This window comes from Ligilactobacillus cholophilus (assembly GCF_030389495.1).
GTDB classification, from domain to species: Bacteria; Bacillota; Bacilli; order Lactobacillales; family Lactobacillaceae; genus Ligilactobacillus; species Ligilactobacillus cholophilus.
Genome location: NZ_CP127832.1, coordinates 288,357 through 346,027, shown reverse-complemented (window position 1 = coordinate 346,027; position 57,671 = coordinate 288,357). Strand labels below are relative to the sequence as shown.

59 protein-coding genes, 2 tRNA genes and 1 other annotated feature (2 of these 62 cut by a window edge) are annotated in these 57,671 nt (G+C 30.0%); of the genes, 10 read left to right on the top strand and 51 right to left on the bottom strand.

Going from position 1 to position 57,671, the window contains the following annotated elements; all coding sequences use genetic code 11:
- On the bottom strand, positions 1 to 867 hold the start of the coding sequence (gene uvrC, locus QPK35_RS01955; protein WP_290033784.1) for an excinuclease ABC subunit UvrC. 930 nt of this gene lie to the left of the window's left edge; 867 of the gene's 1,797 nt are visible here — the first part of the coding sequence; its start codon is at positions 865 to 867; its stop codon lies beyond the left edge, outside the window.
- Positions 868 to 953: 86 nt separating this feature from the next.
- On the opposite strand from uvrC, the gene QPK35_RS01950 reads away from it, so the two are divergent.
- Complete coding sequence (locus QPK35_RS01950) at positions 954 to 1,094, top strand: SPJ_0845 family protein (protein WP_290033783.1); 141 nt, start codon at positions 954 to 956, stop codon at positions 1,092 to 1,094.
- A gap of 56 nt (positions 1,095 to 1,150) precedes the next feature.
- On the opposite strand, the gene QPK35_RS01945 is transcribed toward QPK35_RS01950, so the two are convergent.
- The 30 genes from QPK35_RS01945 to QPK35_RS01800 form a co-directional block, all read right to left on the bottom strand.
- Positions 1,151 to 1,450 carry a nucleoside triphosphate pyrophosphohydrolase family protein gene (locus tag QPK35_RS01945; protein WP_290033782.1) on the bottom strand — a complete coding sequence of 100 codons (300 nt, stop codon included), beginning with the start codon at positions 1,448 to 1,450 and terminating at the stop codon, positions 1,151 to 1,153.
- A gap of 12 nt (positions 1,451 to 1,462) precedes the next feature.
- Positions 1,463 to 2,047: a ribosome biogenesis GTP-binding protein YihA/YsxC gene (yihA, locus tag QPK35_RS01940; protein WP_290033781.1), complete on the bottom strand. Its 585-nt coding sequence runs from the start codon at positions 2,045 to 2,047 to the stop codon at positions 1,463 to 1,465.
- A gap of 153 nt (positions 2,048 to 2,200) precedes the next feature.
- Positions 2,201 to 2,386 carry a 50S ribosomal protein L32 gene (gene rpmF, locus QPK35_RS01935; RefSeq protein WP_290033780.1) on the bottom strand — a complete coding sequence of 62 codons (186 nt, stop codon included), beginning with the start codon at positions 2,384 to 2,386 and terminating at the stop codon, positions 2,201 to 2,203.
- A gap of 62 nt (positions 2,387 to 2,448) precedes the next feature.
- Positions 2,449 to 3,015, bottom strand: a complete 567-nt coding sequence (locus tag QPK35_RS01930; RefSeq protein WP_290033779.1) for a YceD family protein — start codon at positions 3,013 to 3,015, stop codon at positions 2,449 to 2,451.
- A 15-nt stretch (positions 3,016 to 3,030) separates the two neighbouring features.
- Positions 3,031 to 4,185 carry a nucleotidyltransferase gene (locus tag QPK35_RS01925; RefSeq protein ID WP_290033778.1) on the bottom strand — a complete coding sequence of 385 codons (1,155 nt, stop codon included), beginning with the start codon at positions 4,183 to 4,185 and terminating at the stop codon, positions 3,031 to 3,033.
- Entirely contained in the window at positions 4,185 to 4,541 is a 357-nt protein-coding gene (rsfS, locus tag QPK35_RS01920; RefSeq protein ID WP_290033777.1) for a ribosome silencing factor, read from the bottom strand. The genes QPK35_RS01925 and rsfS overlap by 1 nt, the downstream gene beginning before the upstream one ends.
- A 14-nt stretch (positions 4,542 to 4,555) precedes the next feature.
- Complete coding sequence (gene yqeK, locus QPK35_RS01915; protein ID WP_290033776.1) at positions 4,556 to 5,152, bottom strand: bis(5'-nucleosyl)-tetraphosphatase (symmetrical) YqeK; 597 nt, start codon at positions 5,150 to 5,152, stop codon at positions 4,556 to 4,558.
- The gene (locus QPK35_RS01910; protein WP_290033774.1) at positions 5,145 to 5,780 is read right to left on the bottom strand and encodes a nicotinate-nucleotide adenylyltransferase; all 636 of its coding nucleotides are present in this window, start codon (positions 5,778 to 5,780) and stop codon (positions 5,145 to 5,147) included. Before QPK35_RS01910 ends, yqeK begins: the two co-directional genes overlap by 8 nt.
- Positions 5,781 to 5,792: 12 nt before the next feature.
- The gene (gene yhbY / locus QPK35_RS01905) at positions 5,793 to 6,104 is read right to left on the bottom strand and encodes a ribosome assembly RNA-binding protein YhbY (protein WP_290033773.1); all 312 of its coding nucleotides are present in this window, start codon (positions 6,102 to 6,104) and stop codon (positions 5,793 to 5,795) included.
- A gap of 17 nt (positions 6,105 to 6,121) precedes the next feature.
- Complete coding sequence (gene yqeH, locus QPK35_RS01900; RefSeq protein WP_290033772.1) at positions 6,122 to 7,234, bottom strand: ribosome biogenesis GTPase YqeH; 1,113 nt, start codon at positions 7,232 to 7,234, stop codon at positions 6,122 to 6,124.
- Positions 7,227 to 7,760 (bottom strand): YqeG family HAD IIIA-type phosphatase, encoded by a 534-nt coding sequence (locus QPK35_RS01895; protein ID WP_290033771.1) that lies wholly within the window; start codon positions 7,758 to 7,760, stop codon positions 7,227 to 7,229. The genes yqeH and QPK35_RS01895 overlap by 8 nt, the downstream gene beginning before the upstream one ends.
- 112 nt (positions 7,761 to 7,872) lie before the next feature.
- Complete coding sequence (gene rplT / locus QPK35_RS01890; protein ID WP_290033770.1) at positions 7,873 to 8,232, bottom strand: 50S ribosomal protein L20; 360 nt, start codon at positions 8,230 to 8,232, stop codon at positions 7,873 to 7,875.
- Between the two features lie 56 nt (positions 8,233 to 8,288).
- Complete coding sequence (gene rpmI / locus QPK35_RS01885) at positions 8,289 to 8,489, bottom strand: 50S ribosomal protein L35 (RefSeq protein WP_290033769.1); 201 nt, start codon at positions 8,487 to 8,489, stop codon at positions 8,289 to 8,291.
- 28 nt (positions 8,490 to 8,517) lie between these two features.
- Positions 8,518 to 9,018: a translation initiation factor IF-3 gene (gene infC / locus QPK35_RS01880; RefSeq protein ID WP_290033768.1), complete on the bottom strand. Its 501-nt coding sequence runs from the start codon at positions 9,016 to 9,018 to the stop codon at positions 8,518 to 8,520.
- 223 nt (positions 9,019 to 9,241) lie between these two features.
- The gene (gene thrS / locus QPK35_RS01875) at positions 9,242 to 11,182 is read right to left on the bottom strand and encodes a threonine--tRNA ligase (RefSeq protein ID WP_290033767.1); all 1,941 of its coding nucleotides are present in this window, start codon (positions 11,180 to 11,182) and stop codon (positions 9,242 to 9,244) included.
- Between the two features lie 306 nt (positions 11,183 to 11,488).
- Complete coding sequence (gene dnaI, locus QPK35_RS01870; protein ID WP_290033766.1) at positions 11,489 to 12,424, bottom strand: primosomal protein DnaI; 936 nt, start codon at positions 12,422 to 12,424, stop codon at positions 11,489 to 11,491.
- A 17-nt stretch (positions 12,425 to 12,441) separates the two neighbouring features.
- Positions 12,442 to 13,776 (bottom strand): DnaD domain protein, encoded by a 1,335-nt coding sequence (locus QPK35_RS01865; protein WP_290033765.1) that lies wholly within the window; start codon positions 13,774 to 13,776, stop codon positions 12,442 to 12,444.
- Positions 13,777 to 13,791: 15 nt separating this feature from the next.
- On the bottom strand, positions 13,792 to 14,262 hold the full coding sequence (gene nrdR, locus QPK35_RS01860; RefSeq protein WP_290033764.1) for a transcriptional regulator NrdR: 471 nt from the start codon (positions 14,260 to 14,262) through the stop codon (positions 13,792 to 13,794).
- 12 nt (positions 14,263 to 14,274) lie between these two features.
- Positions 14,275 to 14,874 carry a dephospho-CoA kinase gene (gene coaE, locus QPK35_RS01855; protein ID WP_290033763.1) on the bottom strand — a complete coding sequence of 200 codons (600 nt, stop codon included), beginning with the start codon at positions 14,872 to 14,874 and terminating at the stop codon, positions 14,275 to 14,277.
- Complete coding sequence (mutM, locus tag QPK35_RS01850) at positions 14,874 to 15,701, bottom strand: DNA-formamidopyrimidine glycosylase (RefSeq protein ID WP_290033762.1); 828 nt, start codon at positions 15,699 to 15,701, stop codon at positions 14,874 to 14,876. Before mutM ends, coaE begins: the two co-directional genes overlap by 1 nt.
- Before the next feature lie 11 nt (positions 15,702 to 15,712).
- A complete protein-coding gene (gene polA / locus QPK35_RS01845) occupies positions 15,713 to 18,394 on the bottom strand; it encodes a DNA polymerase I (RefSeq protein ID WP_290033761.1) in 2,682 nt (893 codons plus the stop codon).
- Between the two features lie 134 nt (positions 18,395 to 18,528).
- The gene (locus QPK35_RS01840) at positions 18,529 to 19,221 is read right to left on the bottom strand and encodes a Bax inhibitor-1/YccA family protein (RefSeq protein ID WP_290033760.1); all 693 of its coding nucleotides are present in this window, start codon (positions 19,219 to 19,221) and stop codon (positions 18,529 to 18,531) included.
- A gap of 92 nt (positions 19,222 to 19,313) precedes the next feature.
- Positions 19,314 to 20,645, bottom strand: coding sequence for a UDP-N-acetylmuramate--L-alanine ligase (gene murC / locus QPK35_RS01835; protein ID WP_290033759.1), 1,332 nt, complete (start codon positions 20,643 to 20,645; stop codon positions 19,314 to 19,316).
- 69 nt (positions 20,646 to 20,714) lie between these two features.
- Complete coding sequence (locus QPK35_RS01830; protein WP_290033758.1) at positions 20,715 to 22,943, bottom strand: DNA translocase FtsK; 2,229 nt, start codon at positions 22,941 to 22,943, stop codon at positions 20,715 to 20,717.
- Between the two features lie 89 nt (positions 22,944 to 23,032).
- Positions 23,033 to 23,677, bottom strand: a complete 645-nt coding sequence (gene ytpR / locus QPK35_RS01825) for a YtpR family tRNA-binding protein (RefSeq protein ID WP_290033757.1) — start codon at positions 23,675 to 23,677, stop codon at positions 23,033 to 23,035.
- Positions 23,678 to 23,686: 9 nt separating this feature from the next.
- A complete protein-coding gene (locus QPK35_RS01820) occupies positions 23,687 to 24,007 on the bottom strand; it encodes a thioredoxin family protein (protein WP_290033756.1) in 321 nt (106 codons plus the stop codon).
- Between the two features lie 15 nt (positions 24,008 to 24,022).
- Entirely contained in the window at positions 24,023 to 24,661 is a 639-nt protein-coding gene (gene trmB, locus QPK35_RS01815; RefSeq protein WP_290033755.1) for a tRNA (guanosine(46)-N7)-methyltransferase TrmB, read from the bottom strand.
- 45 nt (positions 24,662 to 24,706) lie between these two features.
- Positions 24,707 to 25,507, bottom strand: coding sequence for a phosphotransferase family protein (locus QPK35_RS01810; protein ID WP_290033754.1), 801 nt, complete (start codon positions 25,505 to 25,507; stop codon positions 24,707 to 24,709).
- 64 nt (positions 25,508 to 25,571) lie between these two features.
- On the bottom strand, positions 25,572 to 26,789 hold the full coding sequence (locus tag QPK35_RS01805; protein WP_290033753.1) for an ABC transporter permease: 1,218 nt from the start codon (positions 26,787 to 26,789) through the stop codon (positions 25,572 to 25,574).
- Positions 26,782 to 27,522, bottom strand: coding sequence for an ABC transporter ATP-binding protein (locus tag QPK35_RS01800; protein WP_290033752.1), 741 nt, complete (start codon positions 27,520 to 27,522; stop codon positions 26,782 to 26,784). Before QPK35_RS01800 ends, QPK35_RS01805 begins: the two co-directional genes overlap by 8 nt.
- Before the next feature lie 155 nt (positions 27,523 to 27,677).
- Between QPK35_RS01800 and QPK35_RS01795 the strand changes: the two genes are divergently transcribed.
- The 3 genes from QPK35_RS01795 to QPK35_RS01785 all read left to right on the top strand — a co-directional run bounded on the left by QPK35_RS01795 (position 27,678) and on the right by QPK35_RS01785 (position 29,437).
- A complete protein-coding gene (locus QPK35_RS01795) occupies positions 27,678 to 28,112 on the top strand; it encodes an HIT family protein (RefSeq protein ID WP_290033751.1) in 435 nt (144 codons plus the stop codon).
- Positions 28,113 to 28,115: 3 nt separating this feature from the next.
- Complete coding sequence (locus tag QPK35_RS01790; RefSeq protein WP_290033750.1) at positions 28,116 to 28,418, top strand: hypothetical protein; 303 nt, start codon at positions 28,116 to 28,118, stop codon at positions 28,416 to 28,418.
- A 122-nt stretch (positions 28,419 to 28,540) separates the two neighbouring features.
- Entirely contained in the window at positions 28,541 to 29,437 is an 897-nt protein-coding gene (locus tag QPK35_RS01785) for a peptidylprolyl isomerase PrsA (RefSeq protein WP_290034226.1), read from the top strand.
- 51 nt (positions 29,438 to 29,488) lie between these two features.
- Here the strand turns inward: QPK35_RS01785 and QPK35_RS01780 are convergent, their stop codons facing one another.
- The 6 genes from QPK35_RS01780 to QPK35_RS01755 all read right to left on the bottom strand — a co-directional run bounded on the left by QPK35_RS01780 (position 29,489) and on the right by QPK35_RS01755 (position 35,775).
- Complete coding sequence (locus QPK35_RS01780) at positions 29,489 to 30,430, bottom strand: 3'-5' exoribonuclease YhaM family protein (RefSeq protein ID WP_290033749.1); 942 nt, start codon at positions 30,428 to 30,430, stop codon at positions 29,489 to 29,491.
- Positions 30,431 to 30,473: 43 nt separating this feature from the next.
- Positions 30,474 to 32,573: a transglycosylase domain-containing protein gene (locus QPK35_RS01775; protein WP_290033748.1), complete on the bottom strand. Its 2,100-nt coding sequence runs from the start codon at positions 32,571 to 32,573 to the stop codon at positions 30,474 to 30,476.
- 13 nt (positions 32,574 to 32,586) lie between these two features.
- Positions 32,587 to 33,279, bottom strand: a complete 693-nt coding sequence (locus QPK35_RS01770; protein ID WP_290033747.1) for a Crp/Fnr family transcriptional regulator — start codon at positions 33,277 to 33,279, stop codon at positions 32,587 to 32,589.
- Positions 33,280 to 33,447: 168 nt separating this feature from the next.
- On the bottom strand, positions 33,448 to 35,142 hold the full coding sequence (gene argS / locus QPK35_RS01765; protein ID WP_290033746.1) for an arginine--tRNA ligase: 1,695 nt from the start codon (positions 35,140 to 35,142) through the stop codon (positions 33,448 to 33,450).
- Between the two features lie 44 nt (positions 35,143 to 35,186).
- Positions 35,187 to 35,359 (bottom strand) — a binding site (T-box leader).
- Between the two features lie 3 nt (positions 35,360 to 35,362).
- Positions 35,363 to 35,433 (bottom strand) — tRNA-Gly (locus tag QPK35_RS01760).
- A 60-nt stretch (positions 35,434 to 35,493) separates the two neighbouring features.
- Positions 35,494 to 35,775 carry a DUF2187 domain-containing protein gene (locus tag QPK35_RS01755; protein ID WP_290033745.1) on the bottom strand — a complete coding sequence of 94 codons (282 nt, stop codon included), beginning with the start codon at positions 35,773 to 35,775 and terminating at the stop codon, positions 35,494 to 35,496.
- 133 nt (positions 35,776 to 35,908) lie between these two features.
- Between QPK35_RS01755 and QPK35_RS01750 the strand changes: the two genes are divergently transcribed.
- Positions 35,909 to 36,655, top strand: a complete 747-nt coding sequence (locus QPK35_RS01750) for a deoxynucleoside kinase (protein ID WP_290033744.1) — start codon at positions 35,909 to 35,911, stop codon at positions 36,653 to 36,655.
- 22 nt (positions 36,656 to 36,677) lie between these two features.
- Here QPK35_RS01750 and QPK35_RS01745 read toward each other — a convergent pair whose 3' ends face one another.
- Complete coding sequence (locus QPK35_RS01745) at positions 36,678 to 37,025, bottom strand: hypothetical protein (RefSeq protein WP_290033743.1); 348 nt, start codon at positions 37,023 to 37,025, stop codon at positions 36,678 to 36,680.
- Positions 37,026 to 37,166: 141 nt separating this feature from the next.
- Between QPK35_RS01745 and pepV the strand changes: the two genes are divergently transcribed.
- Both pepV and QPK35_RS01735 read left to right on the top strand, forming a co-directional pair.
- A complete protein-coding gene (gene pepV, locus QPK35_RS01740) occupies positions 37,167 to 38,573 on the top strand; it encodes a dipeptidase PepV (RefSeq protein WP_290033742.1) in 1,407 nt (468 codons plus the stop codon).
- A 103-nt stretch (positions 38,574 to 38,676) separates the two neighbouring features.
- A complete protein-coding gene (locus QPK35_RS01735; RefSeq protein WP_290033741.1) occupies positions 38,677 to 39,399 on the top strand; it encodes a pseudouridine synthase in 723 nt (240 codons plus the stop codon).
- 22 nt (positions 39,400 to 39,421) lie between these two features.
- On the opposite strand, the gene QPK35_RS01730 is transcribed toward QPK35_RS01735, so the two are convergent.
- On the bottom strand, positions 39,422 to 40,264 hold the full coding sequence (locus QPK35_RS01730; RefSeq protein ID WP_290033740.1) for an NAD(P)H-hydrate dehydratase: 843 nt from the start codon (positions 40,262 to 40,264) through the stop codon (positions 39,422 to 39,424).
- A 114-nt stretch (positions 40,265 to 40,378) separates the two neighbouring features.
- Between QPK35_RS01730 and QPK35_RS01725 the strand changes: the two genes are divergently transcribed.
- The 3 genes from QPK35_RS01725 to QPK35_RS01715 all read left to right on the top strand — a co-directional run bounded on the left by QPK35_RS01725 (position 40,379) and on the right by QPK35_RS01715 (position 41,730).
- Positions 40,379 to 41,137, top strand: a complete 759-nt coding sequence (locus QPK35_RS01725; RefSeq protein ID WP_290033739.1) for an alpha/beta hydrolase — start codon at positions 40,379 to 40,381, stop codon at positions 41,135 to 41,137.
- Positions 41,138 to 41,319: 182 nt separating this feature from the next.
- A complete protein-coding gene (locus QPK35_RS01720; RefSeq protein WP_290033738.1) occupies positions 41,320 to 41,601 on the top strand; it encodes a hypothetical protein in 282 nt (93 codons plus the stop codon).
- A 44-nt stretch (positions 41,602 to 41,645) separates the two neighbouring features.
- Positions 41,646 to 41,730: transfer RNA gene (locus QPK35_RS01715), tRNA-Leu, on the top strand.
- A gap of 2,877 nt (positions 41,731 to 44,607) precedes the next feature.
- Here QPK35_RS01715 and QPK35_RS01710 read toward each other — a convergent pair.
- From QPK35_RS01710 to QPK35_RS01655, 12 genes are all read right to left on the bottom strand, one after another.
- A complete protein-coding gene (locus QPK35_RS01710) occupies positions 44,608 to 45,795 on the bottom strand; it encodes a GH25 family lysozyme (RefSeq protein WP_290033737.1) in 1,188 nt (395 codons plus the stop codon).
- Positions 45,782 to 46,216: a phage holin gene (locus QPK35_RS01705; RefSeq protein ID WP_290033736.1), complete on the bottom strand. Its 435-nt coding sequence runs from the start codon at positions 46,214 to 46,216 to the stop codon at positions 45,782 to 45,784. Before QPK35_RS01705 ends, QPK35_RS01710 begins: the two co-directional genes overlap by 14 nt.
- Complete coding sequence (locus QPK35_RS01700) at positions 46,209 to 46,418, bottom strand: hypothetical protein (protein WP_290033735.1); 210 nt, start codon at positions 46,416 to 46,418, stop codon at positions 46,209 to 46,211. The genes QPK35_RS01705 and QPK35_RS01700 overlap by 8 nt, the downstream gene beginning before the upstream one ends.
- A complete protein-coding gene (locus QPK35_RS01695) occupies positions 46,415 to 46,783 on the bottom strand; it encodes a hypothetical protein (RefSeq protein WP_290033734.1) in 369 nt (122 codons plus the stop codon). The genes QPK35_RS01700 and QPK35_RS01695 overlap by 4 nt, the downstream gene beginning before the upstream one ends.
- Positions 46,784 to 47,267: 484 nt before the next feature.
- Positions 47,268 to 49,604 carry a glycoside hydrolase family 113 gene (locus tag QPK35_RS01690; RefSeq protein ID WP_290033733.1) on the bottom strand — a complete coding sequence of 779 codons (2,337 nt, stop codon included), beginning with the start codon at positions 49,602 to 49,604 and terminating at the stop codon, positions 47,268 to 47,270.
- A 45-nt stretch (positions 49,605 to 49,649) separates the two neighbouring features.
- Complete coding sequence (locus QPK35_RS01685; protein WP_290033732.1) at positions 49,650 to 49,820, bottom strand: XkdX family protein; 171 nt, start codon at positions 49,818 to 49,820, stop codon at positions 49,650 to 49,652.
- Between the two features lies 1 nt (position 49,821).
- Complete coding sequence (locus tag QPK35_RS01680) at positions 49,822 to 50,142, bottom strand: hypothetical protein (protein ID WP_290033731.1); 321 nt, start codon at positions 50,140 to 50,142, stop codon at positions 49,822 to 49,824.
- Positions 50,143 to 50,158: 16 nt separating this feature from the next.
- Entirely contained in the window at positions 50,159 to 51,337 is a 1,179-nt protein-coding gene (locus QPK35_RS01675; RefSeq protein ID WP_290033730.1) for a hypothetical protein, read from the bottom strand.
- Positions 51,338 to 51,751, bottom strand: a complete 414-nt coding sequence (locus tag QPK35_RS01670) for a hypothetical protein (protein WP_290033729.1) — start codon at positions 51,749 to 51,751, stop codon at positions 51,338 to 51,340.
- A gap of 11 nt (positions 51,752 to 51,762) precedes the next feature.
- Positions 51,763 to 53,172 carry a phage tail protein gene (locus tag QPK35_RS01665; protein WP_290033728.1) on the bottom strand — a complete coding sequence of 470 codons (1,410 nt, stop codon included), beginning with the start codon at positions 53,170 to 53,172 and terminating at the stop codon, positions 51,763 to 51,765.
- Positions 53,172 to 54,071, bottom strand: coding sequence for a phage tail domain-containing protein (locus QPK35_RS01660; protein WP_290033727.1), 900 nt, complete (start codon positions 54,069 to 54,071; stop codon positions 53,172 to 53,174). Before QPK35_RS01660 ends, QPK35_RS01665 begins: the two co-directional genes overlap by 1 nt.
- A protein-coding gene (locus tag QPK35_RS01655) for a tape measure protein (protein ID WP_290033726.1) crosses the window boundary here: on the bottom strand, positions 54,072 to 57,671 show its 3' portion. The gene runs 552 nt beyond the window's last position; 3,600 of the gene's 4,152 nt are visible here — the last part of the coding sequence; the start codon falls outside the window, past its right edge; the stop codon is at positions 54,072 to 54,074.

The following is a 57,671-nucleotide window of genomic DNA, read 5'->3' as shown; positions in this document are numbered from 1 at the left end:
AAATTCTGATTCAGGACTATCATCTACACATGGAAAAAGTCTTTTTTCTCGTTTCATTAATCTTGCTTGTCTAATAAAAAACACTTGAATTGAAATCCAGCCTTTATCCATATAAAAGTTAAATAAATCACGTGGTGTATTATCATTAGATATAATTTTTTGTTTTTCAACAGTCATGGCAATATATTTGATCTGATCGCGATATTCAGCTGCCCTTTCAAATTCCATTTGAGCTGCTGCTTGTTCCATTTTTTTACGCAATTCATTTTTTATTTGATTTACATTACCATTTAAAAAAGACTTTATTTTTTTTATTTGTTTTTCATATTTTTCTGGTGGTACTTTTTTAAAACAAGCTCCTAAACACTGTCCCATGTGATAATACAAACACGGCCTCTTTTGATACCCATTACATCTTCTTAATGGATATACTTTTCTTAATAACTCCAATGTTTCAGTAGCAGCATAAACATTAGGATATGGCCCAAAATAATATCCACCATCTTTTTTTACTTGGTTTACTAAAAGTAGTTGTGGATCACATTCATTTGTAATTTTTATATATGGATACCCAGTTCCTTGTTTTAATTTAATATTATAATATGGTTTATATTTCTGAATTAATGTGATTTCTAATAAAAACGCTTCTTTATCAGTCGAAGTAATAATTGTTTCAAAATCTCTAATTTCAGAAACCAGTTGCGCTGTTTTTCCTTCATGAGAGCTCTTAAAATATGAACGAACACGATTTTTTAAATTTTTTGCCTTACCAACATATATAATTTTGCTATTAATATCTTTCATCATATAGCATCCAGGTAAATCAGGAAGTAATTTCAGTTTTTTTTCAATATGTTCTGTTGCCATAAGTATCCTCCTTTCGTTAAAATTGAAAAATTATTCAAAAACTGGTATTCTTATTGCAATCTATAGTGTTTAGAAGGAGATAAAAAATGGGACTAAAAATTAATCGTGAAAATAATCTTGAAAGTTTATTTGATAAATTTGCTATTGATCCAACTAAATCAACTAATAATCAAGAAAAAGATACTGCTAAAAAATCTCAAAAAGATAAATCAAAAAATAATGAATAATATTACATTTTAAGCTATATAAAACGAGACTGAAACTTCAGTCTCGTTTTTTTACCTTAATTTTCACTTTGATAGCCATTAGGATACCGTTTATTTAATGTTTCAATGTTTTCTTTAGCAATCTCATCAAATGGAATGTCTGCCCATTCAGCAATTTGTGATAAATACCAAAGTACATCTCCCATTTCATGGATCAATTGATCCTTCTCAAGTTTTTGCCCTTTAAATGTATATGCTTTAATTAAATCAACTACCTGTCCACTCTCACTGGCTAATCCTAAAGCGCAATTTGTCAATACCTGTTCATTTCCATATAGTGTGCGGTTAGCTGCTGTTTGATACTCATTAAATTCCATTGCAATACTTCCTTATCTTGTATGTTGCTCTATCCAGTTCCAAATTTCTTCTTTTCCAAATTTTGTTTGAGCTGAAAATAGTTGTATTTGATCATCACTATTTAAGTGTAAGTTTTTTCGAATCAAACTTTCACTTTTATTCCATTTACTCCGTGGAACCTTATCAATTTTAGTACCTACTATTAAAAGTGGCAATTGATAATAATGAATAAAATCAATCATTTGAATATCCAAATTTGTTGGTGCATGACGTGAATCAACTAATGAAATAACACCACATGTTTCCTGACGCGTTGCAAAGTACGTTTCAATCATCTTTGCCCATTTTTCACGATTTTTTTGAGAAGTTTTAGCATAACCATATCCTGGAACATCCACAAAATATAGTTGATCTTCAATATTATAAAAATTTAAAGTTTGTGTTTTTCCAGGTTGACTTGATGTTCTAGCAAGATTTTTCCGATTAATTAATGTATTAATTAAAGAAGATTTTCCAACATTTGATCTTCCAGTTAACGTAATTTCAGGTAATTGATTATTAGGATATTGATCTGGGTGAACTGCACTTATAGTCAAATCAACATTATGCACATCCATACTAAAACCTCTTTTCAAAATAATATCTGGTTAATATTTTATCATAGCTACTATATAAAATGTAAAAAAATAGCACCTCAGTTGCTCTGAAATGCTGTAAAAATAATATGGGCCATGGTCCCAATAATATTTTTGTTTCAATATTCTTAAAAATTAGTTGTTACTTTTAACCTTAACAACTTCACGATCACCATAGTAACCACAACTTGGGCATACACGGTGTGAGCGACGCAATTCGCCACAGTTTGGGCAAGCACTCATACCTGGTACTTGTAATTTATAATTTGTACGACGTAATCTTTTACGTGTTTTTGATGTCTTACGTGCTGGTACAGCCATGTGAACACCTCCTTTAAATCATTAACAAGAATCATTATACTTGTAATTTGTAAATTTTACAACTACTCATTCGAATTTGAATCATCATTTTCTTTGAAGAAATTCTTTAATTTGGCCATTCTTGGATCAATTTCATGATTGTGACGGGAATCTTCTTCAATTTGTTTTTCAGTAAGAACATCCCAATTTTCACCTTGTGGCATTTCATCTACTGTTGCTTCTTGTTCTTTTTTACTCAAAATCTGCATTGGAATTTGCAATAAAATATTATCTTCGATTACTTTTTCCAATGATAAAATATCGTTATCTAATTTTATTACTACATCTAAGCTATCAAATTGTGATAAATCATCCTGATGTTCACTTACATAATATTCTGAAAAATCAAAATCCAATGGTATCTTTACTGGTTCAAATGTACGTGTAGATGGAACTGTGATTGTAGTCTTAACATTAAATCCACCTAAAATTCCACGTGAATCAAGTGTAAAAATCCCCTTTACCTTTACTGGTGTAAGTGAAATAATATCACTACGCCTTTGCTTTAAAGCAGATTCTAAATCTAGTGTTTCTTCAAACTGAATTGGTTTCTCTTTTGCTTGCCGTAATTCATTTAATGACCATTTCATATTAACCCTCCTGACTTACTCTTTATTAAACATAATTGGCATATTTTTTAAATCTTGTTCAGTTCCATTTATAGATTGATACATTTTCCCAGCTTTATAATCAACATTCATTATTTTCCTTTTATCATCAGCAGAAACATTAGTAATAATAGGAAATTCTGTTTTTTTCTTAGCATTATGCAAGACTTCTCTTCCCTTTGAAGTGAAACCTAATACTCGTAAATATGGCATTTGTTGAAATTTTTCAAAATCACTTTTAGTTACATGTAATAAAGTCATCACAGCTAATCTACTTAATCTAGTATAAGTAAATCGTTTATTTTTTACTGCTTTAATCCAACTCTCAAAGTTTTGAGAAGTTTCACTACGATTTGCCATTTCAATCATACGATATTGAATTCCTTCACTCATTCCATATATTTCAGCCAACTCTTCAGGATTATGAGTTAGAAGTTCCATTTTTAAATGCATCCAAAAATCATCCCATGAAACCAATCTTTGTGATAATAAATCAGAAAGCGTTTCTGCAGGCACAAATTTTTCAATTTCATCATCATTATTAAACAAAGCTCTTCGAATTGCTGAAGCACTTGCAATCGTGCCTGTTTCTTGTAGATGCATATCATGATAATTAGCATTTTTTCTTTGAATTGGATGTAAGTTAATATTAGCATTTAATTTTAAATTGGCCTTAGCATATGCAAGTCCTAGTAAATCATTAGGTTGCTCTACACTATGTCCAATCTTTTCAGTTATTATTCTTTGATATGACCGTGCAAATGACTCATTTCGTTTAGTAAAGTCACCCTTTATATCTTTTACAATTTTTGCAAAATTCATAAAGTCATAATCAGAATGTTCTGCACCAAAAAATAAATCAGTTACTCCCATTTGAAAGTGAGTCCATACTCCATAATATGCAAATCTATCAGCAGCTTGAACAGCAGCTAAAACAGGCATTTCCATTACTAAATCAGCACCATTTGCTAAACATTCTTTTGCGCGATGCCATTTATCAATAATTGCCGGTTCCCCTCTTTGCAAAAAATTACCACTCATTGCAATTACCAATGGCGCATTTGGAAATGCTTTTTTCACTTGTTTAATTTGATATAGATGTCCGTTATGAAAAGGATTATACTCTGTAATGATTCCTACAATTGATTTCATTAGTTAAGCCAATCTGTAATTTCAACGTCATCTGCATCTGCCCATAATTTCTCTAAATTATAGAATTTACGTGTCTCTGCTTTAAATACATGGGCAACTACATCACCTAAATCAATCAATACCCAATTTGCACCATTTTTCCCTTCCACATCACGTACATCATAACCAGCTTTTTCAGCCATTTCTTGAATATTTTCAGCAATTGCTTTTACTTGTCTTTCAGAATCAGCTTGCATTATTACAAAATAATCTGCTAGTAAACTAATCTTTTGTACATCTAAAGCAATTATCTCTTCAGCTCTTTTATTATCCGCTGCTTTTACAACTGTTTCTAATAACTTTTTACTATCTTCCATAATTCGTTTCTCCTTTAATTTTCAGCAACCCATTTATTATATGTCAGAATAGCTTCTGGATAAATTTTATGGTTTGCTTGCATTAAATATTGTAAAGTGTGTTTTGTTTCAAATTTAACTGCATCATCTAAATTTTGAAAAGCAATATTTCTCGCAAAATCGACATCTGGGAAAACTCTTCCTGGTTCGATATAATCGGCAACATAGACAATCTTGTCCAATGTATTCATATGAACATTTCCAACTGTATGATTACGAACTGCATCTAAAACTAATTTATTTTTGATATTTAATTCATCACGTATAATTTCAGCACCGACTTCTCCATGCCAAATGAAATTTCCCCATTTTAACAATGATTTATCTAAATTTTTTTGAAAAATTTCTTTTTTAAATTCAGAATCACTTCTTTCTTTGGCATAATCATGAACTAAGCCTGCAATTGAAGCTAATTCTAAATTATAATCATTTAATTTTGCTAATTTAATTGCACATTGCTCCACTCTCAAACAATGTTCAAATCTTTCTTGGCTTAATGATGCTTTTAATTTACTAATAAGTTCTTCACGTGTACCAGGATAATAATCCTCTGTATATTTAAGTTCAATCAATGTACAAATTCTCCTTTTGAATGTATTCTTCAACTTCCTTAGGTACTAAATAATTAATTGAACATCCTTGTTTTATTTTCTGCCGAATTAATGTTGAACTAATTGCTAATTCTGGTACATCAACCCATATCACTGGATATTTTGTTTTTGTGCTGAAACCAGGACGTCTAACTCCAATGAATTGAACTAAATTAACTAATTCATCTATTTCACGCCATTTAGGCAAATACTCTACCATATCCCCACCTATAATAAAGTAATATTTATTTTCAGGATGCAATTTGGTTAACTCCCTGAATGTATCAATACTAAAACTTATGCCACCTTTTTTTATTTCATAATCTTCAACACCGAACTTAGGATTATCCTGAGTTGCTAATTCTAGCATTTTTAACCGTTTTTCAGCTGAAATTGCTTTTTTATGATCAATGTGTGGTGGAATATTATCTGGCATAAAAAGTACTTTATCTAAGTCTAATTGATCCAAAACTTGATCAGCAATAATTAAATGTCCTAAATGAATAGGATTAAAAGTACCACCTAAAATTCCAATTCGCTTTTTAGTATCATCCAATTCAACTTCATGCATAATTTTTACTTCAGGACTTATTATTTTTTGAACATTCATAATCATCCCTGCTTAAATTTTCGCAACTTCAATTGAATATGAGCGATTATTCTTTTTACTTGATTGCTTAAATAAAACTAATGTATGTCCAATTGTTTGCACTACTTGGATATTTGAATTAGCTTCGATATATTCTTTTACTTCATCAACTTCTAATAAACAGTTATTTAAAATATTAACTTTAATAAGTTCTCGCTTCTCTAATGCATCATTTACTTGCTTTATCCATTTTTGGTCAATGCCATCTTTTCCAATTTGAAATAGTGGACGCATAGTATGTGCTTGACTTCTTAAGTATCGTTTTTGTTTTCCTCTTAAATTCAATTCGTTCACCTCTATCTTTAAATCATAGCTTTTCTTAATGAAACGCCTACACCTTCTGGAGCCCATCCGGCTACAACGCTATCCTTAGGTACTGTAATCCATCCTAAACCAGAAAAAACTAAATCGCTTTTTTCTTTAGTTTTAAATTCATATCGAACCAATTTAGGAAATGATGTTTCAAGCTCATCTTTGGTTGGTGGTTGTAATAGTTCTCCCGCATGTTTCTGATAAAATTTTTCTGCATTAATTAGTTTTGTACGATGTATTTTTAAATTATTATCTAAATAAACTACTATGCCATTTCTATCTTTAGTACCTGAAATAAAATCAAATCTTGCTAATGCACTTAAAAATAAAGTTTGTTGGTCCTGTAATTGAAATACTTTAGGCTTAATTTCTTTTTGAGGTGTAACTAAGCGTAATTCTTTTGGCGCAAGATAATGTGCCATTTGATTTCGATGAATGATTCCGGGAGTATCAATCAAGAAGTGACCATCATCCAGTGGGATTTCGATTCGATCTAATGTTGTTCCTGGAAATTTAGATGTTGTAATTAACTGTTTAACCCCTGTTAATTGTTGAATAATCTTATTAATTAATGTTGATTTACCAACATTAGTTACTCCAACAACGTATACATCTCGACCATTCCGATATTCCTCTATTTTTTCTAATAATTGATCAATTTCAAATCCCTTTTTAGCACTTGTTAAAATCACATCAATAGGACGTAATCCTTCTTTATTTGCAGATTGTCTAACCCAATCTTTAATTCTTGAACGTTTAAGAGATTTAGGCAATAAATCCTCCTTATTTCCGACCATTAAGATTGGATTATTTCCAACAAAACGCTGTAATCCTGGAATTATTGAACCTGTAAAATCAAATATATCAATTACATTGATAATTAATGCATCCTTTTGACTTAATTGATTTAGAAAGCTTAAAAAATCATCATCTGTATATTCCACATCTGCAATCTCATTATAATGTCTTAATCGGAAACATCTTTGACAATAAATATCATCTTTTTGTTTTTCTAATGCAGACTTTGGTATGTAACCAGCTTTATCTGAATCTTCTGTTTGGATAATAGCACCACAACCAATACATCTTAATTCATCAGTCATTTAGTTTTATCTCCCATTTAAATTCAATATTATATTTTTTTATCATTTTATTTTTAATTATATTTTCAAGGAATCTATTAAATTTTGTATTCCACGCATCCGACTCTACAATTGGTTTTACTAGGATACTCTTGATTCCGGAACGATTTGCTGCCAAAACATCTGTCATTAGTTGATCTCCAACAAGTACAATATTTTGTGGTTCAATGTCATACTGTTTTCTAGCAATATTTATGCCACGTTTTAATGGTTTCATTGCACGTGAAATATATGGCAAGTCAAATTTTTCTACCGCCTTTTTTACTCTTTCTTCATTATTATTAGATACAACAACAACTGGAATCCCTGCATCTTTCATTTCTTTTAACCAGGCTTTTAATTCAGGTGTTCCATCTGGATTATTCCAAGCAATCAATGTGTTATCTAAATCAGTTAATATCAATTTAATATTATTATTTCGAATTTGATCAGGCGTTAAATTATAAATTGACTTTAACATCCATGTAGGCTTAAATTCTTCTAGCATCAATAATCTCCTATTATCATATAATTAATTATCCACATATCATTATAAATGAAAAATATAAATAAAAAAACTGAGATCATCAAAAGATGTCCCAGTCATTATTAACGATTAATTATTTTTCTAAAGCTTTCTTTGCTTCATCAACAAGAGCTTTGAATGCATCTGCATCGTTAACTGCTAAATCTGCAAGCATCTTACGGTTTACTTCAATTTCAGCTAACTTCAATCCATGCATCAACTTGCTGTAACTAATATCATTCATACGTGCTGCAGCATTGATACGAGCAATCCATAACTTACGGAAGTTTGACTTAGTCTTACGACGGTCACGGAATGCATATTGATATGATTTCATAACTTGTTGCTTAGCAACTTTAAATTGAATATGCTTTGAACCGCGATATCCTTTAGCTAATTTAATCATCTTTTTACGACGTTTGCGTGTAACTGTTCCACCTTTAACACGTGGCATAAAAATTCCTCCTCAAATTGAAACGTAATGTTTCTTTCGTTCAAAAATTTAGTTAATTATTTCATTTGTGAAAGCATTTGCTTGATACGTTTCATATCTGATGATGAAACCATTGCTGCTTTCCGTAATTGACGACGTTGCTTAACTGTCTTACCGTGGAAACGGTGTGATGTATAAGCGTGATGACGTTTTAAACCACCCTTACCTGTACGTTTAAAACGTTTTGTTGATGCGCGGTGTGTTTTCATTTTTGGCATAATAAAATCCTCCTATTAATCTAATCACCTATTTATCTGTTTTAGGTGCTAGCATTAAGAACATGCTACGTCCATCCATTTTTGCTTTGGATTCCACATTTGCAACATCCTTGGTCTCCTCTGCAAAACGGCTAAGAACTTCACGTCCAATGTCTTTATGAGTAATAGCACGACCCTTGAAACGGATTGAAACTTTAACTTTATCTCCTTTTGCAAGAAACTTACGTGCGTTCTTCATCTTTGTATTAAAGTCATTCGTGTCAATTGTTGGACTCAATCGAACTTCTTTGACATTAACCACTTTTTGCTTTTTACGAGCTTCGCGTTGCTTCTTTTGTAATTCAAAACGGTATTTACCATAATCCATTACTTTAGCAACAGGTGGCTTAGCTTTAGGTGCAACAAGAACTAAATCAAGATTTTCACGCTCAGCAATTTCCAAAGCTTCACGTTTAGATTTAACACCAAGTTGATCACCATTGCTACTGATCAAACGAACTTCACGAGCACGAATGCCGTCATTAACCATTTTATCTACTGCTATGATACTTCACCTCCAAATAAATTCAGAGAGAAAATGCAGATAAAAAATACCTCTGTTTGATTTGCAGCAAACAGAGGTACCGTCCGATTTACGGAATTAATTTCTTAATTTCTGCCCGGAGACTCTTGTCTGCAAGGCGAGAAGCGGTTGCCTCTGCTTTTTTCTCAACTTTTTAAAGTTTAACAATTAATTCCACAAATGTCAAGGATTAATTTTCGCGACTGTAACTTTCAATATCTTGATTGATCATTGTTACAAATTCATCAAATGGCAATGTTTCTGTATCTTCTTTTCCGTAATGACGAACAGTAACTGTGTGATTTTCAGTTTCAGAATCTCCAACTACTAAAGTATATGGGATTTTGTTTACCTGTGCTTGACGAATCTTATATCCCATCTTTTCATTACGATCATCTAATTTGACACGAATATGATGTGCTGTAAGTTTACTTGATAATTCTTTAGCATATTCTAAATGATGTTCATTACTTACTGGAATGATTGTAACTTGTTCAGGTGATAACCATGTTGGAAAGGCACCCTTATAAATTTCAGTTAAGTAAGCTGTGAAACGTTCTAGTGTTCCAATTACTCCACGGTGAATCATAATAGGACGGTGTTCTTCACCATCTGCACCAATATAACTTAAATCAAATCGTTCTGGAAGTAAGAAATCTAATTGAATAGTAGACATTGTTTCTTCAGCGCCTAAAGCTGTTTTTGTTTGGATATCTAATTTTGGACCGTAAAATGCAGCTTCGCCTTCAGCTTCATAATATTCAAGTCCTAAATCATCCATTGCGCCTTTAAGCATTTTTTGTGATTTTTCCCACATTTCATCATCATTATAGTATTTTTCTGTATTTTCTGGATCACGGTAACTTAAACGGAATGTGTAATCAGTAATATTAAAGTCTTTGTATACATCCATAATTAATCGAAGAATCTTAGCAAATTCTTCTTGAATTTGATCCATTGTAACAAATGTGTGGCCATCGTTCAATTCCATTTCACGTACACGTTGTAATCCTGATAATGCACCTGATTTTTCATATCTGTGCATCATACCAATTTCAGCTATTCGTAATGGTAATTCACGATATGAACGTTTATGATGCTTATATATTTGTATATGTGATGGACAATTCATGGGACGTAATTCAAGCATTTCGCCCTCACCCATATCCATTGGTGGGAACATGTCATCATGATAATGGTCCCAGTGGCCAGATTGTTTATAAACATCTAAGTTCATTAAAACAGGTGTATAAACATGTTCATATCCATCAGCAACTTCTTTATCGATAATATAACGTTCAATTGTACGACGAATTGTTGCACCCTTTGGCATCCAATAAGGTAATCCAGCACCAACCTTTGGATCTACAAAGAATAAATCTAAGTTGTTCCCAATAACACGATGATCACGTTCACGTGCTTCTTTTCGTCTTACATCATCTGCTTCTAAATCTTTTTGCTTATAAAATGCTGTTCCATAGATACGTTGAAGCATTGGATTACTTGAGGCACCCTTCCAATATGCACCAGCAACTGATAAAATCTTATAAACTTTGATCATTCCAGTTGAAGCTAATTGAACATCACCTAAGTACTTGAAATCATCTTGTTGATACATTACAACTTCTGAATCTTGTGCATTTTCTTTAATTAGTTCTGTTTGATATTCATCATTTGCAACCAATTTTAATGCTTCTTCAAGAGGTACAGATACTTTTTCAATCGCAATGTTCTTTTTAATCAATTTATTCATTTCAGCAGTAATTTTTTCAAAATCGTCTTCTGAAACTTGGCCTTCTTGATTATCTGTATCTAGGAAAAATCCATGTTCTGTTGCTTTACTTTCACCAAATTTCATTTCTGGATATAAATTATGCAAAGCATGTTTAAGGACTTGAGATACTGTATTCCATAGTACAACTAGACCTTCATCAGAATCTTTTGTAATAATCTCAATAGATCCATCTTCAGTAAGATTTTCATGATAATCCACTAATTGATTATTGAATTTTCCGGCAACTGCTTTTTTAGCTAAACTAATACTAATTGATTTAGCAATATCTTCTACTGTTACACCCTTTTCAAATGGTTTAACCGAACCATCTGGGAAAGTAATATTAATTTCTGACATATAAAATCCTCCTTCAACAAAATCCAGATAAACGAAAATAAAAAAACGCCCCATATGCACTAATAATTGCATATGGGACGCATAAATACGTGGTTCCACCCAAATTCAATCTTATTATTTGCAAATAAGATTCTTCATTTTCGTCGATATCGAAACGACTCGCCTACGATTAAATAGGATAAAATGAAAGTGGTAAGCACGTTTATTAGAAACTTTCAGTCGAGGTTTCTATCCCTGAGTTAACGTTCCGTTTGTCTTTCATTAATTTAATTTAACCACCAATTTATCTTTTTGACAAGTCTATTTTTAAGGATTTCTTCGATTAATTCCAACCATTCGATATTCTGTTGCTAAAAATTTAATTCTTTCTGTTATCCTTAAGGCCTTTAAAGGCTCTGAATCTCCTTTATTAGTAACTGTTAAAAATTGATCCTTTAATTCACTAATTGACAAATTTGAACTAAATAATGTTGGTAATTCATTTGCCATCCTATACTCTAAAATTACACCGAGAACGTTATCTCTTATCCAAGATGTAATTTGTGTAGACCCAATATCATCAAAAATAACAACGGCAGTGTTTTTTATTTGATTAATTATCTGACTTGTTCGATTTTCACTAATTGCATTCATCATTTCGCCTACAAAAGTTGGAAAATGATAATATCGAACTTCAATATTTTTTTCTGCCAATTTAATTGCTATTGCAGCTAATAAATAACTTTTTCCAACACCAAAACTTCCAGATAAATATAATCCTTTAGGAAAACTTCCATTATCTTGTTTAAAATACGTTGTACAATTATCAATAAATTCTAATGCTGCTTTTAAGGGCTCTTCACGTCCCTTGATATCATAATTTTCAATTCGAGCCTTCTGCAAACTTTTAGGCAAATTAATTGCTTTAATATTGTCCTTTAATTGTTGACTCTTCTTTTGTTTTGAAAACGACTCTGTAGGTTTATATACAACTTCAATATGATGATCACTCACAATTAAATATGGTGCGTATCCAGGCGCGAAAGTTTTTTTACCAGCCTTCATTTCATCTTTTATTGTTACAAATTCATATAATTTGCTAAAACCCTTAATTACATCTTCTTTTGATAATTTATCTTGATTTTCTTTCAAAAAATTTGCAACTTCATTATCTTGTATCACTTGATTAAATAATGTTAGATATTTTTCACGTAATTGTTGATCATGAAAGCGTCGCTTTAATCCGTCGCTTATATTATCCATATTTGTTCATACCTCACTTAGTGATCATCATTAATTTTTTTCATTAATCGTTTAATATCTTGATTAATTTCTTCGCTATTACTTATATTTTGACTCTTTTCTTCATTACTTTGTTTTTTGGCCCAATCTGGTAATTTTTCAACAATCGGTTTACGACCCTTAGATTGAAATTTCGTAGATTTTTTTCTCATTCCAGCTTGTCTCTTAAGAATATAATTAATTGCTTGCTGTGGAGTTTTTATCTTTTGTTTCATCCAATCTAATGCAGTCTTTTCAAAATATTTTTGATTAATAGAACTCATTTGTTGATCAACTAACATATAATGAATTAATACATTAATCACAGCTAAAGGAAGGCCACCATCAGAAACAGCTTTCGAGATTGTAATTCGTTCCTCATTGGAAATCGAAGGCATCCCTTGTTCTTCTTTTAGTGCACTTAAAAATTCCATTGGGGCATATTCTTGAAATGCTTGGAATAAAATTTTTTCTTCATTCCCATTAAAATTATCTGCCTCAACAGTTTTATTTTCATTTTCCCTTGAATCAGAATGCATAGACGGATTTTTAAGAATAAATTCATATTTTTGGCTTGCTAATTTTCTAAAAGCTAACCAGTTAACCCTATCATGCGCAACATCAAATGATTCTTCAATTAATTTAACGACTTGCATTTCATCCAGTCCGTACATCATCGCAATTGTATTAATGGTCTCTAAATTTTTTGTAACATCTTGAACATTAACAAATGAATTTTGCAAAATTTTTTTCATGAATTGATAGTCCAATTTTTCAGGAATAACAATTTTTTTACTATCATTTTGAGAAACTCTAAGAGAAGATTCTGAAGTTTTCAAATTTTGTTTTTCAAAGACATCTGCAAATGAATGTGTCAATTCTTTAAATTCATTTTTTGACCAATGATTTCCTTCAAACTTTTCAACTAATAAAGCGAACCTTTGGTCACCAACATATTGCAACAACATTGATGATAATAATTCATCATTAAAAAAGCTTTGTCCATCCTTAGCAGGCAATAGCTCATATACCATTAATGTATCATCCAATTTGCGATAAGACTTTAACAACGCAACTGCCTCAAGTCTTTTAATAGCATCAATAAATTCAGATAAATTAATTCCTAATGTAATTAATAACTGTTCATGTTGAGTAGCCGTAATTTGTTGAAAATTTCCTGTTTCTAACTGTGATACTAATGTTGTATATAATGAAACACTTGCTGTCCCTATAAATGGTTGGTATAACTGAGTTAAAGTTTCAAAGTGAAAATCTTGAAAACTAGACCTTGAAACCACTTTATATTGATCTGTTGCTAATAAATTGTGATTCAAAGTCTCTCCTCCTTATTAATCTGCATCTTTTCCATTTCTCTTCATTAATTCTTGCAATTCTTGTGCAAATGATTTCATATCTTTAAATTCGCGATAAACACTTGCGAAGCGAATATATGTTACATCATCAACATCTACTAAAATACTCATGACATATTCACCAATTAATTGACTAGAAATTTCGGTTCCGCCTACAGCACGAACTTTTTGTTCAACTTCATCTACTACACTTGTGATTTTATCCATACCTACTGGGCGTTTTTCCGCAGCTCTCATTATTCCATGAAGAATTTTATCACGATTAAACTCTTCGCGTGCTCCATTTTTCTTAATTACAAGTAAAGGTGTAGTTTCAATTCGTTCAAATGTAGTAAATCTAAAACCACATTTTTCACATTCACGTCTTCTTCTAATCGCGCGACCATTATCTGCTGGCCTACTATCCACTACACGTGAACTATTATTATGACATTGTGGGCAAAGCATTCTTTTCACCTCTTATAACAACTTATTCATTGACAACCATTTTATCATTTTTAGCTTTAAATCTTCAAATGTACCATCATTTTTTATGATAAAATCTGCATTTTGATTCCGTACTTTACTTGATATTTGAGCATCAATACGTGCTATTGCGTCTTGTTTAGTAAAATGGTTACGTTCCATTAATTGCTTAATCTGTCGTTCACGTGTTGTACATATTACCATCGTACTTGTACAAAAGCGCTCGTATTTTCCTTCAAATAAAAGTGCAATATCTAATACAATTAATTTAACTTGTTTTTGTTTTAGATTTTGTAATTCATTTAAAATTTCATGTTTAATTAGTGGAGACATAATTTGATTTAATTTTTCTAGTTCTTTTTGATTATTAAAAACTAAATCGCCTAACTTCTTTCTATTAAGTTCTCCATTTGATAATAGATATTCTGTACCGAATTCAGTAACTATTTTATTAAGTCCGATTTGATTTTTACATTGTAATTGGCGAGCCACAATATCCCCATCAATTATTTTTGCACCAAATTCCCTTAAAATATTGCTTGCAGTTGTTTTTCCACATGCAATTCCACCGGTTAAACCTAATACGTATGTCATTATTTTATTTTTTGCTCCTTAGGACATATATGTGTACCACGTTGCCCAACTACAATTCGTTCTATTTTTGTACCGCAACGTTCACATAATTCATTCGTTCTTCTATAAACATGTAACTGATTTTGAAAATCACCTGCATGATTAAAAGCAGTTTTAAAAGTAAAAACAGTTGTCCCTTGTGCTTTAATAGCTAACTTTAATTCTTTAATAATATTATCGTGTAATTTTTTCACATCAGCTTTAGTCAAATGACTAGCAATCGTTTGAGGATGTATTTTACTCATCCATAAAACTTCATCCACATAAATATTACCCAATCCTGTTACTACAGTTTGATCTAGTAAAGCTGGTTTTATCATTTTTTTCTTTTTTTGTAATCGTTGATAAAAATCATCAACTGTAAAATCATCACATAATGGTTCTGGACCAAGTTTTTTTATTCCAGGAAGATTCAATTCTTCTCCCGTTTTTACTAATTGCATTCGTCCAAATTTACGGGTATCATTATACCTCAAATCACGACCATCATCTAATTCAAAGACAACATGACTATGTTTCTCTAAAGGAACGTCATGATCTTCAATTAAATATTTTCCTTCCATTCTTAAATGAGAAACCATCGTATAATTATTTGAAAAACGAAATAGTAAGTATTTACCTCTACGGTCTATTTTTTCAATTTTCTGTCCTGTAATATTTTTTTTAAAATTATCAATGTCTCCAACAATCATTTTAGTGTAATAAATATCAACTTTTTTTATTTTAATATTTAACACCTGTGCTGAGACACCTCTTCTTACAGTTTCTACTTCAGGTAATTCTGGCATTCGAATCCTCCTTATTTCTTAGCATCAAACCATGTATTTCCACTAGCACTTTCAACTTTCAAAGGTACGCTTAATTTAACTGCTGAATCCATTACGCTAGGTACAAGTTTTTCTAAAATTTCAATTTCTTCTTTAGGCGCTTCAAATATTAATTCATCATGCACTTGTAAAAGCATTTTTGCCTTAAGACCCTTTTCTTTTAATTTTTCTTGCATATGAATCATCGCAATTTTAATAATATCAGCAGCACTTCCTTGAATTGGCGAATTCATTGCAGTACGCTCAGCAAATGAACGTAAATTATAATTTTTACTATTTATTTCAGGCAAATAACGTCTTCTATGGAACAATGTTTCTACATATCCTTGTTTCTTTGCTCGTTCAACAATTTCTGTCATATATTTATATACTCCAGGGAAAGAATCAAAATATGTCTCAATAAATTTTTTAGCTTGTTTTCGTGTTATTCCAATATTTTGTGCCAATCCATAATCACTAATACCATAAACTATTCCAAAATTAACTGCTTTTGCCTGCCTTCTCATATTAGGAGTTACTTGATCAGGACTAGATAATCCAAAAATTTTCATTGCTGTACTTGCATGAATATCTGAACCCTCTTTAAAGTCTTTTTGCATATTTTTATCTCCTGAAATGTGAGCTAAAACACGCAACTCAATTTGTGAATAGTCAGATGAAAAAATCTGCCAACCTTTATGACTTGGAATAAAGGCTTGACGAATCTTCCTTCCTTCTTCTAACCTTACTGGAATATTTTGCAAATTAGGATCTACTGAAGACAATCTACCTGTAGCTGTTAAAGTTTGTGTATATCGAGTATGTATTTTACCATCTGATAAAACTACCTTTAACAGACCTTCAATATACGTTGATTGTAATTTTGAAATTTGTCTATACATCAAAATATTATCTATAATTGGATTTAAACCACGTAATTTTTCTAACACGCTTACAGCTGTTGAATATCCCGTTTTAGTTTTTTTAATAACTGGTAATTTTAACTTTTCAAATAAAATTACTCCTAATTGTTTAGGAGATCCTATGTTAAATTTCTCGCCTGCTTCTTGATATATTTGTTGTTCAATTTCTGCTAATCGTTCTTTAAATTCACTTTGCATTGCTTTCAAGCGATCAACATCAACTTTAATTCCTGCTATTTCCATCTGAGCAAGAACAATTGATAATGGCCTCTCAATTGTCTTATATAAATCTACCTGATCATGATTTTCTAATTGTTTAAACAAATTATTTTTCAAGTCAGCAATTGCTTGTACTTTATGAGCTAAATGACTTAATAAAACTTCATTATCTTCTGGAATAGAATGTTTTGAACCTTTTCCATAGAATTCCTCATCGCTTTCAATATTTAAATAATTATGTTCATGTGCAAGAAGCCCAAGGTCATCACTATTATCAATATTATTTAATAGATAAGATACTAAAAGTAGGTCAAAGTCTACATTTGTCATTTGAATTCCAAGTCGATTCAAACCAACATAATTTCTTTTCGCATTAAAAACGTCTAATTTTAATTGAGGATTTTCTATAATTTTTTTCAAAATTGGAGTTTGCAACAATTTAAAATCTCTTGAGGTATAAATTTTTTGATTTATCATTAGTGAGAAACCAATAATCGGTGCAACATGATAATTATCCCCATCCATTTCTAGATGAAAAACCACTGAGGATTTTTCAGGAATATTAGATAAAGTCGTAAGATTATCTTGATTTAATTCTTCAAAATTAATTGGCTCAATATTTTTTGATTTATCACAATCGGCATTATCATCTAAATTTAACTCCTCTAAAAAACGTTTAAAATCCATTTGATGATAAAATTCAATTAACTTATCGTAATCAATCCCATTCCATTTTGTATCTTTTAGACCAATCTTCAAAGGAGCATTCTGTCTAATTGTAGCTAAATCTTTACTCATAAAAGCAACTTTTTTATCTTCAATTAAATGTTCTTTCATTTTAGATTTACGCATATTATCGATGTTTTCATATATTCCTTCGATAGATCCATATTCCTTCAATAATTTAATTGCTGTCTTTTCGCCTACTTTAGTTACGCCAGGATAATTATCTGAAGTATCTCCCACTAATCCCTTCATATCAATGATTTGTTTTGGTGCTAATCCATATTTTTCCTTAATAAAGTCCGGAGTATATTCTTCTATATCACTTACTCCTTTTTTTGTAATTGCAACAGTTGTTTTAGCAGTAACTAATTGAGTTAAATCCCGATCTCCTGTCACAATCGTAGTAATAAAGCCTTCCTCTTCAGCTTCTTTTGCTAATGTACCAATAATGTCATCTGCTTCATAATTTTTTAAATCATAACTTTTAATCCCATAATCTGCTAACATTTCTCGCAAAAACGGAAATTGCTCAGATAATTCTGTTGGTGTCTTTGATCTTTGTTTCTTATATTGGTTAAACTTTTCTGTTCTAAATGTCTCTTTGCCAGCATCAAACGCTACTAAAACATTTGTAGGCTGCAATTGTTTGAGCAACTTATCAAGCATAATTTTAAAGCTATAAATTGCACTAGTATGTAAGCCATCATGATTTACAAACTTATCCAAAGAATTATATAAACCATAAAATGCTCTAAATGCAACACTATTTCCGTCGATTAATAATAATTTTTTTTCTTGATTGCTCATTTTTTTCTTCCTTTAATCACATAATATTAAGTATATTTTACCAAATCATCACTAAAATTAAAAAGAAGCAAGATATTTAAATATCACTACTTTAAGGCTAATAAAAAAACTATGACTAATGTCATAGTTTTTTGTTAATTATTGTCACTGTTATTTCCAAAAATTTCTAATAAGTAAATAAAAATATTAATAAAATCTAAATAAAGTTGTAAAGCTCCATTTATAGCTAAATTAGTAACACCTATTTGATTACCATATTCAACATATAATTGTTTCATTCTTTGAGTATCCCAAGCCGTTAAAATTGTGAAAATAACAACTCCAATATAACTGAACACATATTCAATTGCTGCACTCTTTAAAAATAAATTGATTATTGAAACAATAAATAATGCAAATAATGCAGCCATTGCTTGTCGTCCAATCCTAGATAGGTCTTTTTTTGTATTTAATCCAAACACACTTAAAACTACAAAAACTACAGCAGCTGATACAAAAGCCATTGTAATATCTTTTGAGGCATAAACAGTTAAAATTGAAGAAAAGAGAATCCCCTCAATTGCTGCATAAATAAATAACATTGCAATGCTCATCGCTGGTGCTCGATTAGGATTAAATGATAATGAAAATACCATCGCAATTAAAATAATTCCAAGCACAATCATTGTTAATGGACTTGAAAAAATAGTACTTGCTAAAAATCTTGCTGTAACATATGCCATTATTGCAGAGATAGCAATTGCTCCCGCCATGTAGGCATACATCTTTGAAAGAAATTGATTTAATCCTTGAGTATTCAAAGATGATTGTTGATCAAAATTATTCATTAAATTCTCTCCTTAGTTATTAATTTGTATGTTAAGGATTATATCATAGTTTATTATTGTTTAATTAAATTTTACCTTTATATGATTAAGTATTAATTATTATTTAAACTTAATTCGCTTAATAATTGTTCATATACACGTTCATATTTTTGAATATCACCTGCACCCATAAATATTACTACTGCATCATGATAATCTAATAATGGTGACATATTATCCAATTTTAATACTTCGCCACCCTTAGTAATTTTCTTACCTAAATCAGCAGAAGAAACATTTCCACTGTTTTCACGAATAGACCCAAAAATATCAGTTAAATAAACTTGATCTGCAATATTTAAACTTTCTGCAAAGTCATCCATTAAAGCAATGGTACGCGTAAATGTATGAGGTTGGAAAACTGCAATTAACTTTTTATTTGGATATTGTTGTCTTGCAGCATCTAACGTAGCACGAATTTCATGTGGATGATGAGCATAGTCATCAATAATAACCATGTCAGCAACCGTCTTTTCTGTAAAACGACGCTTTACACCCTTGAATGTAAGTAATTGTTTTTTGATTTGATCTAAATCAATCTTTTCAAAATAACTAACAGCAATTACAGCTAGTGTATTTAATACATTGTGTTCACCAAACAAATGTGTTTCAAAATTACCCAAAAATTGATCATGGAAGAAAACATCAAAACTTGAACCTTGTGTTGTTCGTTTAATATTTTTAGCTATGAAATCATCATTTTCTTCAGTTCCATAATAATATACTGGAACATTTGCTTTTATTTTCCGTAAATACTTATCTTCACCCCATGCAAAAATACCCTTTTTGGTTTGCTTTGCTAAGGTTTCAAATGCATCACATACATCTTCAATTCCTGTAAAATAATCAGGATGATCAAAATCTATATTGGTCATAATTGCATAGTCAGGATGATATGCCACAAAATGTCTTCTATATTCGTCAGCTTCAAAGACAAAGAAACGTGCATCAGGTGTACCTTTTCCTGAACCATCACCTACTAAATAACTTGTAGGTGAAACACCACTTAATACGTGGGCTAAAAGCCCTGTTGTACTTGTTTTACCGTGAGCCCCTGCAACTCCAATACTTGTTGTTTCTTCAATAATCATCTCAACAACTTCTGGATAGCGCATTACTTTTAAGCCTAACTCTTTTGCTCGTTTAATTTCTTCTTGATCATCATCAAATGCATTTCCAGCAACGATTATCATATCTTTTTTGATATTATCTTTATCAAAAGATAATATTTTAATTCCAGCTTGTTCTAACCCTCGTTGCGTAAAAGTATATTTATCAATGTCAGATCCCATAACTTTGCATCCTTTATCATGCAAAATTAAAGCAAGTGAACTCATTCCTGTTCCTTTAATTCCAACAAAAAAATATGTTGCATCCATGTTCATTTAAAAAACCCTTTCTTAAGCTTATTAGGTACAGTGTACCATAAATCAATTTACTTATAAATTTTGATTTTATTCACCAAGTAACTTATCTAATTCTTCTTGAGTTAAGAATACTTTCCGAGGTTTTGAACCACGTGCTGGTGAAATATATTGTCTTTTTTCTAATTCTTCAATAATACGAGCTGCCCGATTATATCCAATTGAAAATACTCGCTGTAATTTAGATGTAGAGATGCTTTCTTCATTAACGATATAATCTAATACCCGAGGAAGTAATTCATCTTCATTTTCATGACTTAATTCTTTTTTCTTTAAGTTTTCTGGATCAAATGCATATTGCGGTTTACCTTGCTGTTTTACAAAAGCTACTACTTCATCAATTTTATCATCATTGATATACGTTCCTTGAAGCCTTTTAGCTTGGCTCTTTCCATTGCCCAAATATAACATATCACCTTTTCCCAACAACTTTTCAGCACCAGATGAATCGATAATCGTTCTAGAATCAATTTGGCTTGATACCATAAATGCAATTCTTGTTGGGATATTGTTCTTCATTGTTCCAGTAATTACATCAACACTTGGACGTTGAGTAGCTACTAACAAATGAATTCCACACGCTCTAGCTTTAGCTGTGATTTGACCAATATAATCTGAAATTTCAGCAGATGCTGTCATCATTAAATCAGCTAACTCATCAATAATAATTACAATATATGGCATATGAAGACCATATTCACCTGTATCTTCAGCTTTTTTATTAAACGCATCTATATCCCTAACTCCAGCAGCTGCTAATTTTTCATATCTTTGATTCATCTCTTCAACTGCCCATTTTAAAGATGCCGTTGCAGCTTGCGGATCAGAAATAACCGGAGCTAAAAGGTGTGGTAATCCTTCATATGGTGCCATTTCAACTGTCTTAGGATCAATTAAAAGTAATTTTACATCTTGAGGAGTTGCTTTATACAGTAATGAAACTAGTAAACTATTAATAAATACTGATTTCCCTGAACCTGTTGCACCAGCAATTAATCCATGAGGCATATCATGAATATTAGTAATTTGTGGAATTCCAAATAAATCAACTCCTAAAGCAACTGTTAGAGGTGACTTAGCATTTTTAAATTGTGGCGAATTTAAAACTTCAGAAAGCATTACTGGCCGTGAAAATTTATTAGGAATTTCAATTCCTACACTACTTTTACCGGAAATTGGTGCTTCAATTCTAATATCTTTAGCAGCTAAAGCTAATTTTAAATCATCAGCTAGATTTGTTATTTTGCTAACTTTTACACCTAATGCAAGTGTTACTTCAAACTGTGTTACTGTAGGCCCTACAGTCCAATCTTTCACTTCAGCTTTAACATTAAATGCTTTAAAAGTTTCGTTTAAAATTTGCGATTGACTTAAAGCCCATTCCTCAGTTTGACTACTATTATGAGCAATAGGAGCTGGTAATAAAGATAATGGTGGTAGTTGATATCCTTTATATTCATTATTATGCATATCAACTGCTCCATGATCTTCATCATTATTTGTATCAAAAATTTTCAAATTATGTTGTGCATTGTTTTCTGCGCTTAAAATATCAGAAAGTGATTTGTTCAATGCATGATTTTTTTCAGGTTCCTGTTCCTCTGTAACAGCATTAGATTCATCCTTAACATCAATCTCTTCATCTTCTTTTTCAGATTTAAATTGATGCACTTCAGAATTCTTTTCAAAATTATCTTTAACTCGACATGCTTTTGTTTCGAATTCATCTTCATCTGTTGACTCTGAAATTTTTTCTACAGTTGGTTCACTATATTCTGTTTTAGTATCTTCTATGTTTTTATCCATAATTTCTGATTGGTCAATTTCAGAATTATAAATCTCATGTTGATAAATTTGCTCATTATCTTTCTCAGATGTTTGTTTATCGAATTCATTATCTGTTATTTCTTCTGTTGAAGTCATGTCCTCTTCAACTTGTTGACTTTGAACACTATCTAACTCTTTATGAATTAAATCAATTACGTCATCATCTTGAGAATCATCAAATAATAAGTAATTATCATCTTCTTTTTTAATTTCAAAAATTAGGTTTTTATACTTTTGTCTCAAATTATTTGATCTAAAACTTAAGACAGAAGGTGGAATATAACTAGGATGAAATTCCTTATGATTATATTCATTAACTGGTTCTACTTTATTTTCTTCTTCATTTTCGTTAATATTTTTTTCTGAATTTTGTTTTTTTATATTATCATTTTTTGCTCTTCTAAAAAAAGCTGGCCCATCATAATGTTTCATAATTTATGATCATCCTTACTAAAAAAATTGGGCTAGTAACAAATGAATGTTACCTAGCCCATTTTATCACAAATTACTAAATTTATTGATTAATTTTCTACAAATAATGTTGCAGCTTTATCAAAATCAAATTCATCACCTGCATGATATTCATCTGCCGGTAATACTAAAATACCACGTTTTTGAGGTGCATTTGGAAGATTCAATTCTCTTGCTGAGCAAATCATGCCATCACTCTCTACACCGCGTAATTTGCCGTTCCAAATCATTGCACCAGTAGGCATCATTGCCCCTTCTTTAGCAACAACGACTGTCTGACCTTCTTGAATATTAGGTGCTCCACAAACAATTTGTAATATTTTATCATTATCCACTAACGTTTGAGTAATGTGTAAATGGTCAGAATCTGGATGTTCTTCCATTTTCTTTACATAACCCACTACAAATTTTGGTTCATTGTCAAATGTTAATAGATCTTTAAAGCCTAACTCTTTTAAATGTTGATTTAATACATTTACTTGGTCTGTCGTTAATTTGATTTGTCCATTTCCATTTAATCCAGACAATACTTTTGAAATTTCAAAAAAGTTATATCCAATCGTTTGATTATTTTCTTTATTAAAAATACGAACTACATCTTCTTTTTTTTCAAATGACTGTTCTTTTACATCTGGATTAATCATTGTAATTAAAACATCCCCAAGATGTTTTGGATTATAACTAGCTATTAACATTTATATCCCTCATTTCACACTATCTAAAAATTTTTCAACTTCTTGTTTAGTTTTGCGTTCTTTATTTACAAATCGGCTAACTTCTTGTCCATTTTTAAATACAACAAAACTTGGAATTCCCATAATTGACATTTCATCACATAATTCAATATTCTCATCACGATCAATTTTTATAAAATCGAATTCTGAATATTCTTCCTCAATTTCACTCATTGCTGGTTTAATAAACCGACAATCCGGACACCAGTCGGCTGTAAAAAATAATACATACTTTCCCTTGGAAAGTTTATTCTCTAATTCTTTTAAATTAGTTTTTTCTAACTTTTCCATTACTTCATGTCCCTCCTACTTAAAGTGAGCTTCTAGTTTATAAATTGGACCTTTTTTTCTAAATTTCTCTTCATATTCAGTTAATACATTATCTGTTAAATCAGGTGTTGCATGTAAATCCAACCAAATTTGATCAAATTCCATTCCAAAGTTATTCATAGAAACAATTGAATACTCGAACAAGCCACGATTATCCGTTTTAAATTCTATATGTCCTTGTTTCTTCATTACACTTTGATATTGCTTTAAAAATGTAGGATATGTCAATCTTCTTTTGGCCTGTCTTTTTTTAGGCCAAGGATCAGAAAAGTTTAAATAAATGCCATCAACTTCATCTTTCTCAAAATATTCTGTTAATGCAGCACCATTTGCGCGAACCAGTTGCAAATTAGGTAATTTATTTTCAAGTTGTTTTTTTAACGCATAACCTGTTGCAACAGTTTGTAATTCCATTCCAATATAATTATTTTCTGGATGTTGTTTTGCCATTTCAACAATAAATTGGCCCTTTCCCATTCCAATTTCAATAAATAATGGGGCTTCTTTTTCAAATCTTGTATCCCATTTTCCCTTAAATTCTTCAGGAGATGTAACTACATATTGGGGATTTTCTTCAATTAGCGGCTTAGCCCAGGGACGATTTCTAAGTCTCATTCATTTTCCTTTCTAAAAAATCAGGTTGCGACCTTTGTCACAACCTTAAATTTCATAATAACTTTGATCTTTTACAATTTCTGATAATTTAATTATGTCTTGGTTCATTTCATGGAAACGACCACGTCGATGACTTTCTTCAATTGCCTGAATTAAATTCAAAAATGTATACCAAACAATACGTTTTTTCAAACTATCACTAGGTTCTGCTTTTAAATATTGCTTTAACCAATTTTGCCATTCATCACGTGGGACATACCGGCACATTAACATACTTAAATCTAATGCAGGATCTGCTAATTTAGCAGAATCCCAATCAACTAAGTAAAGTTTTCCTGTGTCAGATAGTAAACAATTTTTATGATTTAAATCGCCATGACATACTTCATAATTCGAGCACTCCAGCTGTGGTTGATTATCATTCAAAGCTTTTAATACTTTTGAAATTAGAGGATGGCTTCGTAAATCAGGTGATATATTAATATAACATTCATCAATCAATGTTTGAGGAGTTGTAATTTTTCCACCAACCTGTTTCCACATTCTTTTTAATAATTCAGAATGATGAACACGAGCCAATAAATCAGATACCTGTGATTGTTTCATTTCGTTTCGGTGTAAATTACGTCCATTCATCCATTCTTGTGCAGTTAATGTATCACCAGAAACCATTCTCTTAGTCCAAACAAGTCTTGGAGTGATTTCCTCTAAAGATAAAGCTGCCAAAAATGGAGAAGTATTCCTTTTCAAAAATAAACGTCGATCATTTTTTTCACCCATATATGCCATTCCAGTATTGCCACCTACTGGGAGAATGCGCCAACCTTTTTTGGGATTGGAATCCATATCGCTACTCTCCTCCTACATATATCGATAACTACTTAAAGTCTATAAGTTTACTTGATAACTGTCAAGCCATTTTTATCAATTGTCGTTTTAATACAACCTTTATTAAGAAAAACATTATAATCATTGCTAATGCTATAAAAATTAATGCTTTGATTATTGACATTGTCTTAATAAAAATAACAATTGTTAAAATTAAAATTTGTACAATCAGAATTTTTAGTAAAACATTTTTAAAGTTCTTTTCACGTATTTTTTCATTTAAAGGATACAGATGTGTAAATATGTTATCTGAATATTGATTATAAAGTGGTAAAAGTTGAAAACCTGTTAAATAAATAAATAATAGAATTAATAAAATTGATAACCAATATAAATTGACAAAACATCCAATAATTAAACTAATTAATGTTAACCTTATAAAAATCCCACTATATTCTGGATTTCTCCAAAATCCACGCCAATATAAATATAAATATGTTTTATTTTGATCTTTAGAGTATTTAGGTAAAAGAAAATCTAAATACTTACGTTCCTTTATTGTTTCTGATACTTCAGGTACATAGGTAAATAAACTAAAAAATTTATAAATTCTTCTTACCCTTGATTCTTCTAATTCAATTGCTTGATTCCACTTAAATATATGATTATTCTGTATTTTATTTTGAAGTGCATTGGTTAAAATTATTAATCCAATTGAAATTATTAATTCTAACCATGAAGAAAAGAAAATACCACATAAAATAGCTAATAATGGCAGAATATAATAAACGATAATTCCTGGAGTTGATCTGGTCCATCTTGTATTAAATAAATCAAATTTTTTCAACAATAATAAACTATACTTTAAAATAATTTGACTTATTAAAATTACAATCCATTCAACTATATTAAATCCTAAAACGCGCACAAGAAAAGGTACTACTATAATTACAAGAGATCCCTGCATTATTGTATTAATGAAAAAACTATGTTTTAATGCGCATTTCAAATATTTATTAATTTCATAATCTTTTGGTAATAAAAAAACTATATCAGGCTTACTTAATAAAGTAGCAATTTTACCAATTTGTAAAAACAGATATAAAATAATAACTGCGACTAGTTTATCTTGAAATGTATATTTAGTTATATAATTGTCAATTAAAATAAAATATCCATAACAAGCTGCACCTAAAATAAAAAATAGTGCAATAATAAAATGATCATTAAATACAAAGCGTAAATATTTCAAAAGTTTTTTTTGATATTTATTTAATCGTTGATTCCACAAATTATTCATGTTCATTTTCTCCTTGTGTAATCTTAAAATAAATATCAGATAATGATGCATTATTGCTGCCAATTTTTTGTTGTAAAGCTTTTAAATTACCTTCTGCTTCTACTTTTCCCTGATTTATCATAACAAACCGATCACATACTTCTTGAGCGGTTGATAAAATGTGAGTAGACATCAATATGGCTGCTCCATTGTCTTTAGCTTTTTCTATTAAATCTAATAATTTTTTTATTGCAAGTGGATCTAAACCATAAAATGGCTCATCAATAATATATATATCTGCATTTGTCATAAAAGCAGATATAATCATCACTTTTTGTTTCATTCCTTTAGAAAAATTATTTGGAAACCAATCTAATTTTTTATCTAGACGAAACATTTTTAACAAGTCTTCTGCTTTTTTCCAAGCCTCTTTATAATCTAAATCGTATGCCATTATTGTTAACTCTAGATGTTCTTTCAATGTTAATTCATCATATAAAATTGGCGTTTCTGGTATATATGCGAGTTTAGCTTTATATACTTGAGGATCTTCTTGCAAAGTTTGACCATCAATTGTTACTTTTCCAGAATAAGGTTCTAATAAACCAATTATATGCTTAATAGTTGTTGATTTACCTGCTCCATTTAGTCCAATTAGTCCAACTAATTCATGTGGATTAACCTCAAAGGAAATGTTCTTTAATACTGGAATTTGAGAGTATCCTCCAACTAAATCACTAACCTTTAGTGTCATTATTACTCCTCCTCATTTCTATTTCAAAATTATAACATGAAATTTTAATATAGAGTCAATTATGATATATACTATATTTTATATGAAAGTTACTGCAATCTATTATTTGTTTGTGTATACTAAAAATGAAATCAATCAATGAAAGAAGGACAAACATGGATAATAACTGTATTTTTTGTAAAATTATCAATGGAGATATCCCAAGTACAAAAGTATATGAAGATGATACTGTGCTTGCTTTTTTAGACATATCTCAAGCAACACCAGGTCATACTTTACTCGTACCAAAAAAACATGTTGAAAATATCTATGATTATGATCAACAGTTAGCAATGGACGTTCTTACTAAAATACCAATGATTGCAAGAGCAATTGAAAAATCAAATCCTAAAATCAAGGGATTAAACATTATAAATAATAATGGTGAAGTTGCTTATCAATCTGTTTTTCACTCACATATTCATTTTATCCCACGTTTTACACGTGATGAAGATGATTTTGGAATGAGATTTAAAGATAATTCAAACGCATATACATCTGAAAAATTAGAAAAAATAGCATCTTCAATTCGTGAGAATTTGGAGGATTAATTTATGAAAAAATTTTTATTCGGATTTTTCTTAATTTCAAGTGCAGCTGTTGGCATTGCATATTTAAAAAAAGACAAAATTTTAGATGCACTAATTAACTACTCTGTGGAAGTGGATTCTCTTAATAGTTCTGTAGATGAAGTTGTTGATAAAGCATTTAATGTTAAAGATAAAGCTACTGAAATGAAAAAAACTTTAAATGATACAAAGGGCATCTTTGAAGAATTAAGTTCTGATATTTCTAAGTATTCTCAAAATATTAAGCCAAATATTAATAACATTGAAAAAAATATAAAACATCAATAGAAAAAACTGTAATAATCTATGAATTTTTTCAGAATTTTATGACTGTTAAAATTCTTTATGTTATAGTTAAAATTGTTATCTATAAAATAAATAGAATGGATGTGTTTGTTTTCATGAAGAAAATGAAAAAACTTCTTGTTGCAACCTTAGGGGTTTTGACAACATTTAGTCTTGCAGCCTGTTCTAAAACCGTTGCAACCACTTCTGGTGGCAAGATTACAGAACAAGAATATTATGACAAAATGAAAGAAACTCAAAGTGGTAAACAAGTATTACAACAAATGATTTTAGATAAAGTACTTGAAAAAGACTATGGTAATAAAGTTTCTAAATCAGATGTTAATAAACAATACGATAAATTAAAGGATGAATATGGTTCAAGCTTCTCTCAAGCATTAGAACAAAATAGTTTGACTCCTTCATCATTAAAGGAACAAATTCGTTCTAACTTATTACTTCGTCAAGCAGTAATTGCAAACACAAAGATTACAAATAAAATGCTTAAAGAACAATGGAAATCATATGAACCAAATATCACTGTTGCACATATTTTAGTTTCAAAAGAATCTGAAGCTAACGACGTTATCAATAAGTTAAAAGAAGATGGAAGCTATGATAACTTTAAAAAATTAGCTAAAGAATACTCTACTGATTCATCTACAAAAGATGATGGCGGAAAATTACCATCATTTAACAACACTGATACACAATTAGACAGTTCATTCAAAAAGGCAGCATTTAAACTTAAGCCAGGTCAATTTACTGAAACACCAGTTAAAACATCTTATGGCTATCAAGTTATCTACTGCATTAAGAACCCAGGCAAGGGTAAAATGTCTGATCACATTAAAGAATTAAAGAGTCAAATTATCGATGAAAAAATGAATGATTCTACTGCTCTTCAAAAGATTGTTTCTAAGGTATTGAAGAATGGTGATGTTTCAATCAAAGATAAAGACTTAGAAAATGTTTTAGCTAACTATACAAGTACAAATTCAACAGTAAACAGCCAAAACTAAACAAAAAGCCAAGAATATAAATTCTTGGCTTTTTTATTATTCAATAATCATTTAATTTTTAGGCTTATAAAAATTGCGTCCATCTAATCCAAATATTCTTTCAGAAAACTCTCCATTTTCTGTATGATCTAAAGCACCTTTCATCATTTGTATTGAAGCATCTAAATCATCTAAATGATGTAATATTTCAGCTTCCATGATATGTGGTTGAACAGGAGAACCATATTCCATTAATCCATGATGAGCTAAAATCATATGACGTAATAAAATTACATCCTCATCTTGTTCATTAATATTCAATTGATGACAAACCTCAACAATTTGTTCGTCAATTAAAACAATATGTCCAATCAAATTACCATCCAACGTATATTGTGTTGCAATTGGACCAGACAATTCTATTACTTTACCTAAATCATGTAAGATTGCACCTGAGTACAACAATGACCGGTTAATAAAAGGATATTCATCAGCTACTGCTTTAGCTAACCGCAAAATTGATAAAGTATGATATGCTAATCCTCCTGCAAATGCATGATGATTTTTTTTAGCTGCCGGGAATGTAAAAAAGTTATCATGAAATTTTTTTATTAATGCATGAACAATTTTATTCCATACTGGATTTTTTATTTGTAAAAAGAATTCATTGAATTCTTTTTCCATTTTTTTTACATCCTCAGGTGCTTTTTGAACAAATTCTAATGGATCATTTGGTTCATTTTCATTTGGAAGTCTTAAATTAAATATTTTAATTTGAGGATTATTTTGATAATTTTCTCTTTTTCCTGTTATGCAAACTACTCTACCTGACTTAAATTGTTCAATATCTTTATCAGACGCATCCCAAAATTTTGCCATAATTTCCCCTGACTGATCACAAAATGTGAACGAAATAAACTTTGACCCATTTTTGGCAATTCTAACATCTGCAGTTTTAATTAATGCAAATAATTTCATATTCTCGTCAACTTCATAATCAAAAATTTTTTTCATTTTATTTCCTTCTATTTCTATTTGTTCTACTTTTTACTCAATTCTAATTAAAAAAATCTTCCAATTTTTCTTTAAATTCATTTGCCTTTTGTTGAATAGCACTTCCAATATTTTGTCCTGTTTCTTTAACATTGCTCCAAAAATCATCACTTGATGATGATTGATCATCCGCCTTATTTGCTAAAGTTGATGCAGCTTGAACATTAAATGAAGTTTCTTTTGTAGTTGGAATTATTCCTTCCATTTCAGTTTTGAATAACCCTGCGCCTTCATTTACACCATATTCTCCTAAATTATATTTAGAAGAATCATATCCCATCCAAGTTGCAACTACAATATCAGGGGTATATCCAATAAACCAATGATCATCTTCTGCTGTTCCATTTTGTGAGATATTATCAGTGCTTTGAGTTGATCCTGTCTTACCTGCAATCGTATATCCACTTGGTTTAGCACTCATACCAGTTCCTTGTTTATAAACATCAATCATCATACTTGTCATTTCTTTAGCAACTTTTTTTGACATGACCTTGGTATGCTTAATCTTTGTATTATCTACAACTACCTTTCCTGTAGCATCAACAATTTTCGTTATTAAATGTGGTTCATAACGAACTCCATCATTGGCAAATGCTGTATATGCACTAGCCATTTGGTAAGGAGAAACACCTTTTTTTAATCCTCCTAATGCTAAACTTAAATTTTCATCAGACTTAGATAATTTTATTCCAAATTTTTCTACTGATTCATAACCTTTTTTTACACCAATTTTATTTAATAACCATACAGCAGATGTATTTTTACTTAAAGCTAAAGCTTCATACATCGGAATCTTTCCTGAATATTGGTTATTCCAGTTGTGTGGTGTATATTTATTTGTACCATATGATTGTAATTTATCATTTACCATTGAGTCATAATGATATCCATCTTCTAATGCTGGAGTATATACTGCTAATGGCTTAATTGTAGAACCAGGTGATCTAACTAATTGTGTAGCTCGATTATATCCTCTAAACACATGAGAATCTTCTCTTCCTCCAACTAAAGCAGTAACTCCACCATTATTAGGATCTATTGCAATTGATGCAGCTTGTGCTTGGGTCCCATCAGCTTGATCTGCAGGAAACAGATTTGAATTTGAAAATGCATTTTGCATAATCTTTTGTTGTTTTTGATTTAACGATGTATAAATCTTATATCCACCATCCATAATTTCTTTTTCAGTCAATCCATAATCATTTATAGCCTCGTTAATAACTGCATCAAAGTAATATGGATAGTTATAATCTGAATGATAGCTATAGTCATCATTGACCTGCATTGGATAATCTTGGTAATTTTCCATTTGTGATTTTGTTAATTTGTTATTTTCATACATTAACTGCAAAACTACATTTCGTCTTTTTTTAGAAGCAGACGGATGATCAACCGGATTAAAACCACTAGGATTAGTTAACATTCCTGCAAGTGTAGCAGCTTCTGGAATATTAAGTTGAGATGCGTGTACACCAAAATATCTTTGAGCAGCATCTTCAATTCCCCAAACTCCATTTCCAAAATATGCATTATTTAAATACATCGTTAAAATTTCATTTTTACTATATGTATTTTCAACTTGCATTGCAATAAAAATTTCTTTTGCTTTTCTAGAAAATGTCTGTTCTTGCGATAAAAATGCATTTTTTACTAACTGCTGTGTTATAGTACTCCCCCCACCGCTTATCGAATTATCACCGAATAAACGATTCCTTATTAATTGAAACACAGCTCGGCCAATACCTTTAATTGAAAATCCATATTCATGATAAAAATTTCGATCTTCAGTTGATAGTACAGCATTTGGTACATTCTTAGAAATTTTTGATAATGATACCCATGTTCCTTTCTGAGAATATATAGATCCTGCTTTATTATTTGAAGAATCATATACAGCTGTAGTTTGTTCTAATCTTGCTTTAAGATCTTTAACATGAGATGTTTTAGCTATAAATACTAATCTTACACTTACTACTAAAAATAAAGTTAAAAATACAATTAAAATCCATTTCCAAATTTGATAACGATGCCATTTATTTTTAAACCAGCAGATAAAATTTTTCCACTGAGTTTTAATCCATATTTTTAATTCAGAATTTTTCATTTAAAACGCCCTTTTAATCAATTAGTACTCGATGTTTATCATAATACTCACGTTTTACTATTATACTCTTCCATTTTGTTTCAATCACTTTCATTTTCCTTAATTTATGTAGGATTCGCGCTATATTTTGAATAGTTGTACCAGAAATCGCTGCCAAATCAATTTGTCTTAAATGTACTACACGTTCACCTGTTGGCAAATCATATCCATAACGTTCAAGTAAAATTAAAATCACTGTAAGAACTCGCTGATCCATTCTTAATGCTTGACTGTTTACGCTACGTGATACAATATTACATAATAAATTTTTGGTACCTTTTTCCATATAGTCACAAAATTTAGAGCTATGTTTACGCAAATATTTAACATCTTCTCTTTTAATTCCTAAAATTTCTGTTTTACGACTTACAAATCCATCAATAAATGCTTCAGTTGGATTTGTCTTGTGGTCTAATATAGGGAAGTGCATATTTGCACTAAGAAATATACACCATGGATCTCCCTCAACAGAGTTTAATGAAAATAATATAACACCCTCTTGATTAATAATAAAGTATGTATATTTTTTCAAATCATCATTACTAAATGTTACTTTTTCTTTAGCAGAATAAGACATAAAACAGGAGTTGTTTATTACATTTTGTAATTTTTCCTCCTCTATTCCAACGTTCTCCTTGAAAAATAACATTATATTTTTGTTTTTCATTAAATTTCCTCTTCTTAATCTACTTCCTTTATTAATCTTATATTTTACAGAACAAAATTAGTTTTGGCTATAAAAATCATAAAATTAAAATGGTCAATATAAAAAGATTATGCAATCAATTACTTCCTTTTTCACTAGTAATATATGCATAATCTTTTTTAATTAATATTACATTTCATCAGGTGCTTTTACACCTAATAATCGAAGTGATTCTTTTAATACGATAGCTACACTTTGAACTAATGCTAATCTTTCTTCACGTTGTGAATCATTTGTTAAAATTTTTGTATGTGCATAATATTTGTTAAATGCTTTTGCTAATCTAATTGCATATTTAGCAATTACTGATGGTTCATATTCCTTAACAGCACGTTCAATCATTGCTGGAAATTCACTTAACATTCTAACTGTTTCCCAAGCATCAGGATCATCTAATCCTTCAATACTTAGATTGCTATTTTCATTAATATTAGCTTTTCGTAAAATACTCATTGCACGTGCGTGTGAATATTGTACATAAGGACCTGTTTCACCTTCAAAACGAACAACTTCTTGTAAATCAAAATCAAATTGATTTAAACGTTCATTTTTCAAATCATGGAATACAACAGCTCCAACACCCACTTCATCTGCAACTTTTTCTTTATCTTTTAATGTTGGATTCTTTTCTTCGATTTGCTTTTGTGCAAGTTCTACAGCATCATCTAATACTTCTTCAAGTAAAATAATATTACCACGACGAGTTGATAGCTTTTTACCACCAGAAGTAATTAATCCAAATGCAACATGATGCATGTCATTTGCCCAATCATATCCCATTTCTTTCAATACAGCAACTAATTGGTGAAAATGATTTGATTGTTCATTTCCCATTACATATAATGATTGAACAAAATTATATGTGTTTTTACGATAAATAGCAGCAGCAAGGTCACGTGTTATATATAAACTTGTCCCATCTGATTTTTGGATTAAAGCAGGATTTAAATCATATTTTGAAAGATCAACAATCATTGCTCCTTGACTTTCTTCCAACAAACCTTTTTCTTTTAATTCATCAATTACTGGTTGCATTTTATCATTATAAAATGCTTCACCATTATATGAATCAAATGTTATTCCTAAACGTTTATAGATTTTCATAAAGAAGTTCAATGATTCATCACGGAACCATTTCCACAAACGAGTTGCTTCCGGATCACCATCTTCAAGTTTTTTAAACCATGCACGAGCTTCATCATCAAGTTCTGGATTTTCTTGATCTTCTTTATGGAATCGAACATAGTACTTAAGTAAAGTATTGATTGGATCTTTCTTTACTTCTTCCTCATTTCCCCATAATTTATATGCTTCAATCAACTTACCAAATTGAGTACCCCAATCTCCTAAGTGATTAATCTTAATTGGATTATAATTTGTTTTCTTTAATAATTCTGCTAAAGAGTTTCCAATTACAGTTGAACGTAAATGCCCCATTGACATTGGCTTAGCAATATTAGGAGATGACATATCAATCGTAACATTCCCATTATTACCTAAATTTAAATCACCATAATGATTTTTTTCAATTAAGACTTGGCTTATAATATCTTTTCCAAATTTCTTTTTATCTAAGAAAAAGTTGACGTAAGGACCAACAGCTTCAACTTTTTCAAAGTCATCTTGATTTATTTTTTCAACAATTTCACCTGCAATAATTTGAGGTGCTTTGTGCATAACTTTTGATAATACAAAAGCAGGAAATGCATAGTCTCCCATTTTCAAAGTTTTAGGAACTTCAATTTTTTCAATAATTTCTTCAATTGATAAGTCATTACCAATTACATCTTGTATTGCTTGAGCAACTTGTTGTTTATAATCCATTTTAAAACCTCCTATAAAATAAAAAAATCTCTTACATATAAAATGTAAGAGACGAGTTAACCCGCGGTACCACTCTAATTGATTAAAAAGTAATCCACTTTAATATTCAACTAATTATTCTAAGAAGTGCGATTCAATTTGTTCCTATATTCGGCTTGCACCATCCCGAACTCGCTGCAATATTTCCAAATTTACTAGTTTCTATCATTGAATAAGTCCAAGCGGATGACGAGAATCGAACTCGCGACACTAGCTTGGGAAGCTGGGGTTTTACCACTAAACTACACCCGCGATTTAGGTTAAGTATAGCATAAAATCCTTTTAATGTCAGCTTAAATAAAAATCAATATATTATTTCTTTTTAGCTGATGTTTTTTTTGTTTCTTTTTTACTTTCAGCTTTTTTTACTTTTTCAGGCTTAAACTTCTCACCATACATTACCATACTAGTTAAGCGTACAATTGCTTGGTTATGCAAATCACTTACAGCAATTTTATCTTTTGGATCAAATTCACTAAATCTTATAAGAGCAGAATTTTCATAAATCTTTTCTACTGTCCCACTAAAATTATGCTTCAATGGTCCAAAGGCTTTACATGTCACTTTATCGCCAACTTTAAATTTTTTTGCCATAAAAAAGTTCTCCTTAACTTAAATTTCTAAGAAATATTAACAAATTTCTTATTAAAATGCAACTAATCACGTGTTTGATTTATCTCATTTTAAAATGTAAAATTACATTGACAAACATTAAAGGAGAATTAGCATGATTACATTAGCTGGAATTATTGGTTCAGGTAAATCGACAATGTCAGAAATTCTTTCAAAAGAATTAGGTTCACAAGCTTTTTTTGAACCAGTGGATGATAATCCTGTTTTACCTTTATTTTATAAAGGTAACGAACTTGCAGCAGAAAAACGAGCACATGGCGATAAAGATGCAACTAATCCATATACATATCTTTTACAAACATTTTTCGTTAATCGCAGATTCCGTATGATAAAAGATGCAAAAAAAGATGCAAATAATATTTTGGATCGTTCAATATATGAAGATGCGCTATTTATGAAAATGAACACTGACATGGGAAATGCCACATCAGTAGAATATTCTACATATCAAGAATTACTTCAAAATATGTTAGATGAATTGACCTATGCTACAAAAGTTGATTCAAAAGATTTAATGATTTTTATTCACGTTTCATATGACACTATGATAAAAAGAATTAAAAAACGTGGTCGAGATTATGAACAAATTGAAACTGATCCAACTTTACCTTCATATTATAAAAAACTATTAGAATACTATGAAAATTGGCTAGATTGGTATAAAAATTGGGATAAAGCTTCTGAATTAATCATTATAGATGGTGATAAATATGATTTTGTAGATAGCATGCAAGATCGAAATTATTTATTAGATAAAATTGAAAATAAACTAGTTTCATTAGGCCATATTACTGAAGATCAGGCAAAAAAATTAAAACAAAATCGTTATAGTGAAAAATAAAAAAAATCTAAGGAATTAATCCTTAGATTTTTTTATTAGTATTAATTAATACCTTTGTAGCATTTAAATCAATTTGATTTGAAACAATACAAGTAACTGTATATAAGTCCAAGAAAAATCCTAAAATTCCCATTGAACCAAAAATAACCAAAATAAGTGAGCTCCAAAAAAGAATCTGACTTAAAATTGCCCATTTTCTTTTCTCATTTGTCAATGATTTTATTACTGTTAATTCTTCTTCAGAAAGATTTCTAGGATCCGATGGCATATTAGTTGCTCTTAGTTTAAATAATTTTGTGTTTAATCGAATATTATAAATGGTTAATATTACTAAAAGTATGTATATAATGGCAATGCCAAAATTAGACAATAAAGCTCTCCTCTTTCTATGTAACAATTCGATAAGCATTATAACATATATTTTACCAAATCAATGAAAACGTAATTAAACTTTTCTTCATATTATTTAATATGATAATATTAATATATATTCTTACAGGAGGTTACATTAATGACAATTGACTGGAAAAAAGAAGCTGAAAATCGGCGCGAAGAACTTCTAGAAGATTTAAAATCAATGTTACGTATAAAAAGCGTGCGTGATGAAAGTAAAAAAACTGATGATGCTCCACTTGGACCTGGTCCAAAAGCCGGATTAGATCAATTTTTAAGCATCGCAAATCGTGACGGTTTTAAGACTACAAATATTGATGGCATGGCAGGCGAAATTTCATTTGGCCAAGGTGATGAAACATTAGGAATTCTTGCACACGTTGATGTAATGCCTGCAGGTAAAGGATGGAACACAGATCCATTTGAACCAGTAATTAAAGATGGCAAAATATATGCTCGTGGTGCTTCTGATGATAAAGGACCAAGTATGGCAGCATACTATGGATTAAAAATTATTAAAGATTTAAATTTACCTGTTAGCAAAAAAGTTGCTTTTATTTTAGGAACTGATGAAGAAAGTTCTTGGCGTGGTATGGACTATTATTTCAAAAACATGCCAGAACCTGACTTTGGATTTTCACCAGATGCCTTCTTCCCTATCATTAACGGTGAAAAAGGAAATGTTACTTTTGATGCTAAATTCAATGGAACAAATGATGGTAATTACTCTTTAATTAAATTTGATTCTGGATTACGTGAAAACATGGTACCTCGTGATGCTGAAGCATGGATTGAAAGCAAAAATGGTAACTATGATGAAATGATTAAGAAGTTTGATGAATTTGTTGCCGAAAACCCAATTGTTGGCGAAAGCGATATTCAAGATGGCAAATTATATATTCATGTTATTGGTAAGGCTGCACACGCTCAAGAACCAAAACGTGGAATTAATGCAGGTACATACATGTGCTTATTCTTAAACCAATTTGATTTTGGTGCTGGTGCTAAAAACTTTATTAGTTTTGCCGCTGAAAAACTCCATCTTGATTCACGTTTAAATAACTTTGATATGGCATACACAGATGAAGTTATGGGCGATTTAACTATGAATGCAGGTATTTTTTCATTTGACGAAAATAATGGTGGATCAATCACATTGAACTTCCGTTATCCACAAGGAACTGATCCAGAGTACATTGCTAATGGTTTAAATAGCACAAAAGAACAATATGATGCAAAATTTGTTCAACATGAAGGTGGTATGGTTCCTCATTATGTTCCAGAAGATGATCCTTTAGTTAAAACATTACTCAATGTTTATAGAGATCAAACTGGTGAAGATGCACATGGTCAAGTTGTGGGTGGCGGAACATATGGCCGTTTAATGAAACGTGGTGTCGCATTCGGTGCTATGTTCCCTGGTGTTCCTGATACAATGCATCAAGCAAATGAATTTGTACCAGTTGATGACTTGATTAAAGCAGCAGCTATTTATGCTCAAGGAATTTATGAACTAATCAAATAATATTTAAAAAGAGAGACTTTAATAGTCTCTCTTTTTACTTAATTATTTTTCATGTATAATTATATTACTTTCATTTGTATATTAATAAATTTAGGTGATATAGATGCGTATAGATAAATATTTAAGCAACGCAAACTTTGGTAGCCGTTCTGAGATCAAAAAAATGATTAAACAAAATATGATTGAATTGAATGGAAAAATTATTAAAAATGGAAAAGAACAAATAGATTTAACAAAGGACATTGTTAAAGTAAATGGTAAAAAGATTTCTTTAGAAACTAAACGATATTTAATGTTAAATAAACCTCAAGGTGTAATTTCAGCCACTAAAGATTCATCTCAACCTACTGTTATAGATCTAATTTCCTCAAAAGATAAAATCAAAGATTTAGCCCCTGTTGGGCGTTTAGATAAAGATACAACTGGATTACTCTTATTAACAAATGATGGAAAATTAGCACATGAATTACTTGCACCTAAGAAACATGTTATAAAAACATACCATGCATTAGTATCTGGTATAGTCGACGACTCTTTAATTGAACGTTTTAAAAATGGTATAACTTTAAAAGATGGAACTAATTTTAAACCTGCAAAATTAAAAATTTTATCCATAAATAAAGAAAATAATACTAGTAAAGTAAGTATTTCAATCTCTGAAGGAAAATACCATCAAATAAAAAGAATGTTCAAAGCTAATCAAATGACAGTATTAACACTTCATCGTCTTTCCATGGGATCTTTATTTTTAGATAATTCTCTTCAACCAGGAGCATATCGTCGATTGTCTTCGCAAGAAATAAATATATTAAAAAATAAAAAATAGGATTATTTTAATCCTATTTTTTTTATGATTCATGTTGTCGCATAAATGATTGAATATTTGAAATTATATCTGAAGGCAATACAACATATTTATCGTTAGATATAATCTCTGCTATCTTGCTATGAGTATAAACTGCAGCTTGAATAACATCTTCAAATTTTTCATTTTTAAATTGCGCTAAAAATCCTGCTATAATTCCTGTTAACGTATCTCCCATCCCACCGGTTGACATATATGGTCCACCAACTAATAATTTTCTTGTAATTTTATTTTTGAAATAAATTTCTGTATGAAATTTCTTAACAATAACAGTTGCATCTAATTTTTCTTGCGCTAATTGATTTTTTTGTTCTGTTTGTTCTTCTATTTTTATTCCACTTAATCTTTGCCATTCCATTTGGTGAGGTGTAAAAATAATTTGTAAATCTAGTATTTCATTTAATAATTTCTTATGTTTTGAAATTAACGTAATCGCTGAACCATCTATTATTAAAATTTGATGCTTTTTAATATTCATTAAAACGTTACTTAAAATATTAAAAGCTGTTTCATCTATTCCTAACCCTGGTCCAATTACAATTACATCAGCATCAGTAAGATGTTCTATCAACGATTTTATTTCACAATAATTAATAAACATAGCTTCAGGTAATGCAGCATGTATAGCCGCTATATTAGTTTTATCAGTAGCAATTGTAACTAATCCTGCTCCAGAATGGACTGCAGCACTTCCTGACATTATAGCAGCCCCACCCATGTTTTGATTTCCTCCAATTATTAACACATTCCCGTACATTCCCTTATAACTCTCATTTGGTCTTTTTTTTATTACTTTAGAAATAATTTCACTTTTAATTGGACTCATTTTTATTCTTCCTTTAGCTTTCAATTACTGTCATTTGTTTTAAAATATCTATATTGAATAGTCTTACTATAACTATAGTAACATTAATATATAATCTACAAAAAAGGTGAAATTATGACAGATATTGAAATTAAAAGAGATGGTTTAACTTTACGTGGAGTTTTAGAAATTCCAGAAGAAAAAACTAATTTTGATCTAGCAATTTTAATGCACGGTTTCAGTGGAAATTGCGGTCGAAATAATCCAGGTAATATGCATTATCGTCTTGCTAAAATGCTTAAAGAAATTGGAATTGCATCAGTACGATTTGATTTTAATGGTCATGGAGAAAGTGACGGAAATTTTTGTGATATGACAGTTCCAAGTGAAATTGCTGATGGGCAAAAAATACTAGACTATGTACGTTCTTTGCCAGGAATAAAAAACATTTACTTAATTGGACATTCTCAAGGTGGCGTTGTAGCTGGTATGCTTGCTGGCTATTACCATGAATTCATCAGCAAACTTGTACTATTAGCACCTGCTGCATCGCTTAAGGATGATGCTTTAATTGGACATACGTTAAATTTACGTTATGATCCCCTTCATATTCCAGATAAACAAGAATTACGCCCTGGATATAATGTTGGAGGTTTTTATTTAAGAACCGCTCAAACTTTACCTATTTATTCAGTATCTGCAAAATACAATGGAAAGGTCTGCTTAATTCATGGTACAGCTGATGACATTGTAAGTCCTAATGTAACTATTAAGTATCAACAATATTATTCGCAAAGTGTAGTTCACTGGATTGCAGGAGCTGGACACTTATTTGAAGGCAAATATCGAAATAAAATGATAGATATTGTTAAAGATTTTATCCAACAAAAATAAAAATATGATACACTTTTAAATAGAAATAATTAGTTGAGGTTTTCATTATGCTAGTAAGTTCTTTTGTATTATCAATTATTTCATTAGCTATTGCAACTGCATCCTTAGTACTTGCAATTGTAAGCTTATGTATAAGTGTCAAAAAAAAGAAAAAATAATATTATAGAATTAGAGGTTTTAAAATGTTTTTATCAACAGGTGGACTAAATCAAGGATATGCTATACATGGAATAGTCAATGCTACTGTTAAAGCAGAATTACAAGCTGACGAATTGAATCGTGTAGATGATTTTGATGATTTATATGATCAAGTTAAAATGAAATTAATTGACAAAGCGGTAACAAAAAATGCAGATGGAGTCATTAATGTACGATTTGAGCCTCAAATCGTTCGTGTTTCTGTTGGGCCTAAATACATCGTTTTACATGGATATGGTACTGCAATAAGTTTTCTAAAGAAATAACTTGTCATTTACATTTTCTATAGTATAGAATTATTATAGATTTTGCCACTGTGGCGGAACTGGCAGACGCGCAGCGTTCAGGTCGCTGTTCGGTTTATCCGAGTACAGGTTCGATTCCTGCCAGTGGCATAAAACCAAGCACTTAGTCACTGATATATCAATGTTTTACAAACGAAATTGCAATTTTATTGCAACAGCTCCCATTTTTTTATCAAAAGTGGGGTTTTTTATACAAAAAAACAGACAGTCCTCGGTTTCCTGTCTACGAAATAAAAATAAAGAATAAGAAACTAATCAAAAAAATTGTCTAATGAAAAAACAAAATTCCAAAACAACCATAACTATATTTTATTCAAAAAATATCCACAAGCAAGAAGCTGTGGATAAGTCATTTAGCATCATTGAATTAAATTTTGTGTGAGTTACTTTGTGGGTAACCCACATTATTTTTCCATATTTTATTAAAAAAGCTATAATCTCTTAATCAAAAAATAATAACAGAAATCCCTAACCAAACAAACCAACATTAAAAAATAAAAGATAATAATATTAGTGGAATATATTAAAAAGCTAAACAATTATCTAATATACTAATTGCTAAAATAACACAATTAATAATAAAATCAAAAAATGTAAAAATTTCCTTTATTCTTAAACTTTTAGCAAATCCTAAGCTTACATAAAAAAGTTCGCTCCTCTTCCTGAAGCGAAGATATAGTTAATATTCTTTTATTATATATGATAAGAGTTTTTAGTTGATTCATTTATCAAAATATATTATTATATAATGTATAGTTTATGTAAAGTTCCTTTCTTATATAAATTATTCCAACCAATTGCGTAAGTTCCTATTTTAATAGGAACTTTTTTAATAAAAAAATTCATTTAAAATATTGTAACATTCTTATTTTAACATTTTATTAGTATGTACCTAATTAAAATATATTACTATACTATAATGTTATTTTTATAAATAAAAGGTCTCATATAAATGAGACCTTCAAAGTTAAAAATACTTATATCAGAGAGTGCTTTTATTATATCAAATAAATATAAAGTATGCTACTAAAAAACCTTCCTTGAAAAATCAAGGAAGGAAGATTAATGAATAAAACTTATGTAATTACATAAGAAGAGTAACCAACTCTTAGAGAAATCTCTATGTTTAGACTACCTTATTTAAATTAAAAATACAACATATATGCCCATTTTTCCAATATAAAAATATAAGAGACAAATACTCTAATGTCTCTTATACAAGGTATATAATATTAGAATGTAAATGGAACATCAATATTTTAACAAATCATTTATATAAAAATCAAATTACTTTGAGATATTATATTACAAAAAAAAGATAAAATCCATTTCTATTTATCAGAAATTATTATAGCAGAAAATAAATTTTTCTACCTCACTAAATAAAAACAAGTATTTAAACTTTTTCTTTAATTTATAAATAATTGATTTATATAAGCTAACGTGTTATTATAATATTATTATTTCTCCCTATAACTAAACTATTAAGTTCCTATTATATAAGTGACATGCACCCCGAATCTTAAAAATAAATTTAGGATTTGGGGGCTTTTTGTTCATTCTTCGAAGCAAGATAAAAAATATCTATCAAAAAGAATATAGATATTCAAAAATAAAGGAATATTATGGCATCGCTTAAGCTTGCACAGATGGAATTAAATGTCATTAAGCGTTAAAAAAATAAACAAAGTATCTTTATTTAGGATTATCTAATTGGATTTAAGATTATTTAAAAAATGGTTATAATATAATTAATAAACTAATAAGAAGACCAAGTTATTTATTGCCAGTATTAGAAAGATTATTGCTTACGATGTTTCCTTTCTTACTCTTCATCAAAATTTAACATGTTATCAAAGTTTTTTAATCATGAAATTATTCAAAATATACCCCGTAAGGGAAATAGTTTAGATAATGGAATTAGAGATATGAAAGCTTATATAAATATATGCTGATAATTTAATTTAAACAATTCATTAATATAATAATGACAAAATCAAGATAAAATTAAAAAAACTAAGTCTTGTTTAATACAGATCCCTGTCCCTTGTTACTAACTTAATAAAGTGTTCAACTTTTAGGATTTCACTTCAAAGTAATAAGAAATTTTTATAGTTCATTACAAAATATAAGATTTAAATATCTTATAATTCAATAAAAAACTTCACTCCATATCTGAAGTGAAGTTATAGTTGATATTTTTTGCCCATTCGAGCAACATCTCCCCCTATTGCTTACTATGATAATTCAAATAATTTAAAAATGCAATATAAAAATGAAAATCCTTTAATTAGTATTCCGCTTTTTTAACACATAATATTTGACTACATTCTAATAAACGTTCAACACCTTATCTTTATTAGAATTGAGTATTTGTTTATCCTAATTTATTATCAATGACAACTCAATAAAATATAACAAGTATCATATATAATTTAAATAACTCTACTCAGAATATATTTTATTTATAAAAACATACAGTTATCTTTACTTAATAAAATATTTAGTTCCTTAATTTTCATTTAAAGTAATGTAGCAAAACGTTTTATTTATAAATAAAATACAATAAATATGCTATTATTAAAGTCTCCTATCAAATCAAACTTACTCTTACCACTAAATATGTGATAAGAGTTTTTTATTTATTAATTGATTTATTTAGTCAGATATATTATACTGAGAATGTTGTATAAGGCATTTCTTCCTCATACAATTTATTTTCAACTAATTGTGTAAGTTCCTATTATTTTATTTGTAAATGATAGGAACTTTTTAGTAATTAAAAATATTAGAGTAGTAAAGATTAGATATTATTCTTACTTTAATATATAAAAAAAGGGAATGTACCAATTGAGGCACATTCTTTTTTTGAACATTAATCTGAATCTTTATTTTAACATATAAAAATAAAACTTTCTTGAAACATTTCTATTCTTCACTGGGAAATTATTAATACAATCCGGACAATTAGTATTTTAACATTTCTCCAACATAAATCAAGTTAGCATTGTTAATGCCATTTTTACTTGTTAAATAAGATATTGAGACATCTAACTTTTGGGCAATGCCACTTAATGTATCGCCACTCTTAACTGTGTATGTTTTAGCTACTGAGTATGCTTGGCGTGTGCCATATTCTTCACCGCCTAAGATTCCAGCACAAACGTAATGATAACTTCCGCTGTAACTCATATAACGCAACCATACATATTTACCTTTAATGTAAACGTGATCGTACACCAGACTTTCTCCAGGTGCATAAGATCCAACAATACTTGCTGATATACTTGGTGCAGTACGAATATTTAATGTCGTATTTGCTGTGAACACTCCATTTTGAGCATAATCTTCATTTTGATATTGATTATTATTGCCACTTGTTGCTGTCATATTCTTATCTTGGCTAGGTTTATTATTGTTGTTTCCATTAACATGAGAAACATCTGTTGTATCTCCATTAGAAATAACAGCGTTCTTATCTTGACCACCAGTATAGTAATTATCATACAATTGACTTGTATCAAATCCACCATAGCTATCTTTGAATTGTTGTTTATCAGTCCATTGCCATGCGTGCCCTTTAGTATACAAATCTTTTGAAACATTATTTGGATATGATGCAATCCATCCCATGTATTTCCATGGAATTATGCTATCACCCCATGAAGCCATTGAATAAACATCAAATCTATAACCTGCATTTTCAATGATTTGTTTCATTGCTTCAATCGCTAATGAGTTTGTATATGTTCCTAAACCACGTTGTTGGCTAGCTTCAATATCTGCACATAAAACAGCATTAACTGGTAAACCATCTTGTTTTGCCATTTTAACCGCATATTCTGCTTCTGCTTTAGCATCTTCAACTGAAGTATAACGACAGAAATAGTAGCCATTGATATATAATCCAGCTGCTTGAACATTTTTAATATTATTTGCAGCATATGGATCATGATAATAAGTACCTTCACTAATTTTTGCTGTTACTGCTTTAACTCCATAATTATTTCTCATCGAAACATATTCAGCAACAGTCATATTTCCATTATGGTTCGATACGTCAACCATATCTGTTCGTGCAGCATTAACTACGCCACTACCAAATATTAATCCAGCTAACATTGCTGTACCCATGATTAATTTACTTTTCTTCACTATTCTTACCTCCATTTAATTCGCTTTTTATATTTCCATTTGCATCTGTTGTTTCTGATAATGAATACACCTTATCATCATGGTCATCTTTGTAAACTGATTCGATTTCATCTTTCAATTCGCAATAAGCATGCTCAATGCAACCAGATAGTAAATCTTCATCTTGTTTACTAAATCCAGCACTTTCTAACATTTCCTGTAATTTACAAATTGCAAATTTCTTCTTATCTAAATAATCATCTTTAACACCAGTTTGTTCAGCTAAGACAACCACATCTTTTGCAAATTGTTCAAGTGCTTGTAATAATGATTTTTGGGGAATATATTTCTTAATTAAATTTGCTACATATACACAAATGGCAGGCGTTACAACACCTGCCACAGCAACAATAATTTGAGTTATTAAATCTGCATTATTCATTTTTATTATCCTCTCTTTTTTCTAATTCTTTCTCTGCTTCAATTGCTCTTTTTCTCCAGTAATCACGGTCTTTTTCAACTATTTTTAACGTTCTGTGTAAATCATCACGTTTATTTTTTTGATAATTTAACCAAAAAGTTAAAATTCCAGTAATTGATGCAACAAAGGTAGCAACTGAATACATCCAATCTTTTAATGTCATACAACATCACTCCTAGTTGCGAGAACTGGGATAATCAACGCAATACAAAAATTAGGAATCCATGGCATGTTAATTCCTAATTTGATGAAATGGATAAACTCAATCACGGTTAGAAATGTTTGAACTATTGCTGCACCACATAAAATATATGGTTCAAATCTACGTAGTTCTTTTGGGAAAATTTTAATTAACAACATTCCCAAACCAAATACTACAAATAAACCACCAAACAAATCACTATTTTCAATAGAAGCAATTTGTGGTGGCCATTTAAAATAAGTATCATGCATGATAAAAAACAATCCATTCATGATAAATTCCATTCCAACAATAAAGAATACTGGTTGTTTAACAAGATTTTTCATGTTCTCACCTCTTTTCTCCTTATAAAAAATTATTAATACCATTAATTAAAATATTATGGTATAATTAAGTCCTATTGCGAGTACAGTTTTTTTAAGACTACACATAGTTTGTAGTCTTTATTTTTTATGTTATAATTACTTATACATAAGTACACTATTTAGTATTATAGTAAATAATACTTCATTATCTAATAATTATATCTAGATAATGAAGTATTTTTATTTATAAATATATATTCAATTAAATAAAAATATGATATAATTCAAATGCATTAAATTTATCCAAAATAAGACATATAATTTGTATGTCTTATTTTTATATGTTATTATGCTTTCTGGTGTAAGAGAGTAACAACTTATATGTTGTAGTTTTGGTTTACTTATGACATAAAGTTTCACATAATAAAGAGAGACCTATTAATAATAGGTCTCTCTTTATTTATCAAATAAACTAATATATTAATAATTTATTGCTTTCAAAAAATTAATTTAATTTAAAATTAAATTGAATCCAATCTGTACCATTCCATTGTTTAATTCCAATAATATTATTTGAATTATCACTTACAAACCAAATATCTCCTTTAGTAGGAACACTTGGAATGTCTTTACTAATCGTACTTGTTGGTTTATTTTCGCCACCAAATACCTGCATTCTAATGGTTGAGCTTGCCATTTTACCGTATGGATTATATGAACTGTTTGAACCAATTTCAAAAATGGAATACCCTAACCACCAATCGAATTGACTAAATACTGTATACCATGCGTCAAACCAATTAGATTGGACTACTTCACTATATTTAGAAGTTTTATCCATTTGATTATCATATGGTTTAGATGGAGCGTTTGAATATGGTGGTAAACCTAACTCCCCAAAGAATACTGGTTTGTTCCATTTATCATGAAAATTCTTAATTTCAATAACAATATCTTGTTTACGATCATAGATTTCAGTTGAGTGAAGTTCTTTCTGTAATGTTTCTGAACTTGGATTTTGTTCATCAGTTACTTCAAAATAAGCAGCAATCGCAATTACATCAACGTATTGCCAAAATGTTCTGTTTAATGTAGCTTGATATGCTGTAACAGTTTCAGGAGCCCAACTTGCTGTTTTCCACCAGTTTGTTCTAAAAAATACTTTACCTGAATATGTTTTCTTGACATTTTGAATAATTGATACCCACTTATCTTCGTACTGTTCAAGATGTACAAGGTTAGTAGCTACGTACATTCCGTAAAGATTTTCAGATTGTGCATATTCTGCGATTTGTTGTAAAATCGTTGAGTAATTAGTAAACCATGTTGTTGTATCGCTAGGATTCCAATCGACCTCAGCAATAGCCCCATCTGCAATATATGGATATGGTTGAATTAAAATCTTAAATCCACGCTGCTTTAATGCTGCAACGTCTGCTTTTACCTTTGCCCAATCATTATCAGTAACGGTCAAGGTTGAACTAGTAGCACTATCGCAACGAACTAAAAGTGATACTGTGATAGTATTTAAATTTAATGCTTCGCCTTGATTTTGAATTTCGTTATAATCCATGTTGCCGAATGCACTAACATTTCCACCTTTAATATTAGTTGGACTCATAACCATTGATGAACTAGCAAACTTTGAAAGGTTGTTGTTTGTAGCATTGATTAAATCATTGGTATTGGTAATCGTTTCATGCAACGCTTGTTCTATGCTGTTTGATAGATTATCTTTTTCTGTCAAATAAGGTTTGATACTATCAAATAATCCACTATTAAATAAATCTAATTCATCAGTATCGGATTTATTTACAATCACGTTATTAATTGCATTTGTCATGCCATTATATGTTTTTTCATAATCAACAAATGAATTATTAACGCGAACCACAAGGTTCTTCATACCTAATGTTCCACTATATCCACTCAATTTAAGTCCCATGTTGACGAAATAAGCTGAATCTGCAACCGAGCCGATTTGTGCGAAGAATGAATAGTGATTTGTACCAGTCTTGATTGTGTTTTCAGGAAGTGAGGCACTTGGAAAATCAGGTAACACAACCGTAAATGTCCCACCATCAGCAGTTGTAACCAAATCAAAATCAATTTGAATACCACTGTTTTGACAACCTTTATCAAGTGGTATTGGACTTAATGTTGCACTTCCGCCTTTATCAGAATTATATGGATAATATGCTGTACTTTCGCCTATATAATTATAGTTATACAACGTTAAATTATTTGGGTCATAATAATTATGATCTGAAACACCTACACTCGAACGACTAGCGTCAATTTGATAATATTTACTAAATAAATCAAGGATAGATTTTACACTTTTAACCGTTGTAATTGCCCCAGCAGCGCCTTTATCTCCCTTGTCACCTTTTGGACCTTGAACTCCTTGAATTCCTTGTGGTCCTTGCTTTACGGATTTAACATAGTCATCAAATTGTTTTGTGAAATCAGAAAGGGAAATCTCTGGCAAGATTTCCCCTTCAACTTTTAAACAGTTCTCATTAATTATGAATTGAACAAAACCTTTATCTGGATAAATATTAATGCCTTTAGTGTTAGTTACCCACAACTCACAAAAATAATCATCTGGTGTTAAATTTTCTAAATCTGACGTTTTTAAATTAACAACCGCACCGCCTGCACTAGCTTCACCAGTCGCAGTTAAAACAAATCCTGTCTTGTTTTTTATTTTAAATTCAATTTTATCATCTTCGGTAAAAGATATTCGATGATCATTCTCAAAAGCTTGAAATGGAATTAATGTTCCTGTTTCGTCAACTTTAAAAATATCATTGTCGTTGATTATTTTTAGAGTTTTCATTTAAAACACCTCTTATTCCTCAACCCCACCCACCACAAAAATTAATTAAACATTAGTAGCTGTTGGATTATTTGTAGAAGTATCTGTACTGTGTACGATTTCTTCTTTTTGTTCTTTTGTAATCCAACCAACTTGAACATATATATCTAATTGACTAGGATCAGTATAGCAACCCCATTGCCATTGTTCTTTAATACAGTCATACATTGTATACATGTTAATTTCCACCTTTCATTTTTGTAATCATTTGGTTTTGGGCAGTAACCAGATTAGTTAAAGCTATATTACTTTGCGTTAGTTGTGCAATCTGTGTATTCATTGCAGATAATTGCTTTTGTACTTCACTTGGTTTAATTTCGGTTTTATGAATTTCATTTAATTTATCATTACTTAATCCTTCTATCCATTGTGTACCATTCCATTGGGGCTTATTTAATCCAGTAGGAACAGATATTGTAATATAGTTTCCAGTCGTTTTTTCATCGACAAAATCAACATGATCAATAAAGCCTTTATCATCTAAAAAATAACCTAACACATTAATACACCTCCTATTAAGCGTCTTTTAATGGAATAATCCAATCTAAACGAGCACCACCATCATTTCCTGAACCATTAACATAGATAATTCCTTGATTCCCATCTAAGTGAAATTCAGTTGGGTTTGTTGCTGCACTTGGATAATTCCAGTCATAGTCGTTTACAGCTACATAGTAATTTTGTTTGTTTACTGCTTTTTGAGTAATTGACGTTGGTATATAAGCCTTAAATGTCTTATAAGTTGTTTTTGGTTTGTCCACCCAACCAGTGATATAAAGTGTGTTAGCATTAACCCAATAAGAAATATGTGAACCACCATCATTACTTGCTAACCCTTCTAATGTACATGTACCAGATTGAGTAAATTTTAACGATTTATTATTAAGTTTTAAATCATTACCATTAATGGTTGTACCTTGAATATCGCCACTTGAATTAATTGAACTTGCCGTTAATCCACCATCAAAAGTATTTGTTCCAGTCCAAGTATTATTTCCACTTAATTTACTATCCCAGGCTTGCTCAACATATTGATTTGTTTTATTCAATGTATTTTGCATTAATTTTTCGATTCTATCTGATGTATCGTTAAGCGTGTTTATTTTATCTAAGAAATCGTTATATTGTATTTTTACATCATTTTTCCATCTCTCATACTCTGAATCAAATGGATTAACGCCTTCTGAAAAATTAACTGCCATTGTTAATAAATTTGGTTCTACTTCAAAGAAACATTCTTTTGAAGTAATTTTTTCTCCAGTATTATCATTTATAAATGTAATAGTAAATATATATTTACCTGTTGTTTGAAATACTCCTGTTGGCCATAAGAAACGATAGATATTTCCTGTATTACCTAAAGCTGTATCAACATCAAAAGTGTGTATTTTATCAGGATATATTCCATGAATTTCACCTCTGAATCCATCTAAAGGAGCTTGACGACCGTACATAAGTGGCATAATTGGCATTTCAATATTTCCATCAGATTGATTAGCATTAAAAATTGGTCTTAAATCAATAAAAGTATTTCCTGCCTTAGTCATATCTAATTTAATTGCTTGGATTTCTCCTGCACTATTGCGATCAGTAATTCCATCACCATTAATTGATTTATATAAAGGTGGATCTTGTTGACTTCCAGGTAGCATAGAAATAATATCGCCATTATATACATCTACATTATTAGACATTTATTTATCCTCCTTATTAATTGTTTTAATAACTAAACTCAAATCATAATCAACTGTATTCCAATAATTATTAATTTCATCTTTATTAATAACTAAATTAGTTGGAATACTAGGTTCTTGGTATTTTTTTTGAACATCTTTAATATCACCAGTACTGTAACGATAATCATTAAATAAATCTGGCAATACTGTATTTAAAATTGCTGCATTATTTAAAAATTGATTTCTTGCACCACGATTTAAGTTAGTTAAAATTTCGGTATCTAAATTTAAAGTTTGTGGTAAAAAAATAGAATTGGTTTTAGCCAATTCATTAATCTTTGCTATTAAATTCATAATATTTTTGAAATTATTTTGATTTGTAATTTCAAGCGTTCCAGGATTTCCATTCCATTGCTCAATTTTAAAATTCATAAAACATCTCCTTAAATTAGATAATTAAAACTACATATGATTAAATTGTCCTTATCAGAAATTTCATCGATACTCTGACCACTTAAAGTATTAATGCTATTAATATTAATATTTCCATTTACATCAATTGTATATGACACAATATAAAATTGATCACTATTAGCATAGAATGTTCCTTGACGTTTTTCTTTAGGAATAAATGGCGTTTTAACAGTTACTAATGTTGTATTAGCTATTAAAGATATAGTATTAAAACTCACATAAACAATATTTCCATTTAAATTTAAAGTTAATTTTCCAATATACTTTCCAGTTAAATCAATGGTCATTGTATCGCTAGAATAATCACCTTGTATTCCCATTAAAGTAGTTGAATTTCTAACGTTCTCAATTTGATCATGCAACGCAACATTAACATCCCGCAAAGACAAATTTGTATTATCAAATTGCAAGACTGGCACGTCATATTCAAGAAAAGGATTTCTTTCATAATGATTCAAAACAACCTTAGTAGACCATTTTATACTAGGAATCATTAGTAAAATCTCTTCTCCCATATCAAAATCTTTGCGGTTAAATGAAGAAACTTCAAGTGTAATATTTGGTTCAATTTGTTGGTGCTTATTCTCATAATCACTCATACTATTTTGATCCGTAAAACGTTCATCACTTACAACATCACCACGATGAATTCCCCAATTATCAATTGAATCCTGGTTTCGCCAAATAAAATCAACTGAATATTTTTGTGGATTAGAATTTTCAATTGGTTTCCCTAAACATCGACATTCATTAACAATTGAAGTACTATCCATATTCATTTTTAAGTTTTCCGAATCATGTTGATAAATTATTTTTTTACCATTTTTCTTTTTAAATTCATCGTATGAATAGAATATCCATCGTCTATTATTGGGAATAATTACAGCATTAAAACTATTGAAATAATCTTGGCCAAATTTTAAAAATGAACTATTTCCTAAATTTTCAATTTGAACTGTTGGAAAATTCCCATGAAATTCCGTAGAAATACCTTGATCATTACCATTACAATAAAAACTAACTGCATCTTGAAAGTTCCATGTTTTAGATCCTGAATATTGATCATTTTTTCTAATATTATTTGCATCATTAAAGTATCGATGAGTTGCTGTAACTGTATAAGTACTAATACCATTACTCATCTCTCGATTTGATTGCTTAATAATAAATTCTTGACCATTATAAGTTATGATATTTTCAGACGAAATTAACTTAATTGCTTTAGCATATTTTTGTTGTTCCATAATGGAAAAAGTAATTGTCCATGTATCATTTTTATTCCAAGTTTCCTTAAAACTTTTTTGTAAATCAGCAACTGGTAATCTTTCTCGTGTCTGGAACTTACTATCACTGATTGTTAATGTAGGAATTTTAAACATTAGTTTAAATACTTAGGATAAAAATCAAAAGAAATTAAACAATCATTACATCCAGACACTGTGAAATGATTATCGCCTTTCTTTAATCTAATAATTCCATTATTCGTTTGTATGCCACAATTTATACTATCTAAAAATGGATTAACACCGTTTAAAGTTAATTCTCTATCTTTATTTAAAGAATCATTAAACGTAAATGTATCGCCTGTATCTGTATTTGTAATTGAAGGCTTTCCATTAGCTCTAATTGTTAATAATAAATAATCATCTTGAATCACAGGATCAATTTCCAAATCACCTGGATTAAATACAGTAAATGAACTTGATTGAAAATCATAATTCATTTGTTGTAAACCGTCATATCCTAATCCAAATGCCATTTTTTCAGTTATATTTTGAGTAGAAACAACGCTTTGTGAAACTCCTGTTAGATTATTCAATACCACATTTATTGTCATATAGTGTGTTCCAATATAAGTTGGAGTAAGCGATTTAAACTTAACTTTATACATTCGATAACCTGCATTATCAAACGTTATCCAATATGGTTCAGCTTTTGCAAAGTAATCAGTTAATGCTTTTAATGCTAATTTTTGATCTATTTCATCACGCAAAAAAGTATAAAATGATAAAGTCATATCTCTTTGCTCATATCTTGATCCAGTCAATATTTGTCCATTTCTCATTCCTAAAACCGAATAACTATCAGCAGTTACTGGATTAAGCCATTCAAATTCAGTTAAATGAATTCCCATTAAATCTGAAACATCAAAATTAGATATCCAATTTTTAGCGTCTGAACTAATTGAAATTTCAATTGGATCAAACGCAAGTTGATTTTGATATTCTCCAAACTTATAAGCATGTGGTTTATCATTCCGCTTTGAAAAAATTTGCATTTAAACACCCCTTTGCATATTAGTCATTCTTAATACTTGTGCATCATGATTTCTTAACTTCTGACTTGCATCATCAAGATTTACATAACTATCTTTCATCAAAATAGCTTCAAGTAATTCAATAATACGTTCACCATATGAATCATGTTGTTCTTGACTCGCCGTTTCAGTTTGAGAAACTGGTTGAACAGCTTGTGTTCTTTCCATTGCTTGTTTAAGTAGTGGTCGTGCCGATGGTGCATAAGGATTAATTACAAATTCTTCATGTTCTGGATTATCACCAATCCAAGCTAATTCTTGCCCCATAATATGTCCGCCAGTAGAATAACCATGTCCATTACCTAAGAAACTAAGACTTGGACCATATGTGTGTTTAGCATAATTTAACGCAGCAAGTAAGTTATCATAAGCATTAAAAATATCATCATGACCTGGAGCTTTATAAGCGTTGAATGTAGCACGTTTTGTTTGCATCAAACCCAAAGCGGGACCCGAACCATCACCATCAGGATCAGCCCCTGGTTGTACAGCATGAGCATTTCCACCAGATTCAGTAGCAATTTGACGCATAACACGAGCAATCATATCATCACTAGTAGATAAGCCATTTGCTTCTAGTGCTGCTTTAACAAGTTTTTTTAAGTCAGCACTGTTTTTCATATCTTTAATATTTCCAAATCCGCCAACAGACTCTTCATCATGTTTCTTTTTAACATCCTCTAAGCCTTTTTTAAACCAGTCAGCAATTGGATTTGTTAATTTATCAAATATACCTTTACCAAGATCAACCATATTAGAATTACTTAATTTGTTAAGTGGCTCAGTGATTGCTTTGCTGATAATTGCTTTTGTATTTTCAATTGGATGTTTCAAAAACTTAGTAATTGCATCCCATTTGTCTTTAATCCATGAACCAAAATCTTTTAATTCATGAGCACCCCAATCAATTACATCACTGACAATTCCGCCGTCTTTATAATGTTTAATTCCATTATTTCCAACAACACCACCAGTTGCATAATGTTCAACACCTAAAGCACTCATAATTTGATGAGTTTCTTCACCACTATAAACTCTCGTTCCTGGTTTTAATGGTAATACTGCATTACGTTCACTAGCCATGAACATGTTACCATCTGGTTCTTCAATTAATTCCTTCCAGTTTGAACCAGCACCATCATTAACCATTGATAAACTTCTTTCAACAATACCACCTTGAGCAAATTTAACAGGCTTTAAATGATGAATGCTAGTTTCGTGACCAGTAAAGAATTTCCAAACTGCATCAATTCCATCAATACCAGCATTAATAACCTTCAATATGCCATTAATACCATCTTGAGCAAATTTTTTAATATTATCCCAAATGCCACCAAAGAAATCACTTAATCCTTGCCACATAGAATGCCAAGTATCGCTGATTTTATCTAAAGTACCCTTAATAGCATCATGAACTGCCTCAACATAATTTTTAGCAGCTGTTTTAATTCCATCCCAGATTCCGCCAAAAAAGTCCTTGATTGCATTCCAAATATTATTCCAAACACTTTGAATGCTTTTCACAACATTAGAAATAACATTCTTAACGCCATTAATAGCAGAATTAGCAATATCCTTAATTGCATCCCAAACCATTTCAAAGTAATTTTTTATAATATTCCAAGCATTCTTCCAAATTGTTTGAATGGCCTTGATTTGTGTATCAATAATGTTTCTAATATCGTGAATCACTTTTGATGTATGAAAAATTGAATCCCAAACTAATTTGAATACATTTTCAATTTGCTTCCAAATAGTATCCCAAATAGTTTTTATTATCTTTACACCAGAGTTAATAATATCCTTAATATTACCCATATGTTGTGTAACAAATTTAGATATATTTTTCATCACATTAGAAATAGTATTTGCTAAGCCATTCCATACTTTATTCCATTCCTTAGAAATAGTATTTAATACTGGATTAATTACTTTTTGAATTCCTTTAATTCCTTTATCAATATTTTTAGTAATTGTATTCCAAACAGAAGAAATATCTTTTCCTAAAGAAGAAAAGAATTTAGTTACACTTTTAACAAATTTATCAATATTCTTTTCCCACACCACTACATCTTTACTAATTATTTTTCCAATGTCAGAAAAACAATTTTGAATAGGTTTAATCCATGGTTTTACAGCTTTACTAATAGAATTACCTATCTTACTCAAATTTTTCTCTAAAGCTTTTTGCCATCCTAAATCGCCTTTGAAAAATTTGCTAACATTATCAAAAGCGGTTTTAAAACCATTTACGAAATTTTTGGCAAAATCCTTTACATTTTTTACAATGTCATCAATGAACTTTTTGAATTTTGGATTAACATTATATAAAGTTACAAATGCACCAACAACAATTGCAATAACTCCAGGAATACCACCTAAAGCAGAAACTAGACCTTTTAATCCAAATTGCAAAATTGATAAAGCTCCTGCAAAACTTTTAATATTGCTAATCGCTTTACCCAAGGTCATAAATACGCCAATACCTTTAGAAATCATTGTGAATGTTGAACTGAGAGCTTTCGCACCAGCAAATGCTGCAATCATAGTAGTAACTGCTTTACCAATACCTTCAAGTGCAGTCTTATTTTTTGCAATTCCTTGCAAAGACTTAGAAATATCATCAAAAGCTTTACTATCTTTTACATTTTTAAACATATCTCCTAAAGCTTTAGCGATATCTTGAATTGGCTTAACTGCACTTTTAAATACAGTGCCGATAATTAAACCTAAAGCTTGAAATGCAGGTGTTAATGGTTTCAGATAATCTCCTAAAGAGGATAATGCTTCTCCAGCTTTTTTACCAAACTCAGAGAACTTAGATGTTAAATCATTAATATTTCTAGCAATTGACTTTCCTGTTAATTTTTGAACAAATTTATCAAATCCGCCCATAGCTTCTTGAATTGCGGCTTTCATTCGATTACCCATATTTTCAAAAGCTGTACCAATTCCACCAGTTGCACTTTTAGCAGTTTCGTGAAAACCTTTTGTTCCTTTATCTAATTCTTGAAAACGTTGATTTAATTGTTTAACTGATATTTGACCACTTTGCAATTTTTGATATAAGCCTTGTGCTGAACCACCTGCAATACCAAAAGATTCAGAAACTTTCTTTAAGGAAGCAGGCATAGTTTCTTCAAGTGTTTTCCATGACTCAAGGTCAACTTTTCCTGAACTCAACATTTGTGTATATTGTTCCAAGCCACGGCTTGCATCTTCTGAACTAGCACCACTAGCAAGAAAGGCATCATTTAAAGCTAAAGCTGATTTAGCAGCATCATTAGCATTTTTACTCATTGGTAAAAATCTCTGTGAAGCTTTTGCTACTGAATCAAGTGATGTAGGTAAGCCATCAACACCATTTTTTAAAGTTTTCATTGAAGTATTAGCATCATTAGCACTTGCTCCCATAGATTTAAGTACTTTGGGGTAATTGTTCAACGTATCATAACGACTAATTGCTCCAGCAAATTCATTAGATACTTCAGAACCAACTTTCATTGCTGCATTATAAACGCCCATTCCTAATGCTGTACCTTTTAAAGTTTCACCAAATGA

Excerpts from the sequence above, each read along its gene's own strand:
- QPK35_RS01705 (WP_290033736.1), bottom strand. The coding sequence starts at position 46,216 with ATGAATAATGCAGATTTAATAACTCAAATTATTGTTGCTGTGGCAGGT.
- QPK35_RS01925 (WP_290033778.1), bottom strand. The coding sequence starts at position 4,185 with ATGAAATCAATTGTAGGAATCATTACAGAGTATAATCCTTTTCATAAC.
- QPK35_RS01805 (WP_290033753.1), bottom strand. The coding sequence starts at position 26,789 with ATGAATAATTTGTGGAATCAACGATTAAATAAATATCAAAAAAAACTT.
- QPK35_RS01690 (WP_290033733.1), bottom strand. The coding sequence starts at position 49,604 with ATGAAAACTCTAAAAATAATCAACGACAATGATATTTTTAAAGTTGAC.
- QPK35_RS01750 (WP_290033744.1), top strand. The coding sequence starts at position 35,909 with ATGATTACATTAGCTGGAATTATTGGTTCAGGTAAATCGACAATGTCA.
- rpmI (WP_290033769.1), bottom strand. The coding sequence starts at position 8,489 with ATGCCAAAAATGAAAACACACCGCGCATCAACAAAACGTTTTAAACGT.
- rpmF (WP_290033780.1), bottom strand. The coding sequence starts at position 2,386 with ATGGCTGTACCAGCACGTAAGACATCAAAAACACGTAAAAGATTACGT.
- nrdR (WP_290033764.1), bottom strand. The coding sequence starts at position 14,262 with ATGCTTTGCCCACAATGTCATAATAATAGTTCACGTGTAGTGGATAGT.
- QPK35_RS01665 (WP_290033728.1), bottom strand. The coding sequence starts at position 53,172 with ATGTTTAAAATTCCTACATTAACAATCAGTGATAGTAAGTTCCAGACA.
- QPK35_RS01660 (WP_290033727.1), bottom strand. The coding sequence starts at position 54,071 with ATGCAAATTTTTTCAAAGCGGAATGATAAACCACATGCTTATAAGTTT.
- QPK35_RS01830 (WP_290033758.1), bottom strand. The coding sequence starts at position 22,943 with ATGAAACATTATGATGGGCCAGCTTTTTTTAGAAGAGCAAAAAATGAT.
- QPK35_RS01685 (WP_290033732.1), bottom strand. The coding sequence starts at position 49,820 with ATGTATACAATGTATGACTGTATTAAAGAACAATGGCAATGGGGTTGC.
- trmB (WP_290033755.1), bottom strand. The coding sequence starts at position 24,661 with ATGAGACTTAGAAATCGTCCCTGGGCTAAGCCGCTAATTGAAGAAAAT.
- QPK35_RS01770 (WP_290033747.1), bottom strand. The coding sequence starts at position 33,279 with ATGAAAAACAAAAATATAATGTTATTTTTCAAGGAGAACGTTGGAATA.
- QPK35_RS01755 (WP_290033745.1), bottom strand. The coding sequence starts at position 35,775 with ATGGCAAAAAAATTTAAAGTTGGCGATAAAGTGACATGTAAAGCCTTT.
- dnaI (WP_290033766.1), bottom strand. The coding sequence starts at position 12,424 with ATGGATAATATAAGCGACGGATTAAAGCGACGCTTTCATGATCAACAA.
- yqeH (WP_290033772.1), bottom strand. The coding sequence starts at position 7,234 with ATGACTGATGAATTAAGATGTATTGGTTGTGGTGCTATTATCCAAACA.
- QPK35_RS01675 (WP_290033730.1), bottom strand. The coding sequence starts at position 51,337 with ATGTCTAATAATGTAGATGTATATAATGGCGATATTATTTCTATGCTA.
- QPK35_RS01700 (WP_290033735.1), bottom strand. The coding sequence starts at position 46,418 with ATGACATTAAAAGATTGGATGTATTCAGTTGCTACCTTTGTTGCATCA.
- QPK35_RS01670 (WP_290033729.1), bottom strand. The coding sequence starts at position 51,751 with ATGAATTTTAAAATTGAGCAATGGAATGGAAATCCTGGAACGCTTGAA.
- mutM (WP_290033762.1), bottom strand. The coding sequence starts at position 15,701 with ATGCCAGAATTACCTGAAGTAGAAACTGTAAGAAGAGGTGTCTCAGCA.
- QPK35_RS01795 (WP_290033751.1), top strand. The coding sequence starts at position 27,678 with ATGGATAATAACTGTATTTTTTGTAAAATTATCAATGGAGATATCCCA.
- QPK35_RS01950 (WP_290033783.1), top strand. The coding sequence starts at position 954 with ATGGGACTAAAAATTAATCGTGAAAATAATCTTGAAAGTTTATTTGAT.
- QPK35_RS01735 (WP_290033741.1), top strand. The coding sequence starts at position 38,677 with ATGCGTATAGATAAATATTTAAGCAACGCAAACTTTGGTAGCCGTTCT.
- QPK35_RS01840 (WP_290033760.1), bottom strand. The coding sequence starts at position 19,221 with ATGAATAATTTTGATCAACAATCATCTTTGAATACTCAAGGATTAAAT.
- QPK35_RS01720 (WP_290033738.1), top strand. The coding sequence starts at position 41,320 with ATGTTTTTATCAACAGGTGGACTAAATCAAGGATATGCTATACATGGA.
- QPK35_RS01810 (WP_290033754.1), bottom strand. The coding sequence starts at position 25,507 with ATGGATTCCAATCCCAAAAAAGGTTGGCGCATTCTCCCAGTAGGTGGC.
- QPK35_RS01945 (WP_290033782.1), bottom strand. The coding sequence starts at position 1,450 with ATGGAATTTAATGAGTATCAAACAGCAGCTAACCGCACACTATATGGA.
- QPK35_RS01775 (WP_290033748.1), bottom strand. The coding sequence starts at position 32,573 with ATGAAAAATTCTGAATTAAAAATATGGATTAAAACTCAGTGGAAAAAT.
- QPK35_RS01790 (WP_290033750.1), top strand. The coding sequence starts at position 28,116 with ATGAAAAAATTTTTATTCGGATTTTTCTTAATTTCAAGTGCAGCTGTT.
- rplT (WP_290033770.1), bottom strand. The coding sequence starts at position 8,232 with ATGCCACGTGTTAAAGGTGGAACAGTTACACGCAAACGTCGTAAAAAG.
- infC (WP_290033768.1), bottom strand. The coding sequence starts at position 9,018 with ATGGTTAATGACGGCATTCGTGCTCGTGAAGTTCGTTTGATCAGTAGC.
- murC (WP_290033759.1), bottom strand. The coding sequence starts at position 20,645 with ATGAACATGGATGCAACATATTTTTTTGTTGGAATTAAAGGAACAGGA.
- QPK35_RS01730 (WP_290033740.1), bottom strand. The coding sequence starts at position 40,264 with ATGAGTCCAATTAAAAGTGAAATTATTTCTAAAGTAATAAAAAAAAGA.
- QPK35_RS01785 (WP_290034226.1), top strand. The coding sequence starts at position 28,541 with ATGAAAAAACTTCTTGTTGCAACCTTAGGGGTTTTGACAACATTTAGT.
- yihA (WP_290033781.1), bottom strand. The coding sequence starts at position 2,047 with ATGGATGTGCATAATGTTGATTTGACTATAAGTGCAGTTCACCCAGAT.
- rsfS (WP_290033777.1), bottom strand. The coding sequence starts at position 4,541 with ATGGAAGATAGTAAAAAGTTATTAGAAACAGTTGTAAAAGCAGCGGAT.
- QPK35_RS01820 (WP_290033756.1), bottom strand. The coding sequence starts at position 24,007 with ATGGAAAAGTTAGAAAAAACTAATTTAAAAGAATTAGAGAATAAACTT.
- coaE (WP_290033763.1), bottom strand. The coding sequence starts at position 14,874 with ATGACATACGTATTAGGTTTAACCGGTGGAATTGCATGTGGAAAAACA.
- polA (WP_290033761.1), bottom strand. The coding sequence starts at position 18,394 with ATGAGCAATCAAGAAAAAAAATTATTATTAATCGACGGAAATAGTGTT.
- thrS (WP_290033767.1), bottom strand. The coding sequence starts at position 11,182 with ATGTCAGAAATTAATATTACTTTCCCAGATGGTTCGGTTAAACCATTT.
- QPK35_RS01725 (WP_290033739.1), top strand. The coding sequence starts at position 40,379 with ATGACAGATATTGAAATTAAAAGAGATGGTTTAACTTTACGTGGAGTT.
- QPK35_RS01910 (WP_290033774.1), bottom strand. The coding sequence starts at position 5,780 with ATGAATGTTCAAAAAATAATAAGTCCTGAAGTAAAAATTATGCATGAA.
- QPK35_RS01780 (WP_290033749.1), bottom strand. The coding sequence starts at position 30,430 with ATGAAAAAAATTTTTGATTATGAAGTTGACGAGAATATGAAATTATTT.
- QPK35_RS01930 (WP_290033779.1), bottom strand. The coding sequence starts at position 3,015 with ATGAAATGGTCATTAAATGAATTACGGCAAGCAAAAGAGAAACCAATT.
- QPK35_RS01695 (WP_290033734.1), bottom strand. The coding sequence starts at position 46,783 with ATGAAAAATCTTGTTAAACAACCAGTATTCTTTATTGTTGGAATGGAA.
- QPK35_RS01800 (WP_290033752.1), bottom strand. The coding sequence starts at position 27,522 with ATGACACTAAAGGTTAGTGATTTAGTTGGAGGATACTCTCAAATTCCA.
- ytpR (WP_290033757.1), bottom strand. The coding sequence starts at position 23,677 with ATGTTAATAGCTAGTTATAATCCAAAACATCTTGGGGATGTTTTAATT.
- pepV (WP_290033742.1), top strand. The coding sequence starts at position 37,167 with ATGACAATTGACTGGAAAAAAGAAGCTGAAAATCGGCGCGAAGAACTT.
- argS (WP_290033746.1), bottom strand. The coding sequence starts at position 35,142 with ATGGATTATAAACAACAAGTTGCTCAAGCAATACAAGATGTAATTGGT.
- QPK35_RS01895 (WP_290033771.1), bottom strand. The coding sequence starts at position 7,760 with ATGCTAGAAGAATTTAAGCCTACATGGATGTTAAAGTCAATTTATAAT.